General features: G+C 72.6%; 50 protein-coding genes and 2 pseudogenes (2 of these 52 running past the window's edge). 24 read left to right on the forward strand and 28 right to left on the reverse strand.

All coding sequences use genetic code 11. The features are described 5' to 3' along the window. Together ACIO9K_RS12990 and ACIO9K_RS12995 are read left to right on the forward strand one after the other, a co-directional pair. Positions 1-18: the 3' end of an RBBP9/YdeN family alpha/beta hydrolase gene (locus ACIO9K_RS12990; protein WP_400329263.1), read on the forward strand. It extends 531 nt beyond the left edge of the window; the window shows 18 of its 549 coding nt (coding positions 532-549); the start codon falls outside the window, past its left edge; the stop codon is at positions 16-18. A gap of 31 nt (positions 19-49) precedes the next feature. After that, complete coding sequence (locus ACIO9K_RS12995) at positions 50-634, forward strand: hypothetical protein (RefSeq protein ID WP_350886005.1); 585 nt, start codon at positions 50-52, stop codon at positions 632-634. Between the two features lie 8 nt (positions 635-642). Here the strand turns inward: ACIO9K_RS12995 and ACIO9K_RS13000 are convergent, their stop codons facing one another. From ACIO9K_RS13000 to map, 5 genes and pseudogenes are all read right to left on the reverse strand, one after another. Continuing rightward, positions 643-939, reverse strand: coding sequence for a hypothetical protein (locus ACIO9K_RS13000; RefSeq protein WP_400329266.1), 297 nt, complete (start codon positions 937-939; stop codon positions 643-645). A 68-nt stretch (positions 940-1,007) separates the two neighbouring features. Continuing rightward, entirely contained in the window at positions 1,008-3,407 is a 2,400-nt protein-coding gene (locus ACIO9K_RS13005; RefSeq protein ID WP_400329269.1) for a transglycosylase domain-containing protein, read from the reverse strand. A gap of 180 nt (positions 3,408-3,587) precedes the next feature. Continuing rightward, positions 3,588-5,069, reverse strand: a complete 1,482-nt coding sequence (locus tag ACIO9K_RS13010) for an alpha/beta hydrolase (protein ID WP_363621913.1) — start codon at positions 5,067-5,069, stop codon at positions 3,588-3,590. 181 nt (positions 5,070-5,250) lie between these two features. Further along, a pseudogene (locus ACIO9K_RS13015) lies at positions 5,251-5,382 on the reverse strand (hydrolase); the annotation flags it as partial. Between the two features lie 15 nt (positions 5,383-5,397). Next, positions 5,398-6,165, reverse strand: coding sequence for a type I methionyl aminopeptidase (gene map, locus ACIO9K_RS13020; protein ID WP_400329273.1), 768 nt, complete (start codon positions 6,163-6,165; stop codon positions 5,398-5,400). A gap of 160 nt (positions 6,166-6,325) precedes the next feature. Between map and ACIO9K_RS13025 the strand changes: the two genes are divergently transcribed. From ACIO9K_RS13025 to ACIO9K_RS13035, 3 genes are all read left to right on the forward strand, one after another. Further along, positions 6,326-6,595, forward strand: a complete 270-nt coding sequence (locus ACIO9K_RS13025) for a helix-turn-helix domain-containing protein (RefSeq protein WP_063346085.1) — start codon at positions 6,326-6,328, stop codon at positions 6,593-6,595. Positions 6,596-6,956: 361 nt separating this feature from the next. Further along, on the forward strand, positions 6,957-7,994 hold the full coding sequence (locus tag ACIO9K_RS13030) for a lysine-2,3-aminomutase-like protein (RefSeq protein ID WP_400329276.1): 1,038 nt from the start codon (positions 6,957-6,959) through the stop codon (positions 7,992-7,994). Between the two features lie 29 nt (positions 7,995-8,023). Beyond that, positions 8,024-9,001, forward strand: coding sequence for a DMT family transporter (locus ACIO9K_RS13035; protein ID WP_363621920.1), 978 nt, complete (start codon positions 8,024-8,026; stop codon positions 8,999-9,001). Between the two features lie 133 nt (positions 9,002-9,134). On the opposite strand, the gene ACIO9K_RS13040 is transcribed toward ACIO9K_RS13035, so the two are convergent. The 3 genes from ACIO9K_RS13040 to ACIO9K_RS13050 form a co-directional block, all read right to left on the reverse strand. Beyond that, a complete protein-coding gene (locus tag ACIO9K_RS13040; protein ID WP_400329279.1) occupies positions 9,135-10,526 on the reverse strand; it encodes an ABC transporter substrate-binding protein in 1,392 nt (463 codons plus the stop codon). A gap of 64 nt (positions 10,527-10,590) precedes the next feature. After that, positions 10,591-11,499, reverse strand: a complete 909-nt coding sequence (locus ACIO9K_RS13045) for a carbohydrate ABC transporter permease (RefSeq protein ID WP_400329282.1) — start codon at positions 11,497-11,499, stop codon at positions 10,591-10,593. Then, positions 11,496-12,416, reverse strand: coding sequence for a sugar ABC transporter permease (locus ACIO9K_RS13050; protein ID WP_363621926.1), 921 nt, complete (start codon positions 12,414-12,416; stop codon positions 11,496-11,498). Before ACIO9K_RS13050 ends, ACIO9K_RS13045 begins: the two co-directional genes overlap by 4 nt. Before the next feature lie 293 nt (positions 12,417-12,709). Here ACIO9K_RS13050 and ACIO9K_RS13055 point away from each other — a divergent pair, with 293 nt between their 5' ends. Beyond that, positions 12,710-13,372 carry an SMI1/KNR4 family protein gene (locus tag ACIO9K_RS13055; RefSeq protein ID WP_400329285.1) on the forward strand — a complete coding sequence of 221 codons (663 nt, stop codon included), beginning with the start codon at positions 12,710-12,712 and terminating at the stop codon, positions 13,370-13,372. Between the two features lie 103 nt (positions 13,373-13,475). On the opposite strand, the gene ACIO9K_RS13060 is transcribed toward ACIO9K_RS13055, so the two are convergent. From ACIO9K_RS13060 to ACIO9K_RS13070, 3 genes and pseudogenes are all read right to left on the reverse strand, one after another. Next, a complete protein-coding gene (locus ACIO9K_RS13060) occupies positions 13,476-14,237 on the reverse strand; it encodes an SDR family NAD(P)-dependent oxidoreductase (RefSeq protein WP_400329288.1) in 762 nt (253 codons plus the stop codon). Then, a pseudogene (locus ACIO9K_RS13065) lies at positions 14,234-15,666 on the reverse strand (MFS transporter). Before ACIO9K_RS13065 ends, ACIO9K_RS13060 begins: the two are co-directional and overlap by 4 nt. 117 nt (positions 15,667-15,783) lie before the next feature. After that, entirely contained in the window at positions 15,784-16,365 is a 582-nt protein-coding gene (locus ACIO9K_RS13070) for a TetR family transcriptional regulator (RefSeq protein ID WP_363621931.1), read from the reverse strand. 152 nt (positions 16,366-16,517) lie between these two features. Between ACIO9K_RS13070 and ACIO9K_RS13075 the strand changes: the two genes are divergently transcribed. Beyond that, complete coding sequence (locus ACIO9K_RS13075; RefSeq protein WP_363587298.1) at positions 16,518-17,003, forward strand: DoxX family protein; 486 nt, start codon at positions 16,518-16,520, stop codon at positions 17,001-17,003. A 55-nt stretch (positions 17,004-17,058) separates the two neighbouring features. Here ACIO9K_RS13075 and ACIO9K_RS13080 read toward each other — a convergent pair whose 3' ends face one another. Both ACIO9K_RS13080 and ACIO9K_RS13085 read right to left on the reverse strand, forming a co-directional pair. Next, on the reverse strand, positions 17,059-17,355 hold the full coding sequence (locus ACIO9K_RS13080) for an MTH1187 family thiamine-binding protein (protein ID WP_400329292.1): 297 nt from the start codon (positions 17,353-17,355) through the stop codon (positions 17,059-17,061). Between the two features lie 104 nt (positions 17,356-17,459). After that, positions 17,460-18,944, reverse strand: coding sequence for a SulP family inorganic anion transporter (locus tag ACIO9K_RS13085; protein ID WP_363621965.1), 1,485 nt, complete (start codon positions 18,942-18,944; stop codon positions 17,460-17,462). A gap of 787 nt (positions 18,945-19,731) precedes the next feature. Between ACIO9K_RS13085 and gcl the strand changes: the two genes are divergently transcribed. The 3 genes from gcl (at position 19,732) to ACIO9K_RS13100 (ending at position 22,724) form a co-directional block, all read left to right on the forward strand. After that, positions 19,732-21,513, forward strand: coding sequence for a glyoxylate carboligase (gene gcl / locus ACIO9K_RS13090; RefSeq protein WP_400329295.1), 1,782 nt, complete (start codon positions 19,732-19,734; stop codon positions 21,511-21,513). 174 nt (positions 21,514-21,687) lie between these two features. Further along, positions 21,688-22,152 (forward strand): pyridoxamine 5'-phosphate oxidase family protein, encoded by a 465-nt coding sequence (locus tag ACIO9K_RS13095; RefSeq protein WP_400329298.1) that lies wholly within the window; start codon positions 21,688-21,690, stop codon positions 22,150-22,152. Between the two features lie 83 nt (positions 22,153-22,235). Continuing rightward, on the forward strand, positions 22,236-22,724 hold the full coding sequence (locus ACIO9K_RS13100; RefSeq protein WP_400329301.1) for a glutathione peroxidase: 489 nt from the start codon (positions 22,236-22,238) through the stop codon (positions 22,722-22,724). Positions 22,725-22,995: 271 nt separating this feature from the next. Here the strand turns inward: ACIO9K_RS13100 and ACIO9K_RS13105 are convergent, their stop codons facing one another. The 6 genes from ACIO9K_RS13105 to ACIO9K_RS13130 all read right to left on the reverse strand — a co-directional run bounded on the left by ACIO9K_RS13105 (position 22,996) and on the right by ACIO9K_RS13130 (position 27,104). Then, positions 22,996-23,127, reverse strand: coding sequence for a hypothetical protein (locus tag ACIO9K_RS13105; protein WP_363587293.1), 132 nt, complete (start codon positions 23,125-23,127; stop codon positions 22,996-22,998). 249 nt (positions 23,128-23,376) lie between these two features. Beyond that, entirely contained in the window at positions 23,377-24,165 is a 789-nt protein-coding gene (locus ACIO9K_RS13110) for a hypothetical protein (protein WP_363587292.1), read from the reverse strand. Between the two features lie 28 nt (positions 24,166-24,193). Further along, complete coding sequence (locus ACIO9K_RS13115) at positions 24,194-25,090, reverse strand: aldo/keto reductase (protein ID WP_363621941.1); 897 nt, start codon at positions 25,088-25,090, stop codon at positions 24,194-24,196. Further along, the gene (locus ACIO9K_RS13120; RefSeq protein ID WP_363587290.1) at positions 25,087-26,274 is read right to left on the reverse strand and encodes a JmjC domain-containing protein; all 1,188 of its coding nucleotides are present in this window, start codon (positions 26,272-26,274) and stop codon (positions 25,087-25,089) included. The genes ACIO9K_RS13115 and ACIO9K_RS13120 overlap by 4 nt, the downstream gene beginning before the upstream one ends. Before the next feature lie 13 nt (positions 26,275-26,287). Next, the gene (locus tag ACIO9K_RS13125) at positions 26,288-26,428 is read right to left on the reverse strand and encodes a hypothetical protein (protein WP_363587289.1); all 141 of its coding nucleotides are present in this window, start codon (positions 26,426-26,428) and stop codon (positions 26,288-26,290) included. A gap of 181 nt (positions 26,429-26,609) precedes the next feature. Then, positions 26,610-27,104: an ATP-binding protein gene (locus ACIO9K_RS13130; protein ID WP_363587288.1), complete on the reverse strand. Its 495-nt coding sequence runs from the start codon at positions 27,102-27,104 to the stop codon at positions 26,610-26,612. A 203-nt stretch (positions 27,105-27,307) separates the two neighbouring features. Here ACIO9K_RS13130 and ACIO9K_RS13135 point away from each other — a divergent pair, with 203 nt between their 5' ends. Both ACIO9K_RS13135 and ACIO9K_RS13140 read left to right on the forward strand, forming a co-directional pair. Next, positions 27,308-28,621, forward strand: a complete 1,314-nt coding sequence (locus tag ACIO9K_RS13135; protein WP_363621943.1) for a helix-turn-helix transcriptional regulator — start codon at positions 27,308-27,310, stop codon at positions 28,619-28,621. Next, on the forward strand, positions 28,618-29,436 hold the full coding sequence (locus tag ACIO9K_RS13140; protein WP_363621945.1) for a class I SAM-dependent methyltransferase: 819 nt from the start codon (positions 28,618-28,620) through the stop codon (positions 29,434-29,436). The genes ACIO9K_RS13135 and ACIO9K_RS13140 overlap by 4 nt, the downstream gene beginning before the upstream one ends. A gap of 176 nt (positions 29,437-29,612) precedes the next feature. Here the strand turns inward: ACIO9K_RS13140 and ACIO9K_RS13145 are convergent, their stop codons facing one another. Further along, positions 29,613-30,533, reverse strand: a complete 921-nt coding sequence (locus tag ACIO9K_RS13145) for a LysR substrate-binding domain-containing protein (protein WP_363621946.1) — start codon at positions 30,531-30,533, stop codon at positions 29,613-29,615. 96 nt (positions 30,534-30,629) lie between these two features. Here ACIO9K_RS13145 and ACIO9K_RS13150 point away from each other — a divergent pair, with 96 nt between their 5' ends. The 4 genes from ACIO9K_RS13150 to ACIO9K_RS13165 all read left to right on the forward strand — a co-directional run bounded on the left by ACIO9K_RS13150 (position 30,630) and on the right by ACIO9K_RS13165 (position 34,636). Then, on the forward strand, positions 30,630-31,334 hold the full coding sequence (locus ACIO9K_RS13150) for a succinate dehydrogenase cytochrome b subunit (protein ID WP_400329309.1): 705 nt from the start codon (positions 30,630-30,632) through the stop codon (positions 31,332-31,334). Then, a complete protein-coding gene (locus ACIO9K_RS13155) occupies positions 31,331-33,274 on the forward strand; it encodes a fumarate reductase/succinate dehydrogenase flavoprotein subunit (protein ID WP_400329312.1) in 1,944 nt (647 codons plus the stop codon). Before ACIO9K_RS13150 ends, ACIO9K_RS13155 begins: the two co-directional genes overlap by 4 nt. Next, positions 33,271-34,008, forward strand: a complete 738-nt coding sequence (locus tag ACIO9K_RS13160) for a succinate dehydrogenase/fumarate reductase iron-sulfur subunit (RefSeq protein ID WP_363587282.1) — start codon at positions 33,271-33,273, stop codon at positions 34,006-34,008. Before ACIO9K_RS13155 ends, ACIO9K_RS13160 begins: the two co-directional genes overlap by 4 nt. Positions 34,009-34,390: 382 nt before the next feature. After that, positions 34,391-34,636 carry a hypothetical protein gene (locus tag ACIO9K_RS13165; RefSeq protein WP_363621952.1) on the forward strand — a complete coding sequence of 82 codons (246 nt, stop codon included), beginning with the start codon at positions 34,391-34,393 and terminating at the stop codon, positions 34,634-34,636. A gap of 65 nt (positions 34,637-34,701) precedes the next feature. Here ACIO9K_RS13165 and ACIO9K_RS13170 read toward each other — a convergent pair whose 3' ends face one another. Further along, positions 34,702-35,637 carry a DUF2797 domain-containing protein gene (locus ACIO9K_RS13170; RefSeq protein ID WP_363621954.1) on the reverse strand — a complete coding sequence of 312 codons (936 nt, stop codon included), beginning with the start codon at positions 35,635-35,637 and terminating at the stop codon, positions 34,702-34,704. A 104-nt stretch (positions 35,638-35,741) separates the two neighbouring features. On the opposite strand from ACIO9K_RS13170, the gene ACIO9K_RS13175 reads away from it, so the two are divergent. The 5 genes from ACIO9K_RS13175 (at position 35,742) to ACIO9K_RS13195 (ending at position 42,700) form a co-directional block, all read left to right on the forward strand. Continuing rightward, positions 35,742-36,413 (forward strand): hypothetical protein, encoded by a 672-nt coding sequence (locus tag ACIO9K_RS13175; RefSeq protein WP_400329317.1) that lies wholly within the window; start codon positions 35,742-35,744, stop codon positions 36,411-36,413. A gap of 136 nt (positions 36,414-36,549) precedes the next feature. After that, complete coding sequence (locus tag ACIO9K_RS13180; RefSeq protein WP_400329320.1) at positions 36,550-38,694, forward strand: restriction endonuclease; 2,145 nt, start codon at positions 36,550-36,552, stop codon at positions 38,692-38,694. A gap of 164 nt (positions 38,695-38,858) precedes the next feature. Beyond that, positions 38,859-39,659, forward strand: coding sequence for an ABC transporter ATP-binding protein (locus ACIO9K_RS13185; RefSeq protein ID WP_400329323.1), 801 nt, complete (start codon positions 38,859-38,861; stop codon positions 39,657-39,659). A gap of 59 nt (positions 39,660-39,718) precedes the next feature. Continuing rightward, positions 39,719-42,283, forward strand: a complete 2,565-nt coding sequence (locus ACIO9K_RS13190) for an ABC transporter permease (protein WP_400329328.1) — start codon at positions 39,719-39,721, stop codon at positions 42,281-42,283. 144 nt (positions 42,284-42,427) lie between these two features. Then, positions 42,428-42,700 (forward strand): hypothetical protein, encoded by a 273-nt coding sequence (locus ACIO9K_RS13195; RefSeq protein WP_363589522.1) that lies wholly within the window; start codon positions 42,428-42,430, stop codon positions 42,698-42,700. Positions 42,701-42,794: 94 nt separating this feature from the next. On the opposite strand, the gene efeU is transcribed toward ACIO9K_RS13195, so the two are convergent. The 4 genes from efeU to ACIO9K_RS13215 form a co-directional block, all read right to left on the reverse strand. Further along, a complete protein-coding gene (gene efeU / locus ACIO9K_RS13200) occupies positions 42,795-43,628 on the reverse strand; it encodes an iron uptake transporter permease EfeU (RefSeq protein WP_400329340.1) in 834 nt (277 codons plus the stop codon). A 35-nt stretch (positions 43,629-43,663) separates the two neighbouring features. Beyond that, a complete protein-coding gene (gene efeB / locus ACIO9K_RS13205; RefSeq protein ID WP_363626174.1) occupies positions 43,664-44,992 on the reverse strand; it encodes an iron uptake transporter deferrochelatase/peroxidase subunit in 1,329 nt (442 codons plus the stop codon). A gap of 107 nt (positions 44,993-45,099) precedes the next feature. Next, on the reverse strand, positions 45,100-46,248 hold the full coding sequence (gene efeO / locus ACIO9K_RS13210; RefSeq protein ID WP_363626173.1) for an iron uptake system protein EfeO: 1,149 nt from the start codon (positions 46,246-46,248) through the stop codon (positions 45,100-45,102). Between the two features lie 199 nt (positions 46,249-46,447). After that, positions 46,448-47,272: an ATP-binding cassette domain-containing protein gene (locus ACIO9K_RS13215; RefSeq protein ID WP_363589514.1), complete on the reverse strand. Its 825-nt coding sequence runs from the start codon at positions 47,270-47,272 to the stop codon at positions 46,448-46,450. 206 nt (positions 47,273-47,478) lie between these two features. Here ACIO9K_RS13215 and ACIO9K_RS13220 point away from each other — a divergent pair, with 206 nt between their 5' ends. Beyond that, positions 47,479-48,195, forward strand: a complete 717-nt coding sequence (locus tag ACIO9K_RS13220) for an AMP-binding protein (protein ID WP_400329345.1) — start codon at positions 47,479-47,481, stop codon at positions 48,193-48,195. Positions 48,196-48,271: 76 nt separating this feature from the next. Here the strand turns inward: ACIO9K_RS13220 and ACIO9K_RS13225 are convergent, their stop codons facing one another. After that, positions 48,272-49,600 carry a hypothetical protein gene (locus ACIO9K_RS13225; RefSeq protein ID WP_400329348.1) on the reverse strand — a complete coding sequence of 443 codons (1,329 nt, stop codon included), beginning with the start codon at positions 49,598-49,600 and terminating at the stop codon, positions 48,272-48,274. Positions 49,601-49,809: 209 nt separating this feature from the next. Between ACIO9K_RS13225 and ACIO9K_RS13230 the strand changes: the two genes are divergently transcribed. Then, the gene (locus tag ACIO9K_RS13230; protein ID WP_363589508.1) at positions 49,810-51,405 is read left to right on the forward strand and encodes a M4 family metallopeptidase; all 1,596 of its coding nucleotides are present in this window, start codon (positions 49,810-49,812) and stop codon (positions 51,403-51,405) included. Between the two features lie 74 nt (positions 51,406-51,479). On the opposite strand, the gene ACIO9K_RS13235 is transcribed toward ACIO9K_RS13230, so the two are convergent. Further along, positions 51,480-54,512 carry an FAD-binding and (Fe-S)-binding domain-containing protein gene (locus ACIO9K_RS13235; RefSeq protein WP_400329351.1) on the reverse strand — a complete coding sequence of 1,011 codons (3,033 nt, stop codon included), beginning with the start codon at positions 54,510-54,512 and terminating at the stop codon, positions 51,480-51,482. A 37-nt stretch (positions 54,513-54,549) separates the two neighbouring features. Further along, complete coding sequence (locus ACIO9K_RS13240) at positions 54,550-55,716, reverse strand: pyridoxal-phosphate-dependent aminotransferase family protein (RefSeq protein WP_400329354.1); 1,167 nt, start codon at positions 55,714-55,716, stop codon at positions 54,550-54,552. Between the two features lie 98 nt (positions 55,717-55,814). Here ACIO9K_RS13240 and ACIO9K_RS13245 point away from each other — a divergent pair, with 98 nt between their 5' ends. Continuing rightward, positions 55,815-56,075, forward strand: partial view of an IclR family transcriptional regulator gene (locus ACIO9K_RS13245; RefSeq protein ID WP_400329357.1) — the 5' end (the start) only. It continues 486 nt past the right edge of the window; only the first 261 of its 747 coding nucleotides appear in the window; the start codon lies at positions 55,815-55,817; its stop codon lies beyond the right edge, outside the window.

The raw sequence follows: 56,075 nt of genomic DNA on the forward strand, positions 1-56,075 counted from the left end.
CTGCTCGCGGAGCTGTGACGCATCGGACGGGGGGACGATGAGGAACCGGATGCCGAAGGCCAGGCGCGTCCTGGTCCGGCTGCTGCTGGCGGGCGGGGCGGCCGCCGTGCTGCTCTACACCGAGGGGCAGTGGGAGAGCCGCTCGGGCGGGCTGATGCTGGTCGCCGACCTGCTCAACCGGCCCGAGTTGCTGCTCGGCGCGGCGCTGGCCGCGCTGATCGCCGCCGCCTGGCTGGGCGACCGGCGCACCGCCGTACGGACGGCCACCCGGGCGGTCACGGTGACGGCCGGGGTGGTGTTCCTGCTCGGCGTGCTGGCCGCGCACAAGGTCTCGGCGGCCGAGACGCGCAGCCGGGAGACCGCCCCGGCCCGCCCGGAGCTGGCCCTGGTCGTGGTGCACCGTTCGTACGCCACCGCGCCGAAGGACAACGACGACTGGCAGGTGCTGCTGGAGGTCGGCGCGGGCTGGTCCGGGCGGCGCTGGTCACTGGCCCAGATCGGCCGGGCACCGGACGACGCCCGGCTGGTGGAGGCGAGTTGGACCGGCCGGGACCAGATCACCGTGGTCACCGACTCCTACCGGCGGGTCTTCAACCTGGACCAGGACACCGGCGAGCCGGTCGAGGCACGGTAGCGTCCGCGCTACGGCAGCCCCACCGCGTGGGCGAGCAGGGCGAGCAGCGCCGCGTTGCCCGCCGCGCCCACGGCGGTGGCCGACAGGAAGCGGGCCGCACTGCCGTCCGGGAACGGGTTGACGACCATCGCCGGCAGGAAGCCGGGCAACGTCCAGACGGCGGCGGTCCACTGCCGGACCGCGTTGGCCACGCCGGTGCCCGCGCGCAGTTCGCGGGCGGCGGCGAGCCCGATCACCAGGTACCCGGCCAGGTAGCCGATCGAGGGCCAGAACACGGCGGGGACACCGAGGATGCTGTGCGGCATGGCACCCATCGTCCGCCGCCGGTCCGCGGCCCCGCCTGAGTACGGGTACCCAGGCGGGACCGGGCGGCTCACTGGTCCTGGTTGTCGCCGGGGTCGGCCGGCACGGAGGGGGCCAACGGGGTGGACTGCCCGGACGGCGCGGACGGCGCGGACGGCGCGGAGCGGCCGACCGGACTGTTCGGGTTGAGCGGACCGTTCGTGCCGCCCGGATTGCCCGGGGTGCTCGGGTTGCCGGGGCTGCTCGGGGTGCCGGGGCTGCTCGGGCGCTGCTTGCCCGAGCCGCTCCCGCAGGTGCCGGTCGGCGAGCCGCTGGGGGTGGCGCAGTTCGGGTCGCGCTTGGGCGGGTCCGGGATGTAGACCGTCGGGAAGTCCTTCTCCGGCATGTTCCGGACGGCGTCGCTCATCGCCTGCTCCCAGATCGGGCCCGGGCCGGTCGCGCCGAAGACCTCCTGCTGGTAGTGGCCGCCGATCCGGATGTTCTTCATCGGCACCTTGGTGCCCGGGCTGCCCAGCCAGACCGAGCCGGCCAGGTTGCCGGTGTAGCCGGTGAACCAGGCCGACTTCTTCTCGTCCGTCGTCCCGGTCTTGGCCGCGATCTGCCGGCGGTCGTCCAGCCTGAGCTCCTTGGCGGTGCCCTTCTCCGTCACCCCGAGCAGCACGCTGTTGATCACGTCGGCGGTGTCCGTGGACATCGCCTCGGTGCACTTGGCCGGGCTCACCGGGACGTCCTTGCCGTCCACCGTGGAGATCTTGTTGATCGCCAGCGGCGCGCAGTAGGTGCCGCGGGCGGCGAAGCTCGCGTACACGTTCGCCATCGTCAACGGGCTCACCTCCTGGGTGCCGAGGCCGAGGGCGGGGACCTCTTCCAGCGGCTTGCCGTCGGCCTTGCCGGTGACGCCCAGCTTGTCGGCCATCTGCTTGACCGCACAGAGGCCGATCTCCTGCTCCATCTGCACGAAGTAGGTGTTCACCGAGAGGGCCATCGCCTCCTTGAGCTCGTACGGGCCGACCTCGCGCGGGCTCTCGTTCGGGATGCTGCCCTCCTTCTTCCCCTTGTTCGGGTTCTTCCAGGTGCCGTCGCAGGTCCTCGTCGTCGGCCAGTCCATCCGGTTGGGCGAGTCGTACCGCTGGGTGGGCGGCAGGCCGGCCTCCAGGGCGGCGGCGGCCACGATCGGCTTGAAGTTGGAGCCGGGCTGGAAGCCGATGCCGCCGCCCATCGCCGCGTCCACGTTGTAGTTGACGACGGTCTGGTTCTTCTCCTTCGCCAGACCGTAGGGGCGGGTCTGCGCCATCGCCAGGATCTTGCCGGTGCCGGGCTCGACCATCGTCATCGCCGCCGAGACCGGGTCGGTGACGTACACCTGCTCGGAGACGGCGTTCTGGGCGGCGGCCTGCTTCTCCGGGTCCAGCGTGGTGTAGATGTTGAGGCCGCCGGTGTCCCACAGCTTCTTGCGCTCGGCGGCGCTCTTGCCGAACACCGGGTCCTGCTTGACCACGTGGCGCACGTAGTCGCAGAAGAAGCCCATGCCGGCCTGGGCGGTGATGCAGCCGTTCTGCGGGTCCTGGTACTTCAGGCCCAGCGGTGCGGCCTTGGCCTCCTTGGCCTGGTCCGCGGTGATGTGCTTGTTCTCGACCATCTTGTCGATGACGGTGTCCCGGCGCTTCTGCGCGGCCACCGGGTGCAGCTTCGGGTCGTACTGGGACGGGTTCTGCACCAGCCCGGCCAGCATGGCCGCCTCGGGGAGGGCGAGGTCCTTCGCGTCCTTGCTGAAGTAGCGCTGGGCGGCCGCCTGTATGCCGTACGCCTGATGGCCGTAGAAGGTGATGTTCAGGTAGTTGGTGAGGATCTGATCCTTCGTCAGATCCTCCTCCAGCTTGATGGCGTACCGGAGTTCCTGGATCTTGCGGCCGAGCGTCTTGCGCTGCGCCTCCAGGACGGCCACCGGGTCGTCGCCGGCCTTCTCCACGTTGACGTTCTTCACGTACTGCTGGGTGAGCGTCGACGCGCCCTGGACGGCGGCGCCGCTCTCCGCGTTCTTGGTGATCGCCCGCAGGATGCCCTTGAGGTCGACGGCGCCGTGCTCGTAGAAGCGGGCGTCCTCGATGTCGACCTGCGCCTGGCGCACCAGCGGTGACATCTGCTCGGCGGGTATCACCGTGCGGTCCCGCTCGTAGACCTTGGCGATCAGGCCGCCCTTGGCGTCGAAGACCTGGGTGGCCTGCGTCAGCGCCGGCGCCTTGAAGTCGTCGGGGATGCTCTCGAAGCCCTCGGCGCTGCTCTTGGCCCCGAGCCCGACGGCGCCCGCCGCGGGAAGGATGAGGCCGGCCAGCAGTACACCGCCGAGAGTGCAGCAGCCGAGGAACGTGACCGTGTGACCCAGGAATCCGATCGGGGTCTCACGGCGCCGCGGGCGCGGCACCCAGGTGTCGCCCGCGTCCGGGGCAGGTATGCGGCTCTTCGGTGACATAACTGGAACACTACGGCCGCGAATACCGTGCCAGGGCAGGGTGCTGGCGAAGCTTTGTCACAAATCCGCCACAGATTCGGCTCATTCCAGCCGGTCGGACGGGCGCCCGGGTTCGGACAAGGACCGTTCGCCTACGGCCTGTTGATCCCGCCGTCCGCCGGTCGGCCGGCCCGCCCCTGCTCAGCCTGCCGGGCAGGACACGTCCCCGGCCGGGCGACGACCGGTGACCAGGAAGTCCGTCACCGCCGCGTCGCCGCAGGCGTTCCCGTTGGCCCGGTAGACGTCGTGGCCGCCGGAGTCCACCGTCACCATCCGGGCCCGATCACCCAGCGCCGCACGGAGCTTGAGCGCACCCGCGTACGGGGTGGCCGGATCCCGCAGGTTCTGCGCCAGCAGGATGTTCGCCGGGCCCCGGCCGGTCACCCGCACCGGCGGCTCGCCCGGCGCGAACGGCCCGAAGGCGCACGGCATCACGTTCACCGGCATGCCCGCGGTGAGCGGACGGGCGGCGCGCTCGGCGGCCACGTCCCGGACGTAGCCGGCCGGATCGGCGGGCCAGCCGACGTCGTTGCAGAGGGTGCCGACCGACACCGCGATGGTGTTCTGCACCGCCTCGTCCGGCGGCAGCACCGGGGCGGGCAGCGGCCGACGGCCGAGGCCGGCCAACATCAGCCGGGCCAGGTCGGGGAACTTGGCGTCCGCGTACAGGCTCTCCAGCATCGTCTCGCGCAGCACGTTGCCGCTCAGCTCCGCAGGGTTGGCGCCGGGCCAGGGCAGTGGCGCGGCGTCCAGGCGGGCGGCGAGGTCCAGGAACAGCGGGCGGACCTCGTCCGGGGTGTCCGCGACCCGGTCCGGGTTGCCCGGCGCCGAAGCCCACGCGGCGAAGTCCGGGAAGCGGTCCTCGGCGCCCCGGCCGAAGGCGGCGAGCCAGCCGCGCCCCACCCGCGACGGGTCCGGGTCGTCGTTGCTGTCCAGCACGATCCGGTCGGTGCGCCCGGGGAACATGGTGGCGTACACCGCCCCCGCGTACGTGCCGTACGAGGTGCCCCAGGCGGAGAGCCGGCGCTCGCCGAGGGCCTCCCGGATCCGGTCGACGTCCCGGGCCTCGTTCCGGGTGGAGATGCTGCGCAGCACCGGGCCGCCGTTGCGGGCACAGGCCTCGGCGACCCGGCGGGCGGTGGCCAGGTTGTCGTCGATCGAGCCGTCCGCGGCCGGCCACGGGCGCAGCTTCACCATCGCGAGATCGGCGTGCTCCAGACCGCAGCTGACCGGGGTGGAGCGGCCCACGCCGCGCGGATCGAAGCCGACCAGGTCGTAGCGGTCGAGGACGGACTGCGGCAGGCGCTTCACCGCGCCGCTCGGGACGTCCACACCGGAGCCGCCCGGCCCGCCCGGGACGGTCAGCAGCACACCACGGCGCAGACCGGGCTTGGCGGCCGCGATCCGGGAGACGGCGATGGTGATCCGCTCGCCGTCCGGGTCCGCGTAGTCGAGCGGCACGGTGACGGTGGCGCACTGCTGGCGGGGATCGGCCTGGCCCGGGCAGGCCGTCCAGGTGAGGCGGTCCGAGCCGGCCGCGGCGGCGGGGTGGGCGGCGAGGGCGGTGACGGAGAGCGCGGCGGCCGCGGTGACCACGGCGAGGGTGTGGTTGAGGTTCGGCATGCCCGGAAGTCTTCCGGGCACGGGGGCTTGGGCCCATCCGGGCAGCGGGCCGACCGGGGGTGGGGTAAACCCCCGCAATCCCGACCGTACTTGACGGTGCGTCAAATCTCCCGGCGGATCCGGCTCGGAGGCCGGCGCACACGGCGGCTCACGCGGCCGGGAGCGAGGCCGCCGGCGGCGGTCAGGGCGGCAGGTCGAGCAGCGGCGTCAGGGCGGCCGGGCGCTGCTCGACCGGCAGATGGTCCACCGGGTGGAAGGCGCAGCCGAGGGCGGCCGCCCCGCCGTCACAGGTCCGGTCGTCGCCGACCATCAGCCCACCGCGCTCCGGCTACCGGAGGGTCAGGACGCGCGGGCCGTCCTCGGTGATGGCGACGGTGTGCTCGATGTGCGCGGCACGGCTGCCGTCCGCGGTGCGCAGCGTCCAGCCGTCCGGATCGGTGTGGTAGTCGCCCCGGCCGCCCGCCGTCAGCATCGGCTCCAGCGCCAGCACCAGGCCGGGGCGCAGCGGGTAACCCCGGCCCGGGCGGCCCTCGTTGGGCACATGCGGGTCCTCGTGCATGCTCCGCCCGATGCCGTGCCCGCCGAAGCCTTCGAGCAGGCCGTAGCGTCCGGCGCGGGCGACCTTGCCGATGGCGTGCGCGATGTCGCCGATCCGGTTGCCGACCACGGCGGCGGCGATCCCGGCTTCCAGGGCGCGCCGGGTGGTGTCGATCAGTGCCGCGTCCTCGGGCCGGGCGGCGCCGACGGTGAAGCTGACGGCGGAGTCCCCGGCCCAGCCGTCCAGGAGGGCGCCGCAGTCGATGCTCACCAGGTCGCCGTCGCGCAGCCGGTAGCCGCCCGGGATGCCGTGCACGACGGCGTCGTTCACCGAGGCGCAGATGACGGCCGGGAACGGCACGGGCGCGAAGGACGGCCGGTAGCCGAGGAACGGCGAGGTGGCCCCGGCCGCCCGCAGCACGCCGCGCGCCACCTCGTCCAACTCCAGCAGGCTGACGCCCACGGCCGCCGCGCCCTGCACGGCGGCCAGCGCGTCCGCCACCACCCGCCCGGCTTCGCGCATCGCGTCCAGGGCGGTGTCCGACTTGATTTCGACCATGGTGGGTCGTCTCCCCTCAATCCAATTCTTATACCGGTATTTGTATCACGGTCGAAGGCGGAGCGGCCGCGCGGCAGGACGGGAGCACCGGGGCGGGGCGCACGGCGCGACCTCGCGGGAGCACGACGCGACCCCGGAGGGAGGGCCTAGTATCGACGGCATGGTGAGGACTCCACTGACCCCGTGGGAGCGCGAGCGCGGGGAGCGCTTCGGGGCACTGCTGCGCGAGGCGCGCGGCGCGCGCAGCATGGTCGAGGTGGCGGCGGTGGCCGGCGTCTCGGCGGAGACGTTGCGCAAGATCGAGACCGGACGGGCACCGACGCCGTCGTTCTTCACCATCGCCGCGCTGGCGTTCGCGCTGGATCTGTCGCTGGACGAGCTGGCGGCCGTGTGCGCGCTCCCGGAGGACGGCGAAGCCCTCTCGGCGTGACGCCTTAACGCTTTAACGCCTTACCGACTTAACGGCTTAACGGCCTTTTGCCGGGGCCGGAATCGATCATCACCATTCGATGACCCGAGGCCCCGGACACCGCCACAGACGATCCTTGACGCGTTCAGACCACCGAGGGTAGCGTCCTTGATTGTCGGCCTTCAGTCGAGGGACAAACGGACCTGTCCCGACTGGGTTTCGCCGCCGGATCGCCCTCCGGATCCGCACCCTCGCAGCCTCGCGGCGCTATCGCCCCCGGAATTCCACTGTCCGCCGACGTGCGTTCCCGGATTCTCCCCGGGCACCTCCGTGCCCGGTCGCTGAACGATCCCCATTCGGTTTCTCTCCAGGAGTTGAACCCATGGCTGGTTCGCGCCCGATCCGCACTCCCAAGGAACTGCTCGCACAGCACCTGATCCAGGAGGATCAGGTCGCGGCGATCACCGATGTCGCCAAACGGTACGCATTGAGCATCACACCGGCGATGCGCAGCCGCATCGTCGAGCTGGACGACCCGGTCGCCCGCCAGTTCGTGCCCACCGAAGACGAGTTGACCTCCCTGCCGGAGGAGCGGGAGGACCCCATCGGCGACGATCCCTTCACCCCGGTGAAGGGCGTCACCCACCGCTACCCGGACCGCGTGCTGCTCAAGCCCGTCCTGGTGTGCCCGGTGTACTGCCGGTTCTGCTTCCGCCGGGAGGTGGTCGGCCCCGGCGACTCGATGCTGAAGGAGTCCCAACTCGCCGCCGCGCTGGACTACATCCGCTCCCACCCGGAGATCTGGGAGGTGATCTTCACCGGTGGCGACCCGTTCATCATGTCGCCCGACCGCCTGCGGCCGATCCTCAGGGCGCTCGACGGGATCGAACACGTCAAGGTGATCCGCTTCCACACCCGCGTGCCCGTGGTGGACCCGGACCGGGTGACCGAGGACCTGGTCGAAGCCCTCACCATGGACACTCCGGTCTGGGTCGTCGTGCACACCAACCACAGCCAGGAGATCGGCGACGGCGCGCGGCGCGCGCTGCGGCTGCTGGCCGGCTCCGGGATCCCGCTGGTCAGCCAGACGGTGCTGCTCAAGGGGGTCAACGACAACCCCGAGGCGCTGGAGGACCTGTTCCGCACCCTGATCGTCAACCGGGTCAAGCCCTACTACCTCCACCACGGCGACCTCGCCGTGGGCACCAGCCACTTCCGCACCACCATCAAGGAGGGGCAGGCGCTCGCCCGCAGCCTGCGCGGCCGCGTCTCGGGCCTGTGCCAGCCCACCTACGTGCTCGACATCCCCGGCGGCCACGGCAAGGTGCCCATCGGCCCGACCTACCTGAACGGGAACGGGACCGTGACCGACCCGTGGGGCATCACGCACACCTACCCGCCCAAGAGCACCGAGGACTGACCACCCCCGCCGAAGGGAACCACCGGCCCATGGTCTCCGAACCCACCCCTCGCCGGCCGAACCCCACCCTGCCGCCCCCGCCCCGGGGCTCCGGCACCGGCGTGCTCGGCAACGCCGTCCGCCACCCGGGAGGGACGCTGACGCTGATCGGGGCCTCGGCGATCTGGGGCCTGTGGACCACCGCGGAGAAGTACTCCATCCGGGGACTTCCCGTCATGACGGTGCTCGCCGTCTCCCTGTTCACCGCCGCCGCCCTGCCGTGGGCCGTCCTCCTGTACCGGGGCGGCCACCGGCGCCCGTCGCGCGACCAGTTGAAGCGCCTCGCCCTCCTCGGGCTGTTCGAGCCGATGGTGGGGTACGGGGCCATCGGACTGGGGATGGCGCGGATCGACGCCACCCAGGCGTCGATCCTCCGCGGCTCCGAGGCGTGCTTCGTCGTCGCGCTGGCCGCGGTGATCAGCCGCCGGGCACCCACGCCGCGCGGTGTCGGCGGCGTCGTGCTGGGTGCGGTCGGCGTCGCCGCGCTGGGCGGGAGCCACGCCCTGCTGGGGCTCGGCGTGGGGGATCTCCTGGTGCTGGCCGGGACGTTCGCCGCCGCGGCGGCCACCATCATCACCGGACGCGTCGTCAGGGAGACCGATCCGCTGGTCACCACGGCCTACCAGTTCGGCTTCGGCCTGCTGTTCTCCCTGCCGCTGTTCGTGGGCCAGTGGGTCATCAGTGGCAGCCTGGTCACCGGCGGCGCCCGCCCGCTGCACTGGATCGTCGCGGCCGGCGTCTGCGGCGGCGGGCTGGCCGGCGCGTTCCTGATGTACAACTACGCCGTGACGCGGACCCCGGTCACCACGGCGGGCGTCCTGCTCAACATCATCCCGGTGTTCGGACTCGCCTTCGCCGTGGCGCTCCTGGGCGAGCGCATCGACGTCTGGCAGTACGTGGGGGCCGCGCTCATCCTGGCCGGGATCTTCCTCTTCTCGGAGATCCCCGGGGCGGACGCCGACGGCTGAGCCCCGACCGGCCGTCCCCGACGATGGTCCCGAACGGCGGCGGCCCGCCGGGCGCGTGCTGCGCCGGGCGGGCCGTCGTGGGGGCGGGCCGGTGGCCGTGAGTCGGGCCGGTGACCGTGGGGCAGGGAGGTGGTCAGCTCACGGAGCTGTTGTAGCTGTCGATGGCGGGCTGGAGCTCCTTGGCCGCGTCGGCCAGGGCCTGCTGGGCGGTCTTGGAGCCGGCGATGGTCTGCTCGATGGCCGTCTCGACGCCCTTGCGGGCCTGCGGCATCACGCCGAGCAGGCAGCCGGCGGTGGCCGGGGAGGGCTTGGTGGCCTTGAGCTGCTCGATGGCCGTCTGGAACTGCGGGTACTTGGCCACCCACTCCTTGTCCTTGGGGTCGTCCAGGGACTTGCGGTTGACCGGGAAGTAGCCGGTGCCGGTGTGCCAGGCGGCCTGCTGCTCGGGGGCGGTGACGAACTTCTCGAACTCCCAGGCGGCGCGCTTCTCGGCGTCGGAGTGGCCGGGGCCGCTGATCCACAGCGAGGCGCCGCCGATGACCGGGCCGCCCTGGTCGGCGGCGGCGACCTTGGGGAAGGCCGCGGTGCCGACGGCGAACTTGGCGGCCTCGGTGTAGCCGCGCAGCACGCCGGTGGACTCCAGGTGCATGGCGACGGTGCCGGCCTTGAACGCGGCCTGGGCGTCGTCGGTGTTGCGGCCGGTGTTGGCCGCGTAGCCGCCCTTGACGAGGTCGGCCCACCACTGGACGATCTGCGCGCCCTGGGCGGAGTCGAAGACGGCCTTGCCGGCCTTGTTGGTGCGGCCGTTGTCCTGGTCGCAGTACATGGTGCCGGACTCGGCGAGCAGCTGCTCGACGAACCAGCCGTAGATGGCCGCGCCGAAGCCGTAGCGGACGGTCTTGCCGTCGGCGTCCTTCTTGGTCAGCTTCTTCGCCAGCTCGCCGAGTTCGGCGAGGTCCTTGGGCGGCTGGGCCGGGTCGAGACCGGCCTCCTTGAAGGCGTCGGCGTTGAGGTAGAGCAGCGGCATGGAGGAGTTGAACGGCATCGAGACGAGCTTGCCGCCGACGGAGTAGTAGTTGCGGATGTTCGGGTCGAGGTCGTCGAGGGCGAAGCCGTCCTTGTCGGCGAAGGCCTGGGCCGGGACGGTCTGCTTGGAGTCGATCATGAACCGGGTGCCGATGTCGTAGACCTGAACCAGAGCGGGGGTGCCCTTCTGCTGCACCGCGGCCTTGTACTTGGCGACCAGGTCGTCGTACTTGCCCTGGAACTGCGCCTTGACCTCGATCTTGCCCTGGTGGGCGGCGTTGAACTGGCTGACCAGCCCGGTGAGGACCTCGGCGTTCTTCCCCGTCATCGAGTGCCAGAACTCGACGCCGGTGACGCCCGAGGCCTGGTCGAGCGCCTGGGCACCGGGGGCGGCGTCGGAGGAGCCGCCGGAGCCGGAGGTGGAGTCGCCGGAGCTACAGGCGGTCAGGGACAGGCCGGCCACCAGCAGGGCCGCGAGCGCGCGGGCACTCTTCTTCACGGGAGGGTTCTCTCTCTGTCGGGAGGGACGTGCTCGAAGGAGCGGGAGGAAGCGGCGGAGCGGGTCAGCGGACGGCGCCCGCGGTGAGACCGCGGACGATGAAGCGCTGGCCGAAGACCACCAGGGCGAGCGTGGGCAGCAGGGAGAGCACGACGCCGGCCAGGATCAGGCCCGGATCGGACATCTCGGAGTCGCGCAGCGAGGTGAGGCCGATCTGCAGGGTCTGCATGTTCGCCGTGCGGGTGATGATGAGCGGCCAGAAGTACTGGTTCCAGGCGGACAGGAAGACGTAGATCGACAGCGCCGCCAGGGCCGGCTTGTTGAGCGGGACGACGATCCGCCACAGGAACCGCCAGTGGCCCGCGCCGTCGATCCGCGCGGCGTCGCGCAGTTCGCCGGGCAGCTGCCGGAAGGCCTGCCGCAGCATGAAGGTGCCGAAGCCGGAGGCGAGGAAGGGCAGCACCAGGCCGAAGTAGGTGTTCCCGAGCCCCCAGCCGGACAGCGTCAGGTAGTTGGGGATGATGATGGCCTCCCACGGGACCATCAGCGTCGCCAGGAACACCCCGAACACCACGGCCCGCGCCTTGAGCGGCAGGAACACGAAGGCGTACGCGGCGAGGACCGAGGTGAACAGCTGGGCGAGCGTGATGACGGTCGCCACGATCGCCGAGTTGGCGTACTGCCTCGCCAGCGGGACGGTGTCGACGGCGCCGGCGAAGTTCCGCCCGGTGACCGAGTGGGGCACCAGCGCCGGCGGGTAGGAGGAGAGTTCGGACGGGCTCATGAAGGCGCCGGCGATCGCGTAGTACACCGGGAAGGCCACGGTGACGACGGCGACGGCGAGCAGCAGGTAGACGGCGGCGCGGCCGAGCAGGTCGCGCGGCGAGCGGCCGGCCAGCACGCGGGGGCGCGGGCGCGGCGCGGCGGCCCCGTCCTGGGCCCCGGGCCCGGCCTCGGTGGCGGTCACGGTCATGCGTAGTGCACCTTCCGCTCCAGGACGCCGAACTGGACGGCCGTGCAGGCGAGGACGACCACGAGCAGCACCACGGCCTGGGCACTCGCGGTGCCGAAGTCGCTGGAGCCGTAGGCGAAGGCCTTCTCGTAGACGGAGTAGACGAGGGTCCGGGTGGCGCCGTCGGGGCCGCCCTTGGTGAGGATGTGGATCTGGCCGAAACTCTGCAGCGAGTGGACGGTGGAGACCACGGTCAGGAAGAACAGGTTCGGGCCGAGCATCGGCACGGTGATCGAACGGGCCAGCCGCAGCCCCGAGGCGCCGTCGATCCGCGCGGCCTCCAGGACCTCGCCGGGGATCGAGCCGATGCCGGCGGACAGCACCAGCACGTTGTAGCCGAGGCTCATCCACACCGTGGTGACGGCCACCGAGACCAGCGCGTACCGGGAGTCGGTCAGCCAGCCGATCGGGCCCAGCCCGACGTGCGAGAGCAGGCCGTTGAGCACCCCGCTGGCGGGGTTGAAGAACACCGCGAAGACCACGGACGCGCTGGCCACCGAGAAGGCGAAGGGCAGCGCGAACGCGGAGCGCAGCAGCCGTACGCCCCGGATCCGGTTCTCCAGGAGCAGCACCAGCACCAGCGCGCCCAGCACGCCGGGCACCACGGTGAGCAGCGTGAACAGGGCGGTGGTGACGAGCGTGCGCCGGAAGTCCGCCGAGGTCAGCAGCTCGGTGTAGTGCTTCAGCCCGACGTAGCGCGAGGGCGCGCCGAACAGGTCGTTGGCGTGTCCGCTCAGGTAGATGGTCCGTCCCAGCGGGTAGCCGATGAAGAGGACGAAGACCACCAGGGACGGCAGCAGGAAGGCCCAGGCGAGGCCGTGCTCACCCCAGCGGCTTCGGCGGCCCGGGTGGGGCTTGGTGTGCGGTGCGGTCGGCATGGGTTTGCGCGTCCCGCCTTTCGTTGCGTCGGTTCCGGCCGAAACCGTGTCCTGCCCACACGACGGGTCGGAAACCCCACGGTGAGCAACGGGTGTCGGCGGGATTACGCGTTCGCGTCAGATTCGGCCGGTCGTGGGCGGACGGGCGTTGGGGCGCGTCCCCGGCCGGTCGTAGGCGGGCGGGATGTGCGGCGCGCCCCCGCCCGTTCCGGTACGCCCTCCGGTGGCACCGGACTGTCGGTGGGGCGTCGTACGGTTCCCGGCCTGTCGGTGGGGCGTCGTACGGTTCCCGGATGGACGACACCGAATTCGACATCCGGGCCGCGATGGCCGAATCCCTGCGGGGCCGCGCGGGCACCCGGGCGCTGGTCGAGGGCTTCGCCGCCTACTGGGGCGAGCCGCTGCGGCCCGACGACGGCTTCACGGACGCCGAACTCGACGCCGCCGAAGGGCGTCTGGGCCTGCGGCTGCCGGCCGCACTGCGCGAGGCGTACCGGCTGTTCGGCCGCCGGGAGGACCTCACCGGCAACCACAACCGGCTGCTGTCGCCGGAGGAACTGTTCGTCCTGGACGGCGCCCTGGTGTACCAGGAGGAGAACCAGGCGTGCGCGCACTGGGGCGTCCTGCTGGCCGACCTCGACCAGGACGATCCGCCGACGGTGGGCCGGCTCGACCTCGCGGACAAGTCGGAAGAGCGCTGGGAGCCCTGGGAGGAGCGCTTCTCGACGGCCGCGACGGCGATGGTGATGGTGGAGAAGCTGTTGCAGGACGACGAGTTGAGCGTGTTCGCCGAGTCCGGAGTGGAGGTGCCGGAGGGGCTGACGGAGCTGCCCCGGCTCGGCCGTGGCTGCCGCTGGTTCACCGGGCCGGACGTGCTGGTCGTCGAGCTCGACGAGGACCTCGTGGTGGCCCGGGCCCGGACCGAGGAGGCCCGGGACGCACTGGCCGAGCAGTGACCTGATGGCCCAACGACGGTGCGCCGACAGGTCGTTGGGTCATGGGTGGATCAGGCGGTGGCCCAACGACGGCGCTCCGCACGGCCGTTGGGCCACGGGTGGATCAGGCGGTGGCGCCGCCGTCCAGGACCAGGTCGGCGCCGACGGTGAATCCCGCCTCGGACGAGGCCAGGTACAGCACCGCGGCGGCGACCTCCTCGACCGCACCCGCCCGGCCGACGGGGACGCTGTCCTTCATCCGCGCGGCCTTGTCGTCGGCGTTCTCGCCGGGCCGGGTGGACATGCTGGTGTCCACCGGGCCGGGGCTCACCATGGTGATCCGGACGCCGTCCGCGATGTGGTCGAGGGCGGCGCTGCGGGTCAGCGCGGTGACGGCGGCCTTGCTGGCGGCGTAGGCGCCGAGGCCGGGCACACGCATGTGGACGCCGAGGTTGGAGGAGATGTTGACGATCGCGCCGCCGCCGTGGGCCCGCATGTGGCCGATCTGGTGCTTCATGGCGAGCCAGGTGCCGGTCAGGTTGACCGCGAACACCCGGTGCCACTCGTCCTCGTCGATGTCGGCGACCGGGCCGACGGCGCCGAACACCCCGGCGTTGTTGACGGCGACGTCCAGGCCGCCGAGGAGTTCGACGGTCTCCCGGACCAGCCGGGCGGCGTCCTGACCGTCCGCCACGTCGCCGGTCAGCGCGACGGCCTTGCCGCCCGCCTGCTCGATCAGCTCGACCGTCTCGGCGAGCGGGCCCGCGCTGCGGCCCGCGACCGCGACCCGGGCGCCCTCCCGGGCGAAGGCGAGCGCCACGGCCCGTCCGATACCGCTGCCGCCGCCGGTGACCAGGACGGACTTGCCGATGAAACGCGTGGTCATGAGAGGTGCTCCTTGATCTGGATGGTGCGTTCTGGTGCGGTGTCGGTCTCTGTGGTGGCCTCGGGAGTCGCCCGCGCCGGCAGGGCGACGGCGAGGGCGGTCAGCGCCAGGGCGGCGCCCGCCGCCGCGAAGGCCGTGGCGTAGCCGCCGACCACGCTCGGGCGGGTGGCGGCGAGCGCCATCAGGGCGGCCACCCCGGCGGTGGGGCCGAGTTCCATCGCGGTGTTGAGCACGCCCGCGGCGAGGCCGGTCCGTTCGGGCGGCACGCCCGCGGTGGCGAGCACGGCCGCGCCGGCGAAGGCGGTAGCGGCCCCGGCGGGCAGCAGGAGCAGCCCGGGCAGCAGCCCGGTGGCGTAGTCGCTGGCGGGCGCGAGGCCCGCCAGCAGGCCGAGCCCGGCCGCCGCGAGGGCGAGCCCTCCGGCGGTGACCGCGACGGCGCCGTAGCGGGCCGTCAGCGGCCCGGCCAGGCGACCGGCCGTCAGCAGTGCCGCCGCGTACGGCAGGAAGGCGGCGGAGGTGGCCAGCACGCCCCAGCCGCGGACCTGTTGGAGGTAGAGCGCGAGCAGCAGGAAGGTCAGCGCGGTGCCGGCGGCGGTCGCCATGACGGCGGCGAGGGCGGTGGCCCGGCGGCGGTCGGCGAGGAAGCCGGGCGGCAGCAGCGGGTCGGCGGTGCGCCGTTCGACGGCGGCGAAGGCGCACAGCAGGGCGAGCCCGGCGGCCAGCGGCAGCAGCGTCCCGGGGCTTCGCCAGCCGTGGCCGGTGGACGCCACCAGCCCGTAACTGGCCGCGCAGACACCGGCGGCGGCCAGGGCGGCGCCGGGCAGGTCCAGCCCCGGCCGGCCGACGGCCGACGGTCGGCCGGCGGGTTCGGCGGGCGGCAGCGAGCCGGAGCGGACCAGGCCGACGAGGGCGACCAGGACGGGCACCGCGAACAGCCAGCGCCAGGAGACCCAGGCGGCGACGGCGCCGGAGAGCAGGTTGCCCGCCGTGGCGCCGAGCACCGAGAGGCCGCCCCAGGCGGCCATCGCCCGCCGGTATTCGGCGGGTCCGGGCCGCAGCACCCGGACCACGGCGACCGCCGCCGGGCTGCCAGGGCCGCGCCGACGCCCTGGGCGAAGCGGCTCGCCAGCAGGACGGGGTAGCCGGGCGCGAGGGCGCAGGCGATCGAGGCGGTGCCGAGCAGGGCCAGGCCCACCCGCAGCAGCCGGCGGCCGCCGTGGCGGTCGGTCAGCCGCCCGCCGAGGAGCAGCAGGGCGCTGAAGGAGAGTCCGTAGGCGGCGCTCAGCAGCAGCACACCGGACGGGCCGAGCCCGAACTCCCGGGCCACCAGGGGCAGTGGCACGGACAGGATCATGATCGTGAAGATCAGCGTGGCCTGCACGCCGCCGAGCAGGGCGAAACCGGGCCGGTCGGCCGTGGCGACACTCATGGAAACCCCCCCTCTCCATAATGACCGTTCGGTCCAGTATTGGGATAGCAAGAGGCGGCCTCCACCGTCGCCCCGCCGTCGCCCCACGATCCGTCAGTCGACTCGCCAGTCGACTCGTCAGTCGAGCAGCACCAGCGCCTGCTCGACGGCGTCCCGCACCCGGGACGCGCCGTCGGCGGTCCGGCCCAGCACCCGCACGCCCTGCAACAGCACCAGCAGCATCCGGGCCAGCGCCCTCGGGTCCCGCCCGGCGGGCAGTTCGCCCTGCGCCTCGGCCCGGACCAGGGCGGCGGTCAGCACCGTCTCCAGGTGGCCGAGCCCGGCCTCCACCCGGCGGGCCGCCGAGGGGTCGCGCGCGGCGAGCTCGACGGCGGTGTTGGTGATGAAGCACCCGCGCTTCAGCCCGTCCTCGGCGGACTCCGCCGCGAACCGGCGGACCAGCGCGCGGACGGCCGGCAGCACCGGGCCGGGCTGGGAGAGCTCGGCCAGGAGCACCGGGTCGGCCTGCTCGCCGTACCGCTCCAGCGCCCGCAGGAACAGTTCGTGCTTGCTGCCGAAGGTGGCGTAGATGCTCGCCCGGGCGATCCCGAGCTCCTCGACCAGGTCGGCCATCGAGGTGGCCTCGTAACCGCGCCGCCAGAACAGCTCAAGGGCGGACTGGAGCACGGCGTCCGGGTCGAATTCCTTCGTTCGCGCCATGGATGAACGCTAACCCTTTCCAGAACGTTCGGTCAAGATCCTCCCCGAAGGTCGCACACGTGGGATCTGACGGAGCATTGCCAAGTGGACTAGACCAAGGCTACCCTTACCGCCCCGTACCTCCTCCTCCCCCCCACAGGAGGCGTTTCCCCATGCCCGCGAACCTTCCCACCTCTCCCCAGCAGGCGGCCGAGGCCGCCCGTCCGCTCGTCCTGACGGCCTTCCGGGTCGTCGTCGGGCTGCTCTTCGCCTGCCACGGCGCCGCCTCGCTCTTCGGCGTCCTCGGTGGCACCAAGGGCGGCGGCACCGTCCCGCTCGGCCAGTGGCCCGGCTGGTGGGCCGCGCTGATCCAACTGGTCGGCGGCGCCCTGGTGCTGCTCGGCGTCGGCACCCGGACCGCCGCCCTGCTCTGCTCCGGCTCGATGGCGTACGCCTACTTCACCGTTCACCAGGAGCACTCCCTGCTGCCGCTGCAGAACGGTGGCGAACCCTCCGTCATGTTCTGCTGGGCCTTCCTCGCCATCGCGGTGCTCGGCTCCGGCCCCTACGCCCTGGACCGGCTGCTGGCCCGGCGCACCACGGCCGAGCCGGCCGCCCAGCCCGCCCCGGCCGGGGCACACCAGGGCCAGACCGGCTGAGCACCCGACCCGGCCCAGGGCCCGACGGGCGGCTCGACGGACTGACTGTGCGGGGTCAGTCCTCGGCCAAGTGCCGTTCCACCGAGGCGACCTTGGCGGTGAGCCCGTCGGTGACCCCGGCCCGGTCGTCGATCTTGATGACCGTGCTCACCCGGCCGCTGTAGGCCTTCACCGCCTCGATCGCCGCCCGGATCACCGGCATCACCTCGTCCCACTCCCCCTCGATGCTGGTGAACATCGCGTCGGTCCGGTTGGGCAGTCCGCTCACCCGGACCACCCGGACGGCTGCTGCCACCGCCTCTCCCACGTCCTCGCCGATCCCCAGCGGGGTCACCGAAAAGGCTGCGATCACGGCTCTGCGCTCCTTCCGCCGACGGCACTCACCGGCGGCACCGGTCGTGGCCGGGACCAGGTTCCGGTCCGGGCCGCGACCAGGCTAACCGGCCTTGCCGGCGCTCACACCACGGTCGGCAGCGGCGGTTCGACCGCGAGCGGAGCAGTGGCGCGGGCCCGGTGCTGGGCGGCCCACGCGGTGAGGGCCACCGTGCAGGCGTGGTCCAGGTGGCGCAGCCCGGACCAGTCGAGTTCCACCGGCCGGTCGGCCGGCAGCCGTTCCAGGGCGTCCAGCAGCCGGGGCAGCCGCAGGAAGGTCGCGTTGCCGGTGAGCCGGACGCGCTGCAGGGCCTCGCCGGACGGCAGGACCAGTTCCTCCAGGCCGATCTGGAGGTGCGAGGTCTGCCAGGCGGACTTGGCCACGGCCAGGCCGATGCCGATCAGCACCCCCTCGAACAGGTCGGTGGCGATGATGGCGCTCGCGGTCACCGCGAGCACCAGCGCCTCGCCCCGGTGGCCGCGGCAGAGTGCGGCGATCCGCCGCAGCGGGACGAGCTTGGCGCCGGCGTGGACCAGGACGGCGGCCAGCGCGGTGAGCGGGACGAGCCCGAGCACGCCGGGCAGCAGCGCGGTGAACAGCAGCAGCCAGAGCCCGTGCAGGGTGCGCGAGGCCTTGGTCCGCGCCCCCGCCTGGACGTTGGCCGCGCTGCGGACGATCACCGCGGTCATCGGAAGGGCGCCGAGCAGCCCGCAGACGGTGTTGCCGATGCCCTGGGAGGTCAGCTCGCGGTCGTAGTCGGTACGCCGGCCGTGGTGCATCCGGTCGACGGCGGCGGCGCTGAACAGCGTCTCGGCGGAGGCGATCAGGGTGAAGGCGACGACCGTGCCGAGGCCGGCGGTGCCCGCCACCGCGCCGAGCGCGGCACGGTCGGGCAGGTGGACGACGTCGAGCAGGCCGGACACCCGGACCCTCGCCACCGGCAGGTCGGCGGCGGCCGTGACGGCGGCGGCCAGCCCGACCGCGGCCAACGGCGCGGGGACGCCGCGGGCGACGCGCCCGGGCAGGTACTTCCAGCCGACCAGCACGAGCAGGGTCGCCAGGCCCAGGGCGATCGCGCTCGGGTCGGCCACGCCGGTGACCGCGTCCGCCAGCAGGTCGGGCAGTCCGGCGATCTTCTCCGGCCCGGTGGCCGGGGCGCGGCGGTCGGCGAGCGCGTACAGCTGGCCGAACAGCAGGGTCAGTCCGATGCCGGCCAGCATGCCGTGCACCACCGAGGCGGACATCGCCCGGAACCAGCGGCCGAGCCGGAGCGCTCCCATCGCGATCTGGAGCAGCCCGGTGCCGAGGACGAGCAGGCCGAGGGCGGTGACGCCGAAGCGCTGGACGGCGTCGTAGACCAGGACGGTCAGCCCGGCGGCCGGACCGCTGACCTGGAGGCTGCTGCCGGGCAGGAGGCCGACGACCAGGCCGCCGACGATGCCGGTGACCAGACCCAGTTCGGCGGGGACGCCGGAGGCGACCGCCACCCCGACGCACAGCGGCAGGGCGACCAGGAACACCACCAGCGAGGCGGGCAGGTCGTAGCGCCAGGGGACGGCGCGCAGCACGGCGAGCGGGGGCCGGCGGCGGCCCGGCGGGGCGGCCTTGCCGGGGTGGCCCGGCGGGGCCTTGCGGCGGCGGGGCGTTCGGCTCACCCGGTCACCACCGGGGGGCGGGCAGGGAGACAGCGCATGGCGGCGTTCCTTTCGCGCGCCCGCCGCTGCGGGCACGCCGTCACAGGGGGGTGAGGAGGTCGCAGGGGGGTGAGGAGAGGGAAGGGAGGTGAACCGCGCGGAGGGGCGACAGCGGTACGGCCGCGGGTCCGGGCGGACCGGACGGCGGCGGCGGGTGTCGGGTCGGTGCGGCCAGGGGGTGCGTCCCTCGCTCGGGTGCGGCGGACCGGGCACGCTGGTCCTGGACGGGACCGGCCGCCGGAGCTCCCCCGCTCCCGGACCGTCCCGAATCCCCCTGCCACGGCCTCAGTTGGACATCACGGGCCCGGCGTGCCACCGACGGTACCCAGGGGTGCGGGGTGGGCCGACCTCGGGCACCGTCCCTTCACCCGCACTGCACACCGGCCGCGCTTTCCGGCGCGGAACGACCGGCTCCCCGGGCACACCAGCGCGATCGGCGCCCACCTGTACGAACCCGGCCCCGCCTCCCCGCCCCTCGGACGCCTGCGGCGACCTGCGGTTTCACCCCCGGGGCCGGCTTCCACATTCTGTTGGACCTCCCCTTGACGCCCCGCCGAGGCCAGCCGTACCGTATTTCCACATACAGAAACCGCTCTTCCGTATGGTGGAATTCTGGAGATGAGCCCTCCGACCCACTGCGGGCCGACGCAGGAGATACCCGATGCCTCGTATGACAGCCGCCCGCGCGGCCGTGGAGATCCTCAAGCTCGAAGGCGTTGAGGTCGCGTTCGGCGTGCCGGGCGCGGCCATCAACCCGTTCTACGCCGCACTCAAGGCCTCCGGCGGGATCAGGCACACGCTGGCCCGGCACGTCGAGGGCGCCTCCCACATGGCCGAGGGCTACACCCGCGCCAAGGCCGGCAACATCGGCGTCTGCGTCGGCACCTCGGGCCCGGCCGGCACCGACATGATCACCGGCCTGTACTCGGCGATCGCCGACTCCGTCCCGATCCTGTGCATCACCGGCCAGGCCCCCGTCGCCCGCCTGCACAAGGAGGACTTCCAGGCCGTCGACATCGCCTCGATCGCCAAGCCCGTCACCAAGGCCGCCACCACCGTGCTGGAGGCCGCACAGGTCCCCGGCGTGTTCCAGCAGGCCTTCCACCTGATGCGCTCCGGCCGTCCGGGCCCGGTCCTGATCGACCTGCCGATCGACGTCCAGCTGACCGAGATCGACTTCGACCCCGAGGCCTACCAGCCGCTCCCCGTCTACAAGCCCGCCGCCAACCGGATCCAGATCGAGAAGGCGCTCGCACTGCTCCAGGCGTCCGAGCGCCCGCTGATCGTCGCCGGCGGCGGCGTCATCAACGCCGACGCCGCCGAACTGCTGCGGGAGTTCGCCGAGCTGACCGGCGTCCCGGTGGTCCCGACCCTGATGGGCTGGGGCATCGTCCCCGACGACCACGAGCTGAACGCCGGCATGGTCGGCCTCCAGACCTCGCACCGCTACGGGAACGAGAACTTCCTCGCCTCCGACTTCGTCCTGGGCATCGGCAACCGCTGGGCCAACCGCCACACCGGCGGCCTGGACGTCTACACCGCGGGCCGCACGTTCGTCCACGTCGACGTCGAGCCCACCCAGATCGGCAGGATCTTCGCCCCCGACCTCGGCATCGCCTCCGACGCCAAGGCCGCGCTGGAGCTCTTCCTCCAGGTCGCCCAGGAGCTCAAGGCCGCCGGGCGGCTCAAGGACCGCGGCGAGTGGGCCGCCGCCACCCAGGACCGCAAGGCCCGGCTCCAGCGCCGCACCCACTTCGACGACGTGCCGCTCAAGCCGCAGCGCGTCTACGAGGAGATGAACAAGGCGTTCGGCCCGGACACCCGCTACGTCACCACCATCGGCCTCTCCCAGATCGCCGGCGCGCAGTTGCTGCACGTCTACCGGCCGCGGCACTGGATCAACTGCGGCCAGGCCGGCCCGCTCGGCTGGACCATCCCGGCCGCGCTCGGCGTCGCCACCGCCGACCCCGAGGGCCAGGTCGTCGCGCTCTCCGGCGACTACGACTTCCAGTTCATGGTCGAGGAGCTGGCCGTCGGCGCCCAGCACCGCATCCCGTACGTCCACGTGCTGGTGAACAACGCGTACCTGGGCCTGATCCGCCAGGCGCAGCGCAACTTCGACATCGACTTCCAGGTCAAGCTGGAGTTCGAGAACATCAACGCGCCGGAGCTGGGCGTCTACGGCGTGGACCACGTCAAGGTCGCCGAGGGCCTGGGCTGCAAGGCGATCCGGGTCACCGAGCCCGAGGGCCTGCTGCCGGCCTTCGAGGAGGCCAAGAAGCTGGCCGCCGAGTTCCGCGTCCCGGTCGTCGTCGAGGCGATCCTGGAGCGGGTCACCAACATCTCGATGGCCGCCGCCGACATCGACAAGGTCAACGAGTGGGAGGAGATCGCCACCCTCCCCGAGCACGCGCCGACCGCCGTCAAGCCGCTCGCGCCCTGATCCCGCAGCGGGCCGCTCGGGGCGGGATCCCGCAGCGGGCCGCTCGGGGCGGGATCCGGCGCGGATCCACCACTGCGCCCCGCCCCGAGTGGCCCGGACACGCACCGGGTACAAACCGGAAGACGCCCGCGCCCGACCTCCGTGCGCGGGCCCGGAGCCCCTGGAGCGCACACCATGCCCTTCAGCATGAGCAAGGCCGAGCGCGAGCGGTTCCTCGCCGCACCGCACGTCGGCATCCTGGCCGTCGACTCCGGCGCCGGAGCGGACCGGGGCCCGCTGGCCGTACCGGTCTGGTACACCTACGTCCCCGGCGGCCTGCTCACCGTCGTCACCGGCCGCGACTCCGTCAAGGCCCGGCGGATCCGCGCCGCCGGGCGGTTCACCCTCTGCGCCCAGCGCGAGCAGGGCCCGGCCGCGTACGTGAGCGTCGAGGGCCCCGTGGTGGCGATCGAGGACCGGCTCGACCACGACGAGTGGGCCGCCCTCGCGAACCGCTACCTGTCACCCGAGGCCGCGCGCGACTACCTGGCCTCCGCCCGGGAACAGTTGGCCGCCGACATCACCTTCCGGATGCGGCCCGAGCGCTGGTCGAGCGCCGACTTCTCCTCCTTCGGGGCCGACCTGTCACAAGACCGGTAGGTCGGGCTCGGTCCAGGTGGTCGCGGCCACTACGGTGGCCAGGCGACCACCTGTTCCGCACTCCTTTCGAAAGGACCACCACCGTGAGCCTGTACGACATCCCGCTGCGCACCCTCACCGGCGAGCCCACCTCGCTGGCCGACTACAAGGGCAAGGCGCTGCTGATCGTCAACGTCGCCTCCAAGTGCGGCCTGACCCCGCAGTACACCGGCCTGGAGAACCTCCAGCAGCGGTACGCCGCACGCGGGTTCACCGTGCTGGGCTTCCCCTGCAACCAGTTCGCCGGGCAGGAGCCGGGCAGCGCCGAGGAGATCCAGACCTTCTGCTCCACCACCTACGGCGTCACCTTCCCGCTGTTCGAGAAGATCGACGTCAACGGCGACGACCGGCACCCGCTGTACCGGCAGCTGACCCAGGTCGCCGACGCCGAGGGCGAGACCGGGGACGTCAGCTGGAACTTCGAGAAGTTCCTGATCTCCCCCGACGGCACCGTGGCCGCCCGCCTGCGGCCGCGGGTCGAGCCGGAGTCGGCCGAGCTGATCGCGGCGATCGAGGCCGTCCTCCCGGCCTGATCCCCACCCACCCGCCGACGGACCGGCCCCGGGCACCCGCCCCGGGCCGGTCCGTCGTTCCCCCGGGCCGTCGAGCAGCCCCTCTCGATTGCCGAGTCGGCCTCGACTGAACTGAGCCAGTAGAACTGCGCACTACCCATGTCCGTTCGTCTGGGGGTTCGTCGAGCGGACCGTGGAGAAGACCGAGCTGCTGATGCCGGTGCGGCAGCAGCCACTTCGCAGGCTCGGCCGCCCAGCGCCCGTGCCTCACCAACTCGCGCTGCTCCCACCCTCAGACTGGACGGCGCTGCGGATCCCAGCCGTCGATCGGTGTCCACTCGTGCTCCAGGATCGAGTAGGTGATCGAGTCGCGCCAGGCGCCGTGGACGAAGACGTGATCACGGATCCGCCCGTCCTCGGTCATCCCGGCACGGAGAAGTGTTCGCGCGGATGCTTCGTTGAGCGGAGAGCGGGCGGCCCAGATGCGGTGCAGGCCGAGGACGTCGAAGCCGAGCGCGCACAGCAGGTGTGACCGAACTGATGCCGCAGGCGGAGCAAGTCGTGGGGGAAGTCATCCTTACCCCGGTCCTCGCCCCATGGGGCGATCACATTGGCGCGTTGGATATCCCAAGGGCTACCCAACGCGCCGCCCCGGCCGAGGGTCGGTGGCCAGTCATCTGGTGATCGCGGAGAGCCGCCTTCGCAGGGGCTCCTCCAGGTCGAGGTTGTCGCCTCGAGTAGTGGTCTGCAGCAGTTCAGTGATGACGACAAGCTCGGCGAACTGCCCGGCTGGCGTGCCGAGGATATGGGCGAGTCGGTGACGGACCTGGGCGGCGGTGTCCGGCACGAGGAGGCTGTACGAGTGCAACACTGCCGCGTCGTACCCGGCAGGCGCGACGCCCCAGCCTTCCCAGTCGAGGACCGTCAGGGTTGGGCCCGTGAGGTTGGCCCAGTGCAGGTCACCGTGGGCCGTCGTCCAGGCAGACACCCTGGTGTCCATCGGGATGCCCAGGTACTGGGGCATGGCGCGGTCCAGGTACTCCTGCCGGACCGCGACCCGGTCGCTGGGAACGGCGGCGATGGCGTCGAGGGCGGTGCCGAGTTCGTCCCACCAGGCGCCGTCCAGATCAGGAGCTTTCCGGAGGATCGGCTCGTGAGTGGTGATGGTGGAGGCGATGACCTTCTCGTACAGCTCCGCCAGATAGCCGTGCTCGCCCTCGGTCCAGGTACGTCGCTCCCGCAGGCGCGGCCTGGGTACCGCAGGAGGCATGAGCTGTTCTGCCTCCTGCGGTCCCTCCCAGAGCTTTCCGCCGGCCTTGTCGGACGGGGCGGACACCAGTCGGAGCCAGCCCTCGCCGGACGCCGTGGCGACCGGGCGGCTCAGGGTACGTCCGCGCCAGCCCCACGCTTCGCGCGAGCCGATCGGCGTGGCCTTGAGCGCGGTTGCTGCCGTGGCGTGCATCCCACGCATCCGCCTGGCGGTGCCCGGCTCAGGTTCCGAGTACATCAACAACCCTTCGGAGTACGTCCGGAGACAACGGCGGTCGGCCGACGGTTTCGGCGGCCTGCATCCAGTGTTCCGGGTTCCCCGTCGACAGGAGCACGCGTCTCACCCCTGGGGCTGAAGCCACGACGGCAAGGGCGGTCTCGGCAGAGGTCATACCGGGATTGATCAGCTTGGTCAGTTCCGGGGTCACCACGCCGGGGACCTCACCTCCGTGGAGCGGGGCGGAGGCGAACACCTCCAGTCCCGCATCCAGGGCATCGGCCAACGGGCCGTGTCCGTCGAGAGCCTGGGCGATGGGCGCGAGGTGGACGAGGGAGACCGGGAGCTGGACGGCCCACAGGTGATGATTCGGCCCGCCGGCCCTGGTCGCGAGTTCGATCAGCGTGGGTACATCGAAGAGGCCACTGCTGAAGCCGCGCCAGGTCGCCACTCCATAGGCGCTGATGGTCTGTTGGCTACACGCCTCCTCCAGAGCCAGGAAGGCGTTGTAGAGCCGACCGGTGATCTCGCCGTCCGGGCAGACATGCTCGGGGTTGTGGACGAACACCAGGTCGGGTACCCGGCTGAGCATGAGCTTGGAACGCGCGAGCTGCCAGGCGATGTAGTCCGGGGTGAGGCAGTGCCCGCGCTCGGCGTCCGCCGTGGACAGGGCACCGGCTCGTACCCCGATGTGCCTGGTGCCGGCCGGGACGAAGCCCACCTTCGTGGAGACGCACAGATCCGGGTAGGCAGCCAGAGCCACTGCGAGCGACGCCTCCGCCCGACCGCCTGCGTAGTTGGGCGCCGTGTCCACCCAGTCGGCACCTCGGGAGGCGGCCATCAACGCCGCCTCGGCCACATCGAGGCAACGGTAGGTGCCGAGGCCCAGCCGGGCGGTCATCGAAGGCCTCCGATCGCGGCGGCCTGGCCGTCGACCAGCTCCGTCACGACACCGGCCGCCTGTCCGAGAGCGACGCCCGCGGCCTGCGCGAGATCGGCCAGCCGGTGAGGTTCCCCATCGGCGAGGAGCGCGAGCATCGGCTCGGCCTTGGCGGCGAACGTCCACTCCTCGCCGCCGGCGGTCAGCCGGACGGTGCCGTCGGGCAGGGCAGTGAGAACGGGCCGCGTGGTGACCAGGCGTACCTGCAGGTCGGCATCCGGTGGGGCCGCCGTGATGTGGGGCAGCGACGGCGTGAGCCGGGCTCGCTCGGTGGCGTCGCGAGCGGAGGAGAAGCGGGCGATCAGGTCGTCGCTCTCCAGCTCGGTCGCGAGGAGCTTGCCGATCGCGTCGAGGAAGGCACGCTGCTCCTCTGCGGCCCCGAAGCGCGGGATGTCCGCCCGGACGGTCTCGTGGGCACGCAACATCTCCGACAGCCAGGTGATCAAGTCGGCACCCGTCGTGCTCTGCAGCCCGCACGTGACGTGCAGCGAGTGCCGGCCCTCGGAGGCGGCGACGGCGTGCCACCAGCCCCGAGGCAGATAGAGCACATCGCCGGCGGTGAGAACCAGATCGGCGACGGGCTCTTCGGGCGGCTGCTCGGGCGTCTCGACGTCGCGGTGCATCGGCACCGTACGGGTGGGACCGTAGATGCGCCAGCGCTTCGCGCCGTCGAGCTGGACGACGACCACGTCGTGATCATCCCAGTGGACGCCGAAGCCCTCGGTGCCGGTCCAGGAGGCATACAGGTTGACCTGCAGGCCGGTCCGCAGCCAGCGCTCCAGCTGGCCAGCCAAAGCACCGATACCGAGGTGGAGCTCGTCAACGGCGTCCAGGACCAGCGTGGCACCCTCGGCGAGACGCTTGTGCAACTCGGAGGGCTGGAGCTGGTGCCAGACGGTGTTCCGCCGGGTGGTGATCGGTCGGGAGTACGTGTGCGCGGGCACCTGCTCCCCGTTGGCGGCGAGGCGGAAGCGAGGGGGTTCGAACCGATGCTGGGCCAGGATGGCGTTGAGATCATCCCAGCTCATGAGTCCGGTGAGTGACGCGGCTTCACCGCGTGCGACCTTGAAGCTGCGGCCGAGCGTCTGGGCGAGGAAGTCATCCCCGCCCAGACGCTCAACCACCGAGAAGTACTCGGCGGTCATCGTGATGCAGCCGTCAGTCGTTGGTGTCGGTTCGACCGGTGGAGCCGCCGTCCGATGGCTGCTCGCCACGCGAGCGGGCCGCGGCGACCTTCGCACGGGCGACCAGCAGGCCGTCGTCCTCCGTCTCGGTGCTGGTCGTCAGGTTCTCGGGCATGAAGCACTCCTTCGGGATCATGGGGCGGGCGGCTGCCCAGCCCCGTCGTTGGTGCAGCGATGGATCCGTTGCCAGGACAAAGCCGCTGGCAAGGAACCTCAGGTGCTTGTGCCGCGCGGCTGTTGACCAGCGCGGCCACCTGCATCCCCCCAAGCCCGCGTCGGGGCGGGAGGAAGTCGTGTCAGGCACTGGTCGGGACGACGTCCCGTGCCTTCGGGGCCAGGGCCCTCACCAGCTCGGTGAGTCGCTCGTCGCCCGAGACTGCGGCGGTGGTGCCGACCTCGAACCAGATCCGCTTGCCAGCGGGGTCCGGCTCGGCGCCCCAGTTCGTCGCGAGCGCTGCCACCAGGAACAGTCCTCGCCCGCCGGTGGCGTCGAGATCGACCCCGCCAGCGACCGGCAGTTCGTGGCCGACGTCCGTCACCTCGACGCGCAGCCGTTCACCGTTCCAGGACACGCACACGACGCACGGGGCGTCCGTGTGGCACACGGCGTTGGTGATCAGCTCGCTGGACAGCAACTCGACATCGCGGAGCGCGTCCTCCGCCAGCGGCAAGCCCCAACCGCGCACGGCCCGTATCACCCGCCGCCGGGCGTCCGGCACGGCCTCGGCACTGGGCAGCACGCGAAAGCCGAACGGGGCGGGGGCAGTGGCCTGGCGGGTGGTGACGGACATGAGCGCGGACCTTTCACCGGGACGAGGTCGGCAGCGGGCCGATTCGCGCCGGGATTCACCCGGCAGGTATCTACAGAACCGCCTCCAACGCCGGTGAACCAGAGCAGAATTGAAGCGGCAATGAGGCATCCGTGCTGCAAACCCGGGCATGACCTGGCCTGTTATGGCTACAGACGAACTGACGTACCTCTGGAGGACGCGGGATGGCATCCAGGAGGTCCCGGCTGATCCAGCGCAGGGAGGCGGTCGGCCACACCCAGGAATCTCTGGCTGAGGCCCTCGACGTGGACCGTACGACTGTGGGCCGGTGGGAGAGCGGTAGGGGTACCCCGCAGCCCTGGATGCGGCCGAAACTCGCCCGTGCCCTGGGACTCTCGGCTGACCAGTTGGCCGCCCTGCTGGCAGTACCCCCCGTAGCCGTCGAAGCAGCGCCACAGTCCAGCAGCGTCGGCGATGCGTCGCCTCCTGTGCATGCCCGGCGCACGGACCACGACAACGATCTCGTAGTGGCCGTGGCAGCCGACTCGGCAGAGTCCGCGCTGTTCCTCCGTTTCGCGAGCGCGTCCAACGTGGACGACACTCTGCTCGAACAGATCGACGCGGACATTGCGAGGCTGGCAGGGGACTACGTGAGCAAGCCGGTGTCCGAGCTCTTCCATGACATCGGAACCCTCCGGCGAGGAGTGTTCGACTTACTTCGAGGCCGTCAACGCCCCTACCAGACAGGCCATCTCTACCTGCAGGCCGGACGCCTCTGCGGCCTGGCCACCCACATCGCCCTCGACCTCGGCCAGTACACAGCTGCGGCTACGCATTCGCGAACCGCCTGGCGTTGCGCGGAGTCAGCCGGCCACAACGGTCTCCGGGCCTGGATCCGATCCATCCAGTCCCTGATCGCCTACTGGCAGCAGGACCACCGCCAGGCCGCCAAACTAGCCAGAGCCGGGCTGCCGTATGCGGACAGCGGGACGATCGCAGCCCGCCTGCTCAGCCTTGAAGCACGGGCCACCGCCGCGCTCGGCGACAGCGCGAGCGCGCTACTGGCAGTGGAAGCGGCCGCGGCGGCGCGGAGCGCCGTAGCCGGAGTGGATCTTCCCGGCGTATTCACGTTTCCCGAGGCCAAGCAGTGGACCTACGCCGGCACCGCCCTCCTCGCCCTGGGCAGCCAGGTTCACGTGAACCGTGCCATCGAGGCGTCCTCCAGGGCCATTGCCCTGTACGAGTCCGCACCGCGGCAGGAACAGTCCTCCGGTGACCTGTTGGCGGCCCGCCTCGACCTCGCCAACGCCCACCTCGCCCACGGCGACCTCGACGGCGTGCAGGAGAAGCTCTCGGTGGTGCTGGACGCCGCACCGGACCGGCGAACAGCGAGCATCTCTGCCCGACTTCGAGCCCTGAGCACCCGTCTCGCCGAGCCCGCCTACGCAGGCTCCCCGATCGTCCTGAGTCTCCGCGAGAATGTCAGAGAAGCCTGCTCTCGACCCGCACTCACGAATCCTCCGGAGCTGCCCCAGTGACGAGCAACACCGCACAGCAGGACGCCGCTATCGCCGACAAGGCGATCCTCGCGAACAGCGCCTACGCCGACGGACGCCACCTGGCCGCCCGCCAGTCCATCTACCGGTGGCAGCAGCCGCGGTACGACCTGCCCGGGATCGTCCTCGAAGAGCTGGCCGGCACAAGCGGGATCGTCCTGGACGCCGGGTGCGGCAACGGCAAGTTCGTCAGCCGCCTGCACAAGGATCGCCCGGACCTTCAGGTCGTCGGGATGGACATTTCGGCGGGCATCCTCGCCGACGTCGAGAAGCCGGTCCTGGTAGCCGACGCCCAGGCCCTGCCCTTCGCCGACGACAGCGCCGACGCCGTGTTGGCCCTGCACATGCTGTACCACGTCAGCGATATCGAGGCCACGATCGAGGAACTGGCCCGCGTCCTCCGGCCTGGCGGTGTGCTCATCGCCTCGACCAACAGCACCATCGATAAAAAGGAGTTGGACCGGCTCTGGGCCCGGGCCGCAGGCGACATCCTCGGGATTCCCGAGGGGCCGGCGCGGGTTTCCCTCAGCTCCCGCTTCTCCCTGGAAAAGGCCCCCGGCTACCTCGGAACAGCGTTCAAGGACATCCGGGTGCGGGAACTGCCCGGCGCCATCGAGATCACCGATCCTGCGCCGATCGTTTCCCACCTCGCCTCCTACGAAGCGTGGGCTGACCAATGCGGCGTCCCTTTCCGCGAGACGGTCAGTCGGGCGGCAGAGATCGCTGCCGCCGCCATCAAGACAGAAGGCTCATTCAAGATCACGTGCCTCGGTGGCATTCTGACTTGTAGGCGGTAAGGCGGCCGAGCGACGTGGTCACTGCCTAAAACGACAAGGTGGTTTCCTCGCGTCATCATGGCTGCTCTGGTCCATCTGGACTCCTCCAGGGCGAAAAGAGCAGTCGTTCATATGCCGTCCGGTCGGCCTGATCCCCACCCGCCGACGGGGAGGGCCGCAGGTGGCGACCCTCCCCGTCACAGCAACAGGCGGGTCCCCGGTGGGAGTTCACCGGATTCGGCGGCGTGGTGCAGATGCGCCAGCAGGGTCGTACGCAGGGCCCCTGCGGCGCGGGTGAGCGGCACTTCGTGGCCGTGGGCGACGGCGATGGTGCGGCCCAGGCCCGGCCCGGCGAAGGGGATGACCGCGAGGCCCGAGCGGGCCGCGACCATCCCGGGGACGACCGCAGGCCCGAGTCCGGCCCGGACGAAGCCGAGGACCGCGTCCATCTCGCCGCCCTCCACCGCGAACTCCGGCTCGAAGCCGGCCGCCCGGCAGGCTGCCAACGCCGCCTCCCGGACGTCGTAGCCCTCCCGGAACATCACCAGCGGGCGCCCCTTGAGCTCCGCCACCCGGACCTTGCGCCGGGTCCGTCGCTCGGCGGAGACCAGCACCAGTTCCTCGTGCAGCAGCTCGGTGACGGCCAGCGCCGGTGCGGCCTCCCCGCTCGGCGGGGTGATGATCAGCGCGAGGTCCAGCTCCCCCGCCGCCAGCCAGCGCACCAGATCGCGCGAGCCGCCCTCCCGGACCACCAGCGCCACCCCCGGGTAGCGGTCCCGGAACAGCCGCAGCACGTCCGGCACCAGGCTGGTGCACAGGCTCGGCGGCGCGCCCAGCCGCACCCGGCCGCGGCGCAGCTGGACCGTCTCCTGGACGGCCAGCCGGGCGCTCTCGGTGTCCGCGAGGATGCGCCGGGCCAGCGGCAGCAGTGCCTCCCCCGCATCGGTCAGGGCGATGTTGCCCCGGGTGCGGTGGAACAGCTCGGCGCCCAACTCCCGTTCCAGTGAACGGATCTGCTGGGAGAGCGAGGGCTGGGCGACGTGTGCCGCCTCGGCGGCCCGGGTGAAGTGGCGGGTCTCGGCGACGGCCAGGAAGTAGCGGAGTTGCTGGAGCTGCACCCGGCCAGGATAGGCCGCATTGATAGGCCAGGGCTATTGTCACGAGCCGTAGCATGTCTTGGACGCACCCTGGCGTTCGTCCCTACCGTTGCAGCCATGACAACCGCGACTCGGACGGCCCGGCATCCGTCCACCCTGGCGACGCTCTGGCGGTCGACCGTCGGCAAGAAGGCGGTCATGGCCGTCACCGGACTGGCCATGCTGCTCTACCTGGTCGCGCACATGCTGGGCAACCTCAAGGTGTTCGCCGGCCCGGACGACATCAACGGCTACGCGGCCTGGCTGCGCACCATCGGCCAGCCGTTCCTGGGCCACGAGTGGTTCCTGTGGATCGCCCGCTTCGGCCTGCTCGCCGCCGTCCTGCTGCACGGCGTGTCCGCCTACCAGCTCAGCCGCCGCGACCTCGCCGCCCGGCCGAGCAAGTACGTCCACAAGCGCCGCCGGGCGAGCTACGCGACCCGGACCATGCGCTGGGGCGGGGTGATCCTGGCGCTGTTCATCGTCTGGCACATCCTCGACCTGACCACGCTGACCGTGAACCCCGCCGCCGAACACGGCCGCCCGTACCAGAACATCGTGGCCTCCTTCGGCCAGTGGTACAGCTGCGTGATCTACATCGTCGCGATGCTCGCCGTCGGCCTGCACATCCGGCACGGCTTCTGGAGCGCCGCGCAGACCCTCGGTGCCAACAACGCCCGCCGGGACCGGGCGCTCAAGCTGACCGCCAACGGCCTGGCGCTCGTGCTGACCGCCGGCTTCCTGTCCGTCCCCGTGGCCGTGATGTTCGGAGTCGTCAAATGAGCTACCTGGACTACACCGTCGGCGAGCCCGTCGCCGACACCAAGGCCCCCGCCGGGCCGATCGAACAGCGCTGGGACCAGCGGCGGTTCGAGGCCAAGCTGGTCAACCCGGCCAACCGGCGCAAGCACACCGTGATCGTGGTCGGCACCGGCCTGGCCGGCGGCGCGGCCGGCGCCACCCTGGCCGAACAGGGCTACCACGTCGTCCAGTTCTGCTTCCAGGACTCCCCGAGGCGCGCTCACTCGATCGCCGCCCAGGGCGGCATCAACGCGGCCAAGAACTACCGCAACGACGGCGACTCGATCCGCCGGCTGTTCTACGACACCGTCAAGGGCGGCGACTTCCGCGCCCGCGAGTCCAACGTGCACCGGCTCGCCCAGGTGTCGGTCGAGATCATCGACCAGTGCGTCGCCCAGGGCGTCCCGTTCGCCCGCGAGTACGGCGGCCTGCTGGACACCCGCTCCTTCGGCGGCGTGCAGGTCTCCCGCACCTTCTACGCGCGCGGCCAGACCGGCCAGCAGCTGCTGCTCGGCGCCTACCAGGCGCTGTCCCGGCAGATCGCCGCCGGGAACGTGGAGATCCACCCGCGCACCGAGATGCTCGACCTGCTGGTCGTCGACGGCCGGGCGCGCGGCATCGTCGCCCGCGACCTGGTCACCGGCGCGATCAGCACCCACACCGCCGACGCCGTGGTCCTCGCCAGCGGCGGCTACGGCAACGTCTTCTACCTCTCCACCAACGCCAAGAACTCCAACGCCACCGCGATCTGGCGGGCCCACCGGCGCGGCGCCCACTTCGCCAACCCGTGCTTCACCCAGATCCACCCCACCTGCATCCCGCGCTCCGGCGACCACCAGTCCAAGCTCACCCTGATGAGCGAGTCGCTGCGCAACGACGGCCGGATCTGGGTGCCCAGGGCCCAGGGCGACACCCGGCCGCCGGCCGAGATCCCCGAGGACGAGCGGGACTACTACCTGGAGCGGATCTACCCGGCCTTCGGCAACCTGGTGCCGCGCGACATCGCCTCCCGGGCCGCCAAGAACGTCTGCGACGAGGGCCGCGGCGTCGGCCCCGGCGGGCAGGGCGTCTACCTGGACTTCGCCGACGCCATCCGCCGGCTGGGCCGGGACGCCGTCGCCGCCAAGTACGGCAACCTGTTCGACATGTACGAGCGGATCACCGCGGAGGACCCGTACCGGGTCCCGATGCGGATCTACCCCGCGATCCACTACACGATGGGCGGACTCTGGGTCGACTACGACCTGCAGACCACCGTCCCCGGCCTGTTCGCCGTCGGGGAGGCCAACTTCTCCGACCACGGCGCCAACCGGCTCGGCGCCAGCGCGCTCATGCAGGGCCTCGCCGACGGCTATTTCGTCCTGCCGCCCACCCTGAACGACTACCTGGCCCGCAACCCGCTGCCCGCCGTCCTCGCCGACCACCCGGCGGTCACCGAGGCCGAGGCCGAGGTCGAGGACCGGCTGAACCTCATCCTCGCGGTGGACGGCGACCGCACCCCCGACTCCTTCCACCGCGAACTCGGCGAACTCCTCTGGGACGAGTGCGGGATGGCCCGCGACGAGGCCGGACTGCGTCGGGCCCTGGCGCGGATCCCGCAGCTGCGCGAGGAGTTCTGGCGCCGGATCAAGGTGCCCGGCACCGGGCAGGAGCTCAACCAGTCGCTGGAGAAGGCCAACCGGCTCGTCGACTACTTCGAGCTCGCCGAACTCATGTGCCTGGACGCCCTGCACCGCGCCGAGTCGTGCGGCGGCCACTTCCGCACCGAGAGCCAGACGCCCGACGGCGAGGCCGCCCGGCGCGACGAGGAGTACGGCTACGCCGCCGCCTGGGAGTTCACCGGCACCGGGACCGCCCCCGTCCTCCACCGCGAGGCCCTCGACTTCGCGTACGTCCACCCCACCCAGCGGAGCTACGCATGAACCTCACCCTGCGCATCTGGCGCCAGCCGGGCCCGGACGCCCCCGGGTCGATGACGACCTACCAGGTCGGCGGCATCAGCCCCGACATGTCCTTCCTGGAGATGCTCGACAGCCTGAACGAGGAGCTGATCACCAGCGGGGACCAGCCCGTGGCCTTCGACCACGACTGCCGCGAGGGCATCTGCGGCGCCTGCGGCATGGTCATCAACGGCCAGGCCCACGGCCCCGAGCGGACCACCACCTGCCAGCTGCACATGCGGCACTTCCGGGACGGCGACACCATCGACGTCGAGCCGTGGCGGGCGGCGGCCTTCCCGGTGGTCAAGGACCTGGTGGTGGACCGCTCCGCCTTCGACCGGATCATCGGCTCCGGCGGCTACATCTCCGCCCCCACCGGCAGCGCCCCCGACGCGCACGCCACGCCCGTCCCCAAGGAGGCCGCCGACACCGCCTTCGAACACGCCGAGTGCATCGGCTGCGGCGCCTGCGTGGCGGCCTGCCCGAACGGCTCGGCGATGCTGTTCACCTCCGCCAAGGTGGTCCACCTCAACGTGCTCCCCCAGGGCGCGCCGGAGCGCGCCTCCCGGGTGCGGAACATGGTCACGGCGATGGACGCCGAGGGCTTCGGCGGCTGCACCAACACCGGCGAGTGCGCCACCGCCTGCCCCAAGGGCATCCCGCTGCCCAGCATCGCCGCGATGAACCGCGAATTCCTGCGGGCCGCGCGCGGTTGACGGGCCACGCCGTCGGCCCCGTGCCCCCGGGCGCGGGGCCGACGGCGTGCAGCGGGGCGTACGGGGCATTCGCACGCTCCCCCGAGGGGTGGTGGATCGTCAGGTCCCGCGCCCGTAGCCGGGAATTCGCGCTACCGTGGTGCTCCGCTACGGAAGGACGGCATATGCCCGAGGTTCAGTCCTGTTCCGGTTGCGGCGGGTCCGGGGGGACCCAGAAGACCGAAGCCACGGTCGAACGGGACGAGGAAGGGAGCATGGTGCCGAGGATCCACACCTTCTGGTCGCCCTGCGGTCGGTGCCACGGATCCGGGACGGTGATCGCCGGATGAGGCTGGTCTTCGAGTGTGTCGAGTGCGGCGCACACTACCTTCCGCCCGAGAGCATGGCGTACCCGGACGGGCCCGCCTCCCCGATCTGGTGCTCGCGCTGCCAGGCGGCCAAACGGTCCGCCGGCGTCCGGGAGGACCCGCTGCTCACCCGCGTGGCCCTGGCCGCCGCCCGGGCCGCACTCGCCCGGCACACCGCCGAGGGCGAGCCCGTCGCGCGCGCCGACGTCCGCCCGTCCCGGCCGCCGCTGTCCCGCCGGGCCCACTCCGGCCCGGGCGGGGTGCGCAGCAAGCTGAGCTGAGCCCCCAGCCCCCGCGCTCGCGCTCGCGAGGAACCGTCCCAGCCCGGCGGCGTCCCTGGCCCGCTCTAGAAGAGCGCCTCCTGGGTGTCCGGCTCCGGCGGGCGGACCCGCTCCTCCAGGGCCACCCCGGACGTCGGACGGCCGGAGACGGGCGCGAGCGTCCAGCCGGTGAGCAGCCGGGTGTCCAGCAGCAGCGGCCCCGAGCCGTCGGCCTGGTCCAGGAACAGGTGGCGGCCCACCGGCGGCCGCAGGGTGCCCGCGATCACCGCCCCGTCGGCCAGGCCGCCGACCTGCCGGTACGCCTCCGGGGCGCCGTCGGACAGCCCGAACCGCGCCACGTGGTCGACCACCGGGCGCTCGGCGAGCAGTTCCAGCGCGTGGCCGGCCAGCAGGCGGTGCGCCTGCGCCCGGGCCTCGGTCAGCACGGCCCGGCGGTACGGCTCGTCGCCGTGCGCCCACCAGTGCTCGGTCTTCAGCCTGGCCTTGAACCGCTCGCGCGCCAACCCGGAGGCGGCGACGGTGAGTTCGGCGCGCCGGATGGCCGGCAGCCCGCCCCGGGCGGTGAACGCGTAGGCCAGTGCGCCCTGTTCGAGCAGTCGGCTGTCGCCGCGCTGCTCGGCGGTCAGCCCGACCTTCAGCAGGCCGTCGCCGAACCAGGCGAGGTAGAGCAGGTACGTCCGGCCGTCGTCGAGGATCTGGTCCCGGGCGAGGGCCAGGCCACGGTCGACGCTCTGGCAGGCCGGGCACTGCACTGCGGCGCCGTCCGACGCGATCACCGCGTGGTGCGGGCACGGGGTGCGCTCCGCCGCCCCGGCCAGCCAGGCGCCGGTGCAGCGGCGCGGCCCGCCCAGCAGCCAGCCGACCTCCGCGCCGGGCGTGACGGCCCGCTCGTGCGCCTGGCCTGCGCGCACGGCGCCGAGCAGGGCGCGGCCCTCGTGCCAGCTCAGCCCGGTGGAGACCCAGCCGGCGGGCCGGTCCGGGTGCTGCGGTGCGATCGTCACGGGCATCCCTCCCTCTCGAACCAGTGCAGAGTACCCGCCACCCCTGACAGTGCTCCCCCTGACAGTGCTCCCCGTGACAGTGCCCCCTGCTAGCCTCCGCGATCATGACGCCCGACACCGCCGCCCAGTCCCCCGTCACCGCCGACGACCTCGCGCTCGTCCTCCGGCTCGCCGCCACCACCCTGCGCGCGGCACCCGCGGACGCCGACTGGTCCCAGCCCGCCGGAACGGTCACCTGGGACTGCTGGACCACCGTCGAGCACCTCGCCGACGACCTGCTCGCCTACGCCGCCCAGCTCGGCCCGGCCGCCCCGCCGCGCGAGCGGTACGTCCCCTTCGCCACCGAGCGCCGCTTCCCCGGCGGGCCGAACAACTTCGTCCGCGCCGACCGCGCGAGCGGGCCCGACGGGCTGATCGAGGTGCTGGAGGCGAGCGGCGGGCTGATGGTCGCGATCGCCCGCGCCGCCACGCCCGAGGTCCGCGCCTACCACCCGTGGGGTGTCGCCGACCCGGCCGGGTTCGTCGCGATGAGCCTGGTCGAGACGCTGGTGCACCTGCACGACGTGGCCCAGGGCCTCGGCCTGCCCTGGGATCCCCCGGCCGACCTCTGCCGCCGCGTCCTCGCCCGCCTCTTCCCCGACGTCCCCGTCACCTCCGCCGACGCCCCCTGGCCGACCCTCCTGTGGGCCACCGGCCGCACCCCGCTGCCCGGCCGGCCGCTGCGCACCGACTGGCGCTGGCACGCCCGGCCCGAGGACGCCCCCCAGGTGCACTGACCGGTGCAGTGCAGCCGCGCTGCTCCCGGGGCTTGGCCCGGTGGGGTGTTCACGTTCTATTGTTGCGGGCGCGGTTGGCGGCGCGGCCGGGAGGCGGGCGGCGCGACCGGTCCGGCGTGCAATGGAGGGGTGGACGGTGGCGGGGCGGCGGAACGACGGAGTGCTGGCGATCTGGGCGGAGGCGCAGCGGCAGCAGCAGCGCCGGGAGGAGGCCCGCTGGCGTGCCGAGGCGGCGCAGCAGCGCCGGCTGGAGCGCGAGCAGCGGGATGAGCAGCGGGCGACGGCCCGCAACGAGCGGGAGGCGCAGCGGGCGTACCAGCAGTCCCGGGAGGCGGAGGCGGCCCGACTGACGGCCGAACTGGACGCCCGGGTCGAGGAGTTGCGCGGGCTGCTGGCCGCCGGGCTGGCGGCGCCGGCGTTCGGCCCGCAGGCACTGCTGGCCCCGCGCCCGGTGCCGCCGTTCGACCCGGGCCCGCTGGGTCGGCCGGTGGAGCTGCCCGATCAGGGCGGCCCGAAGTACCACGTGCCGCCGCCGGACCAGGTGCAGGCGCGCAATCCGGGGGTGCGGCGGCAGTACGAGCAGTACCTGGCGCAGGCCCGGGCCCGGTTCGAGCAGGACTGGTACGCCGCCCAGGCGCAGGAGGCCGACCGGCAGCGCCGGCTGGCCGTGTACCACCAGGAGTACCTGGCCTGGGCGGCGCAGTTCCGCCGCCAGGACGAGGACCGCGCCGCCCGTACCGAGGAGTTGCTGCGGCGGCTGCGCGCGGGCGAGCCGGAGGCGGTGCAGGAGTACTTCACCGCCGGCCTGTACGCCTCGGCGGCCTGGCCGGAGGGCTTCCCGCACCGGCTGGTGGCGGCCTGGGAGGCGTCGACCCGGCAGCTGGTGGTGAACTGGGAGCTGCCCGGCCCGGACGTGGTGCCGGCCGCCGGCCGGGTGCGGTACGTGAAGACGGACGACCGCGAGGCGGAGGTGGCCCGCCCGGCGACGGAGCGCAAGGCGCTGTACCGGGAGGTGCTGGCGCAGTCGGCGCTGCGGCTGGCGGCGGAGCTGTTCCGGGCGGACCGGGACGGGATGCTGGACTCGGTGGTGCTGAACGGCTTCGTCCTGGGCATCGACCCGGCGACCGGCCGGGAGGCGGAGCGCTTCCTGTCCACCCTGACCGCCTCCCGGGCCGAGTTCGCCGGGCTGGCGCTGGACCGGGTGGCGCCGGTGGACTGCTTCCAGGGCCTGGGCGGCAAGCTGTCGGCGCGCCCGGAGCGGCTGGACGAGGTGCGGCCGGACCGGCTGCCGGAGACGGTCGGCGGGAGCCTGGCCGGGCACGGCGGCGACGGCGACCCGGACCTGTTCGAGATGGACCCGATCGAGTTCGAGGACCTGATCGCCGAGCTGTTCCGGCTGCGCGGCTTCCGGGTGATGACCACGGCCCGCAGCGGCGACGTCGGGGTGGACGTGGTCGCCGAGGACCTGGACCCGGTGACCGGCGGCAAGATCGTGATCCAGGCCAAGCGCTACCGCAAGACGGTGCCCCCGACGGCCGTGCGCGACCTGGAGTCGACCGTCCGGCACCACGGGGCGAACAAGGGCATCCTGGTGACCACCGCCGGCTTCGGCCGCGGCTCGTACAGCTACATCGAGGGGAAGCCGCTGACGCTGGTCAGCGGGCCGGAACTGGTGGAGCTGCTGGCCGAGCAGGGGCTGCGGGGGCGGCTCGGCGGCGGCTCCGCGGAACAGGAGAAGCCCGCGCCGGCGGCCGCGCCGACGGATCGTCACAGCAGCCTGACGGTCAGCTGGCAGAGCCGGACGGCCGGCGGCGACGCGGTGGAGCTGGACGTCACCGCGTTCCTGTGCGCCGCCGGGCGGGTGCTGAGCGACGAGCACTTCGTGTTCTTCAACAACCCGCAGGACCCGGACGGCGCCGTGCGGCTGCACCCCACCCACTCGGTGCCGGGCGAGCCGGCCCGGGCGGTCCGGCTGACCCTGGACCTGGAGCGGCTGGCGGCCACGGTGGACGAGGTGGTGGTCGCCGTCTCCACCGAGGAGGAGGAGCCGCGGGCCCTGCCGCTCGGCTACGTGCACGGTGTCGCCCTGGCGGCGACGTACGGTCCGGGCGCGGCCGGTCCGGTGGAGTGGGCGGCCGGCACCGGCGGCGTGCCGGACAGCGCGATGCTCATGGGTTCGTTCCAGCGTGCGGGCGACGGTTGGCAGTTCAGCCCGTCGGGCCGCGCGGTGACGAACGGTCTGCTCGGGCTGGCGGGCGCGTTCGGCGTCGCGGTGGAGTAGCACGGGACCATCGTCCGCAGCACGGGGACCATGGTCCTCAGGGGTCGGTGTCATACCTGAGGAGGAGAAGACCCCCGCCGAGCCGCCGAGACGGCGGGGGTCGCCCCTCCTCGGGACATACGCATCGCGCTCGAACGGATTGGGAGGATGGAACGGAACCCCGAATGTCCGTTCCCGCCCTCAGGAGCACCCCCGTGACGACCCCCGCAACCGCCGTCCGTACCGGCCTGGCGGCCGCCCGCGCCACCGGCCTCAACAAGGTCTACGGGGACGGGGAGACCCGCGTCGTGGCCCTCGACAACGTCAGCGTCGACTTCCCGCAGGGCCAGTTCACCGCCATCATGGGCCCCTCCGGCTCCGGCAAGTCCACCCTCATGCACTGCATGGCCGGCCTCGACACCATCAGCTCCGGCTCCACCACCATCGGCGACACCGAACTCGTCGGCCTCAAGGACAAGCAGCTCACCCAGATCCGCCGCGACCACATCGGCTTCATCTTCCAGGCCTTCAACCTGCTCCCCACCCTCACCGCCCTGGAGAACATCACCCTCCCGATGGACATCGCCGGCCGCAAGGTCGACAAGGCCTGGCTCGACCGCGTCGTCGACACCGTCGGCCTCTCCGGCCGCCTCAGCCACCGCCCCTCCCAGCTCTCCGGCGGCCAGCAGCAACGCGTCGCCTGCGCCCGCGCCCTCGCCGGCAAGCCCGACATCATCTTCGCCGACGAACCCACCGGAAACCTCGACTCCCGCTCCGGCGCCGAGATCCTCTCCTTCCTGCGCAACTCCGTCCGCGAACTCGGCCAGACCGTCGTCATGGTCACCCACGACCCCGTCGCCGCCTCCTACGCCGACCGCGTCGTCTTCCTCGCCGACGGCCGCATCGTCGACGAACTCCACCACCCCACCGCCGACACCGTCCTGGACCGCATGCGCCGCTTCGACGCCAAGGGCCGCACCAGCTAGAGCGTCCCGCTGGCCCCGGCGCCCCCGACCTTCGAGAACCCCAGGACTGACACCCCCTCATGTACCGCACCGCTTTGCGCAACGTGCTGGCCCACAAGGGCCGACTGCTCATGACGATGCTCGCCGTGCTGCTCGGCACCGCCTTCGTCTCCGGCGCGCTCGTCTTCACCGACACCCTCGGCAACGCGCTCAGGACCCAGAGCTCCAAGAGCTACACCGACATCGCCGTCACGGTCAGCGACCGCGACGCCGTCGGCCGGGGCTACGACCACACCGGCCGGACCTCCTCCGGCGCGGCCCTCACCGAGGACACCCGCAAGGCGGTCGCGGCGCTGCCCGGCGCCGCCGAGGCGCGCGGCGTGGTCAGCGGCTTCGCCGGCATCGCCGACAAGAAGGGCGCGCTGATCGGCGACGGCTTCTCCACCACCGGCACCAACTACGTGCCGGGCGCCGACGGCACCGACCCGCGCTACCCGCTGGTCGACGGGCGCGGCCCGCGCACCTCGGGTGAGATCGCGCTGGACGCCAAGACCGCCGAGAAGGGCGGCTACAAGGTCGGCGACACCGTCCGGGTGGCCGTCAACGGCCCGGTGATGGAGCTCAAGCTCACCGGCACCCTGCACACCAACGACCCGCGCGTGCTGGCCGGCGGCTCGCTCGCCGCCTTCGACACCGCCACCGCCCAGCAGCTCTACCTCAACCCGGGCCGCTTCGCCGAGCTCGACGTCAAGGGCAAGCCGGGCGCGGACGACACCGCGCTCCTCGCCGCCGTCAAGCAGGCCGTCCCGCAGGACGACTCGATCGAGGCCAAGACCGGACGCGCGCTCGCCGAAGAGCAGGACCGGATGATCGCCCAGGGCACCAGGGTCCTGAGCACCTTCCTGATGGGCTTCGCGGCCATCGCGCTGTTCGTCGGGATCTTCATCATCGCCAACACCTTCACCATGCTGGTCGCCCAGCGCACCAAGGAACTCGCGCTGCTGCGCGCCGTCGGTGCCAGCCGCAAGCAGATCACCCGCTCGGTGCTGGTCGAGGCGCTGCTCGTCGGCCTGACCGCCTCGGTGGCCGGTCTGCTCGCCGGCGTCGGCATCGCCGCCGGGCTCCAGGCGCTGCTGAACGGCCCGGTGGACGCCAACCTCCCGGACGGCCCGCTGGTGGTCAGCCCCTCCACGGTGATCGCCTCGATCGGCGTCGGTGTCCTGGTGACCGTGCTGGCGGCCTGGCTGCCCGCCCGCCGGGCCTCCCGGATCGCGCCGGTGGCCGCGATGAGCTCGGTCGAACAGCCGGCCACCCAGAAGAGCCTGCGGATCCGCAACACGATCGGCCTGCTGTTCACGCTGGCCGGTGCGGGCGCCCTGGCCGCCGGTGCGGGCGGCAAGGAGGTCAAGCTGGTCGGCCTCGGCGCAGGCGTCCTGCTGATCGGCGTGTTCGTGCTGACCCCGCTGCTGGCCCGGCCGCTGATCGCGCTGTTCGCCCCGCTGCTGCGCAGGCTCTACGGCACGCCGGGCAAGCTGGCCCAGGAGAACGCGATCCGCAACCCGCGCCGGACGGCGGCCACCGCCTCGGCGCTGACCATCGGCGTCACCCTGATCACCGCGCTGACCGTGGTCGGCGCCTCGGTGAACAAGGCCGTCGACGCGGCGACCGCGAACGACCTCAAGGCCGACTTCACGGTCGCCATGCAGAACGGCTCGATGCTCTCCCCCGACGTCGCCGGCCAGATCGCCAAGGCACCCGGCGTCAGCGCGATGAGCGTGACGCGCAGCGTCCCGGTGGAGACCGGCCGGGGAGAGTCCGACCGCGAGTGGCTGACGGCCGTCGACGCCGCGACCATCGACCAGCTGGCCACCATCAAGGTCAAGGACGGTTCGGCGGACGCCCTCAAGCAGGGCCGGCTGATGGTCAGTTCGGGCACCGCCGAGCGCAACGGCTACAAGGTCGGCGACGCCGTCGCGGTCACCTACCCGGACAAGACCAAGGGCTCGCTCACCGTCGGCGCCGTGCTGGAGGCCAACACCGCACTGGCCGGCATCGTCGCTCCGGACAACGTGGTGGGCCCGCACGCGCTGCCCGGCACCGGCCCGGACAAGGTCCTGGTGAAGGGCGTCCACGGCGCGGACGAGAAGCTGAAGCAGGCGCTGCGCGACGCGACCGGCGGCAACCCGCTGATCGCGGTCAAGGGCGAGAAGGACATCAAGGCGGAGAGCCGCAAGCTGGTCACCGACATGCTGAACATGATGTACGGGCTGCTCGGGATGTCCGTGGTGATCGCGGTGCTCGGCGTGGTCAACACCATGGCGATGTCGGTGTTCGAGCGGCGCCGGGAGATCGGCATGCTGCGGGCGATCGGCCTGGACCGGATCGGCATCCGCCGGATGGTCCGGCTGGAGTCGCTGCTGATCGCGCTGTTCGGCGGCGCGGTCGGGATCGGGCTCGGGATCCTGGTGGCCTGGGCGGGCAACCGCACGATGGCGGACTCGTTCAAGAACATGACCACCGTGGTGCCGCCGCTGCAGATCGTCGGCTTCCTGGTCGCGGCTGCGGTGATCGGCCTGCTGGCCGCCCTCTGGCCGGCCCACCGGGCCGCCCGGATGGACATCCTGGGCGCGATCAAGAGCGAGTAGACGCCCCCCGCAAGCGCGCCGGAGCCCCGGACGGTCGAGGACCGTCCGGGGCTCCGGCGTATCCCGGTCCCACCGGGGTACGGCTGTCGGTGGTGCGTGCAAGGATGCTCGCGCGCACAGGGGCGAGGCGAAGGGGGCCAAGGCATGGAGACCAGCCGGTTCACGGGCGAGGACCCGCACGGGCACCAGCACGCGGTGAAGGTCGTCTCGGGGCGGAACAACACCCGGCGCGTGGTCTGCGAGAGCTGCGGCTACCGCAGGTCGGCGACGTTCGGCGCGCAGGCGAAGGCCTCCCAGCACCTGTCGCAGACGCACGACGCCGGGTACGTCCGACAGGAGTTCGCGCCGGGCCCGTGGATCGCCGCGGCCGTCGGGCTGGTCGCCTTCATCGTCTTCCTCTGCGTGTACGGGATATAGCCCCGCGTGCCCGTACGGGACGTAGCGCCGCACACGACACCGCCCCGCCCGGCGGGGTGCCGGACGGGGCGGGGCGGTTCGCCGAACGGAGGGGTCAGGCGGCCGACTTGGCGGCGACGGGCTTCGCCTTGCCGCCGAACAGGCCGAAGAACACGGCGAGGGTCGGCACCAGGTAGAGCAGCCAGACCACGAGCTGCAGCACGGTCGGGTCCGGCTGGAAGTTGAACACGCCCTTGAGCAGGGTGCCGTACCAGCTGTCCTTGGGAATGGTGCTGCTGATGTCGAAGGCCACGCTGTGCAGGCCCGGCAGCCAGCCGGCCTCCTGGAGGTCGTGCACGCCGTAGGCGAGCACGCCGGCCGCGACGACCACCAGCATCGCGCCGGTCCAGGTGAAGAACTTGGCCAGGTTGATCTTCAGCGCGCCGCGGTAGAACAGCCAGCCGAGCACCACCGAGGTGAGCAGGCCGAGGGCGGCGCCGATCAGCGGGTTGTAGCCGTCGTTGGTGGCCTGCACCGCCGACCAGATGAACAGCGCGGTCTCCAGGCCCTCGCGGCCGACCGCCAGGAAGCAGGTGACCACCAGGGCCGTGGTGCCCATGGCGATGGCCGCGTCCAGCTTGCCGTGCAGTTCGGTCTTCAGGTGCCGGGCGGTGCGGCGCATCCAGAACACCATCCAGGTGACCAGCCCGACCGAGATGATCGACAGCGAGCCGCCCAGCGCCTCCTGGGCCTCGAAGGTGAGCTGCGAGGAGCCGAACTGCAGCACGGCGCCGAAGGCCATGCTGAGCACCACGGCGGATGCGACGCCGATCCACACCGGCGGCAGCTTGTCCCTGCGGCCGGTCTTGACCAGGTAGGCGATCAGGATGCAGACGACCAGGCTGGCTTCGAGGCCTTCGCGCAGGCCGATCAGGTAGTTGCCGAACACGGCACTCTCCTCGGGGGGTTGAACGGGGCGGGGGATCAGCCGAAGAGCGCTTGGCCCCACCACTCCCCGGGCTTGCGGACGCCCGCCGGGCAGGCGAAGTGGGCGGAACCGACGTGCTGGATGTACTCGTTGAGCTTGTCGCCGGCCGCGAGCCGCTGCTGGAGCGGCACGAAGGCCTTGCGGGTGTCGCGCTGGTAGGCGAGGAAGAACAGGCCGGCGTCCAGGCGGCCGAGGCCGTCGGTGCCGTCGGTGAAGGAGAAGCCGCGGCGCAGGATCATCAGGCCGTTGTTGGCGTCCGGGTGGGCCAGGGCGACGTGCGAGCCGGCGGGCATCGCCTTGAGGTCCGGCGCGTCGTGCTCCTTGGCCTTGCCGTAGGGGGCGCCCTCGCCCTTGGTGCGGCCGAAGGTGTCCTCCTGGTCCTTGAGCGAGGCGCGGTCCCAGGTCTCGATGTGCATCCGGATCCGCCGGGCGACCAGGTAGGAGCCGCCGGTCATCCACTCGGGGCCGTCGCCGGGGGCGGCCCAGACGTGCTCGGCCAGCCCGGCGCCGTCGGTGCCCGCGATGTTGTGGGTGCCGTCCTTGAAGCCGAGCAGGTTGCGCGGGGTCTGGGCGTCCGGGGTGGTGGAGGAGGTCTTGCCGAAGCCGAGCTGGGACCAGCGGATGTTCACGGTGCCCATGCCGATCCGGGCCAGGTTGCGGATCGCGTGCACGGCGACCTGCGGGTCGTCGGCGCAGGCCTGGACGCAGAGGTCGCCGCCGCTGCGCAGCGGGTCGAGCTTGTCGCCCTTGAAGTTCGGCAGGTCGATCAGGGCCTCGGGGCGCTTGGCGCGGAGGCCGAAGCGGTCGACGCCGTCCTGGTCGAACAGGGTGGGGCCGAAGCCGATGGTGAGGGTGAGCCGGGAGGCGGGCAGGCCGAGGGCCTCGCCGGTGTCGTCCGGCGGCGCCTCGGGCAGGCCGTCGGCGGCGCCGGTGCCGACCTCGCGGCCGCCGGTCATCGCGGCGGCGGCCTTGGTCCACTCCTTGAGCATCTTGACCAGCGACTCGCGGGTCGCCTTCTCGGAGACGTCGAAGGCGGCGAAGTGCAGGCGGTCCTGGACCGGGGTGGCGATGCCGGACTGGTTCTCGCCGTAGAAGGGCACCTCGGCGCCGGTCTGGGCGGCCGCCGCCGGGGCGGGGTCGTCCTGCCGGGTGGCGGCGGCGACCGAGCCGACGGCGGCGGCGCCGAGCGCGACGCCCGCGCCGGCCCAGCCGATCACGGCCCGTCGGCTGACGGCGCCACCGGCGGCGGCCGGGGCGTTCGCGGTGCCCTCGGGGTCCGCGGGGTTCTCGGTGCCCTTGGCGTTCTCGGCGTTCTCGGCGTCCATCGGCGGGCGGATCCTTCTCTGTGCTGACTCGCCGATGCCGTGGCGGCCGCTTCGGGCCGCCACGGCGTCGGTGGGGTGGGGACGGTGCTCGGGTGGGACCGCGGTCGTTACTTGACGACCACGGCGGCGGCCAGCTTCGACAGCGGCTCGCCCAGCGAGTTGACCGCGTCGGAGAAGGTCTTGCGCTCGGCCTCGGTGACCTTGTCGTAGGAGGTGAAGGTGCCGTCGGCCTGCTTGTACTTGGCGAGCAGGGCCTGGATCGCGGTGAACTCGGAGTCCAGGGTCTTGGCCAGCTCCGGGTCCTTCTCGGCGGCGACCGGCTTCAGCAGCTCGTAGGCCTTCTGCGCGCCCTCGACGTTGGCCTGGAAGTCGGCCAGGTCGGTGTGGCTGTAGCGGTCCTCCTCGCCGGTGATCTTGTTGGTGGCGACCTCGTCCAGCAGCTCCTTGGCGCCGTTGGCCATGCTGGTCGCGGTGATCTCGGCCTCGGGGATCTTCTTCTGCCAGTCCTTGAGGTCGTTGACCAGCTGGTCGGCGAGCTTCTTCTCGTCGTCGCCGATCTTGGCGTCGGCCCAGAGCGACTTCTCCAGCTTGTGCCAGCCGGTCCACTCCTGGCCGGCCTCCAGCTTGTCCTCGCGGGTGTCGGTCTTGGGGTCGACGTCGCCGAAGCTCTCGGCGACCGGCTCGGTGCGCTCCCAGCCGGTGCGCGACGGCGCGTACAGCGACTTGGCCTTCTCCACGTCGCCGGCCTTGATCGCGGCGGCGAAGGCCTCGACGGCCGGGATGGTGGCGTCGGCCTGCTGCTGGGCGTACGTGCGGTACGCGTCGACGGCGGCGGTCAGGCGCGGGTCGGCGGCGGCGGCACTGGCGCCCTCGCCGGTCACGGTGATCTTCTGGCGGATGCCGTCGCCGACCATGCCGGGCTTGCAGGCGATCTCGTAGGAGCCGGCCTTGATCTCGGCGTTGATGGTGGCCTTGGTGCCGGGGCCGATGTTCTCGCGCTCGGTGACGATCTTGTCGCCGGCGCCGTAGACGTAGACCTCGGTGGTCTTGGCGCCCTTGTTGCTGATGTCCAGGACGACGTGGCCGGCCGGGAAGCTGGTCTTGGAGACCTCGCAGGCGGTGTCGGTCGCGTTGATCTTGACCGCGTCCGCGCCGCCCGCCTTGTCGTCCTTCTTCGCCGCACAGCCCGCCAGGGTGGCGGTCGCCACGGCGAGGGTGAGCAGCGCGGCTGCGGTGGAACGGCGACGGGCGGACATGCGGGCTCCAACGGAAAAGGGCATGGGTGTGCCAGGGCGGGGCAGGGCTGAGCACCGGTGGGGGCGTCGAACCAGCGACAACCCCGCCTTAGCTAAGGCATACCTTACGTAAAAACTTTTTTACGTCCATACCCGCCCCCGTCGGAAGCGGGCCGACCGCCCAGCCCGCCCCGCCTGCCCACGCCCCGACCGGGACCCGTCAGCGCCCCGGCGTACGCCGCGCGGCCGCCCGGGCCGTCCATCGGCCCTCGTGCCGGCTGATCCGGATCGGGTGGCCGAAGGTCACGCTGATCAGCTCGGTGGTCATCACCTCGTCCACCGGCCCGGCCGCCACGCACTCCCCGTCCCGCAGCAGCAGGGCGTGGGTGGTGCTCTCCGGCAGTTCCTCCAGGTGGTGGGTGACCAGCACACTGGCCAGCTCCGGGTGCTGGTGGCGCAGCAGGTCCAGACTGTCCAGCAGCAGCTCGCGGGCGGTCAGGTCCAGCCCGGTGGCGGGCTCGTCGAGCAGCAGCAGGCGGGGGCTCGGCATCAGCGCGCGGGCGATCAGGGCCCGGCCGCGCTCGCCCTGGGACAGGGTGGTCCACGCCGACTCGGCGATCGCGCCCATGCCGAGCGTCTCGATCAGCTGCTCGGCCCGCTCCAGCACCTCGGGGCCGGGCTTGCGGTGCAACTCCGGCTCGATGGTGTTGGTGTGCCCGGTGAGCACCACCTCGCGCACGCTCAGCGGCGAGCGCAGCGGGTGCCGGGGGTTGACGTGCCCGAGGTGGGCGCGCAGCTCGCGGATGTCCACCCGGCCGAGCCGGCGGCCGAGCACGTCCACCTCGCCCCGGGTGGGGTGGGAGACCGCGCCGAGCAGGGCGAGCAGGGTCGACTTCCCGGCGCCGTTGGGGCCGAGCAGCGCCCAGTGCTCGCCCGGCTCGATGGCGAGGGTGATCCCGCGCAGCAGGTGGCGGCCGTCGCGTACGACGTCCACGTCCTGGGTGCGCAGCAGCGGGCCGTCGAAGGACGGGACGGACGAGCTCATGGGGGCGGACCTCCGAGGTGCGGCGCCGGGCAGGGCGCGGGCGAGGCGCCGTACCGGACGGGCCGGCGCCGACCGTCTGCGTGCAGAGTACAACCGTCGCCGCGCGCGGGTCCGGGCCGTCCGAGGAGTGGACGCTCCAGAACCCCGTCGCCCTGCGGGAGTTGGGAGGATGATCTGGGCATTCGGAGGGGACGAGGGGAGCGCCGATGCCGACCGACGGGGGAACGACCGAGGACCGGGCGGCCGACACGCTGCACGGGCTGGTCGAACTGCGGGCCGGGCAGGCACCGCAGGCGGTGGCCGTCAGCTGCGTCGATGCCGAGCTGACGTACGGGGAACTGGACGCGCGGGCCGACGCCCTGGCCCGCCACCTGGCGGCGCGCGGCCTGGCCCCCGGCGGTCGGGCGGCGGTGGCCCTGGGCCGCGGCACGCAGGTGTACGTCGCGCTGCTCGCGGTGCTGAAGGCGGGCGCCGCGTACGTGCCGCTGGAGCCGAGCGCGCCGGACGCGCTGCTGCGGCACGTCCTGACCGACGCCGCCCCGGACCTGGTGGTGACCGAGGAGAGCCACCGGGTGCGGCTCGCCGACGCGGGCCCGGCGCGGATCGTCCGCCTGGACACGGCCGACCTCACCGAAGAGCCGTCCGACCCGCCGGGGTCGCCCACCGGCCCGACGGACCTCGCCTGCGTCCTCTACACCTCGGGCTCCACCGGCCTGCCCACCGGGGCCCTGGTCGAGCACCGCAACCTGCTGTCCACGTACCGGGGTTGGCACGAGGTGTACGGGCTGTCCCCGGCGGACCGGATCCTGCAGACGTCGAGCCTGGAGTTCGACGTCTTCACCGCCGACTGGGTCCGCGCGCTGGGCTCCGGCGCCACCCTGGTGGTCGCCCCGCGCAACCTCACCCTGGACCGCCGGCGGTGACGGCCGCTCGGCGGTGACGGCCTGCGCTGACGGCCTGCGCTGACGACTTGCACTGACGACCTGCGCTGACGGCCGGTCAGCGCAGCGCCTCGAACATCCCGGCCAGCCCGTGGTGCGCGGCCGTGAGCAGCGCCTGCGCGGCGTCCAGCGCCTCGGTGCCCGGCCCGGCGAGAGCGAGGCCGACGGCGGGCTCCGGGTCGTGGCCCGCCGTCGGGATCAGCGGCAGGAGGGTGACGTCGAGCCGGGCGCAGCGCGGCCGCAGCCGGTCGAGGTGGTCGTGCAGCGCGCCCGGGGCGAGCCGGGCGCCGAGCGGCATCGCGTCCAGGGTGCGGACGAGGTGGCCCGGGCCCCGCACCTGGTCGAGGCGGGCCCGCAGCATGAAGGCCACGGCCGGGCCGGTGAGCCGCAGGTTGATCTCGGTGGGGGCGAGCCGGCGCCGCCGGTCGGTGACGAAGTCCACGTCGTACCAGCCTCGGTAGCCCTCGGCGGCCAGCCGCTCCCCCACCGCGAGGGCGAACCGGCGGGCCGTCGCGGCGGCGCCCCGGGGCACCGCGTCGGGGCCGACGGTGACGCCCTGGTAGCGGGTGCCGGCGACGTGCATGTCGCCGGCGCCCACCGGGTGCACGGCTCCGTCGGGGCCGACCAGCGCGTCGTAGGTGAGGTCGCGCAGCCGGGCGGCCGGGCCCGGGTCGACGTGCTCCTCCAGCAGCAGGCCGCCCTGGGCGGGCAGGAGTTCGGAGCGGACCAGGCGCCGCAGCAGGGCCCGGCCGCCGCCGGCGGCGAACAGGTCGGCCGGCTCCACCACGACGGTGCCGTAGCCGCCGACGCCGTGCGGGCTCTTCAGCACGGTGGTCAGCCCCCGGGCGGCGCGGGCGGTCAGCCGGCGGGCCGCCCGGCCCCGGCCGCCCGGGCGTTCCTGCCGGGGGACGACGACGCCCGGGTGGTCGGGGGCGAGTTCGACGAACAGGTCGTGGGCCGCCGCCTTGGACTCGTAGCGGTGCACCGCGGCCAGTTCGGGGCCCTCGCCCTGGGCGGCGGTGCGGCCCCAGGTGACCACCGGCCGGCCGAGGGCGGCGATCCGCGCGGCCAGGGCCGGCCGTTCGGCGAGCGCCCGGGCGACCGTCCGCTCGGGCGCGACGCCGCCGCGCACCTCGACCGGGCCCCACTCCAGCTCCCGGGCCAGCCAGTCGATCCACTCCGGGCCGACCTCGGCGGGCAGCACCAGCAGTGCCGGTTCGGGGCTGTAGCAGGTGGCCAGGCAGGCGTAGTGGTGTGCCTGCCGCAGCCGTCGGGCGCGCTGGGCGGCGTCCATGCCCGAGGCGAAGAGCTGCTCGCTGAAGTCCGCGACGTTGCCCACGTGGACAGCCGCCCGGCCGCCGGTCCAGGCCCCCACCCATCCGTCCATGGGGGCGAGCCTAGGGCCTCGTCAGGTCATGCGTCATGCGTCGGAACGCGATCGGCCTTATGCGGCACGGGTGTTGATTTCTGCTCACTTTTGATTTGAACAGGACACAACTTGGCAAAGATATGACCATTCCTCTAGCTCTACCTGACTGATCGCCGTCAATGTCGGTCGCAGCTCTTTTCCCTGCAGCTACCCCGACTGGAGTCCGAGTGAGCCCCACCTCCTCCTCCCGCCGCCCCCTCGCGGCCGGAGCCATCGCGGTCGTCGCCGCCCTCGTCGCCGTCGCCGTCCCCACCGGCACGGCCTCCGCCGCCCCCGGCATGCGCGAGGCCGCGATATCCCAGGCCCGCGCCAACGTCACCCACAACGCGGGGGTGTTCGGCTTCGGCGCCGGCCAGGACCTCGTGGTCAAGGACGTCGTCCTCGACGCCGACGGCACCCAGCACGTCCGCTTCGACCGCACCTACCAGGGCCTGCCGGTGGTCGGCGGTGACCTGGTCGTCCACCAGGACGCCCGCGGCCGGCTCAAGGACTCCTCCCGCGCGGCCGCCCACGACGCCGCCGTCGGATCCACCGTCCCGAAGGTGCCCGCGCAGGCCGGCGCCTCCGCCGCGCTCACGGCCGCCCCCGGCGTCCAGGACGCCACCAGCACGCCCGAACTGGTCGTCTGGGCCGCCGACGGCACGCCCCGGCTCGCCTGGCGCACCACCGTCGAGGGCACCGGCGAGCACGGCCAGCCGGCCGGCAAGGTGGTCGTCACCGACGCCACCACCGGCGAGCAGATCGAGACCTACGACGCCGAGCACCAGGCCTCCGGCACCGGCCACTCCGAGTACACCGGCGACATCACGATCGACACCACCGCCCAGAGCGGCGGCGGCTACACCCTCAAGGACTCGGTCCGCGGCCACGTCACCAAGGACGCCAACAACGTCGCGGCGAGCGCGCTCAAGGCCGGCTCCGGCACCGCGTTCACCAGCACCACCAACGTCTGGGGCGACGGGAAGAAGTTCTCCACCGACCGCTCCACCGCCGCCGTCGACGCCCACGCCAACACCGCCTGGACGTACGACTACTACAAGAACACCTTCGGCCGGAACGGCATCAAGAACGACGGCAAGGGCGCCACCGTCTTCGTCCACGTCGGTACCAACTGGGACAACGCCCAGTGGTCCGACAGCTGCTTCTGCATGATGACCGGCGACGGCGACGGCAGCACCGACCCCGAGCAGGTCGACCTCGACACCATGGGCCACGAGATGACCCACGGCGTCACCAGCGCCACCGCCAACCTGCGCTACAGCGGCGAGTCCGGCGGCCTCAACGAGTCCACCAGCGACATCTTCGGCACCATGGTGGAGTGGTACGCCAACAACAAGGTGGACACCCCCGACTACCTGTTCAGCGACCAGTCCACCCCGCCGTGGCTGCGCCGCTTCGACAAGCCCTCGCTCGACGGCCGGTCGGCGGACTGCTGGAGCAGCTCGGTCGGCAAGCTCGACGTGCACAACTCCTCGGGCGTCGGCAACCACTGGTTCTACCTGGCCAGCGAGGGCAGCGGCAGCAAGACCATCAACGGCTACACCTACAACAGCCCCACCTGCAACAACTCCACGGTGGCCGGCATCGGCAACCAGAAGGTCGCCAAGATCTGGTACCGCGCGCTGACCGTCTACATGACCTCCACCACCACCTACAAGGGCGCCCGCACCGCCTCCCTGAGCGCGGCCAAGGACCTGTACGGCCTCAACAGCACCGAGTACAAGGCCGTCGCGGCGGCCTGGAGCGGCGTCAACGTCAACTGACGCGCACGGTCCGGCGCGGCGGCCCAGACGACCTGGACCGCCGCGCCCCCGGACCCCGCGCCCCCGGACCCCGCTCAGCCGGACGGGGCGGGGGCGGTGCCGGTCAGCAGGGCCTCGCGGACGAGTTGGACGGGGTGCCAGGCGTGGCGCTCCGTCCCGTGGAAGATCTGCTGGCGGCAGGACGCGCCGGTGGCGACGATCACGGTGTCCTCGGGTTCGGCGTTGACGGCGGGGAAGAGCCGGTCGTTCCCCACCGTCATGGACACCTCGTAGTGCTCGCTCTCGAAACCGAAGGAGCCCGCCATCCCGCAGCAGCCGGCGTCCAGTTCGACCACCTCGACGCCGGGGATCCGGTTCAGCAGGGCGATGGTGGCGGCCGTACCGACCTCGGCCTTCTGGTGGCAGTGGCCGTGGTAGAGCAGCCGGCGACCGGCCGGCCAGGCCTCGGGGCTCAGGCGGAGGCGTCCGGCGTCGATCGCCTCGGTGAGCAGTTCCTCCACCTGCCGGACCCGGCCCGCGAGATCCTTGACCACCGGGTCGTCCGGGTGCAGGGCCAGGTGTTCGTCCCGCAGCGTCATCAGGCAGGACGGCTCGCAGCCGGTGACCGGTGAGTCCGGGGCCGCCGTGGCGGCGATGGTCCGGGCGAAGTCGGCCGACTGCCGCTTGGCATCGTCCAGCAGTCCCTTGGACAGGCTCGCGCGACCGCAGCAGCCCTGCGCCGCCAGCCGGACCCGCCAGCCGGCCAGTTCCAGCAGTTCGACGGCGGCGCGGCCGATGGCCGGCTCGGTGTAGGTGGTGAAGGAGTCGGCCAGGAAGGTCACCTCACCGAGGGGGGCCGTCGGGGCCGCGCCCTCGTGCTGCCGGAACCACCGCAGCAGGTTGTCCCGCGCGAAGGCCGGCAGCGGCCTGGCAGCGGTGATCCCCAACCTCCGTTCCAGCAGTCGGCGGACGAGCCGGCTGCGCCCCGGGAGGTTGGAGAGCGGCGCGGTGGCCGAGCCGAGCCGGTTGAGCAGGCGGATGGCGCCGAACACCCGGGATCTGAGCGGCACCCCGTGCAGGTCGTGGTGGTGGGAGAGAGTCTCGGCCTTGAGCGTGGCCATGTCGACGCCGAGCGGGCACTCGCTCTTGCACGCCTTGCACATCAGGCAGAGGTCGAGGATCCCGTGCAGGCGCTCGTCTCCCAGCGCCTGCCGGGGGTCCGGCTCGGAGAGCGCCTTCACCAGGGCGTTGGCGCGGCCGCGGGTGGAGTGCTCCTCCTCCCGGGTGGCCATGTAGGAGGGGCACATCGTGCCGGTGGCGCTCTTGCGGCACAGCCCGATGTTCATGCACCGGTCGGCCGCCCCGCGCATGCCGCCGAGGACCTCGAAGGCGAGCCGGGTGCGCAGTTCGGGCGCGGGCGGCAGGGCACGGTCCCGCAGGTGGTCCGTCATGGCGGGGGCGTCGACGATCTTGCCGGGATTGAAGAGGTTCCGGGGGTCGAAGAGCCGCTTCGTACCGCGCATCGCCTCGTAGAGGTCCCGCCCGAAGAGCAGCGGATTGAACTCGCTGCGGGCCAGGCCGTCGCCGTGCTCGCTGGAGTTGACGCCGCCGTACTCGGTGACCAGGTCCCGGATCTCCTCCGCGACCGCCCGCATGGTCGTCACCTGGGCGGGATCGGTCAGGTCCACGAAGGGGCGGATGTGCAGGCAGCCGACCGAGCAGTGCCCGTAGAAGCCGGCCGCCAGGCCGTGCCGGTCCAGCACCTCCTGGAAGCGGCGGGTGTAGTCGGCGAGGTGGACCGGGTCGACGGCGGTGTCCTCGACGAAGGCGAGCGGGCGGCGGGTGCCCTCGCCGGCGGCCATCAGCAGGCCCAGGCCGGCCGAGCGGACCTTGAGCAGGGCCTCCTGCTGCTTCGCGGTCACCGCGTGCAGGGTGTGGTAGCCGTGGCCGTGCCGGGCCCACCGGGCGGTGAGCCGCTGGAGCCGGCCGCGCAGTTCGCCCTCGTCGTCCCCGCTGAAGCTGACGAACAGCAGCGCCCCGGGATCGCCCGCCAGGATGCCGCCGAGCGGGGCGTACTCGATCTTCCGCCGGGAGAGTTCGAGGATCGTCCGGTCCATCAGCTCCACCGCGGCGGGTTCGCAGGCGAGGGCGTCCGCGGTCGCGTCGACGGCCCCGGCGACGGAGGTGAAGTGGCCGACGGCGATGACCGTGTGCGCGGGCCTGGGCACCAGGTCGACCAGGGCCCTGGTGGCGATGACGAGGGTGCCCTCCGAGCCGACGACGAACTTCGCGAGGTCGAAGGGGGCGTCCACCGCGCCCACCGCGCCCTCCGCGCCCTCGGCGCCCTCGCGGACGAGCCGTTCCAGGCGGTACCCGCCGGAGCGGCGCCAGAACTCCGGTGTTCCCTCGGCGATGGCCCGGGCGTTGGCCCGGACGATCCGCGGGAGTTCGCGGTAGACGGCGCCTTCGAGGGTCGGCAGGACGGCCCGGCGGCGGTGCTCCGCCGCGTCGACCGGGGCGAGGTGGGCCCGACTGGCGTCGGAGAGCACGACGTCGAGCTCCCGGACGTGGTCGATGGTCATCCCGTGGCGCAGCGACCCGCTGCCGCCCGAGTTGTTGCCGATCATGCCACCGATGGTGGCCCGGTTGGCGGTGGAGGTGTCGGGGCCGAACACCAGGCCCGACGGCGCCGCCGCGCGGTTCAGTTGGGCCTGGACGACGCCGGGTTCCACCAGGGCGGTGCGGGCCTCGGGGTCCAGTTCCACGATGCGGTTCAGGTGGCGGGACAGGTCCAGGACCAGCCCGGGCCCCACGGTCTGCCCCGCCAGGCTGGTGCCCGCGCCGCGCGGCACCAGCGGTACGCCGTGTTCGGCCGCCGCGGCGACCGCGGCCTGGACGTCGTCGGCGTGCCGGGGCAGGACCACGCCGACCGGGGTGATCGCGTACATGCTCGCGTCCCGGGAGTACAGGTGCCGGGTGTAGTCGTCGAAGCGGACCTCGCCGTCGAGGTCGCGGCGGAGCCGGTGCTCCAGCGCGCGGGTGTCGCCGTGGCGGGTGCCGCTCTCGGGTCGGGCGGCGCGCTCGGGGCCGCGGCCGGCCGTCGAGGCGTCGGAACTGCTCGCTGTCATGTCCGGTTGACTCCTGTGTCTGGGGGTGCCGGGGCGTTCACGGGCGGCGGAGCACGTCGAGCGCCGCACCGAGGCCGGCCGGGTCGATCGGCACCCCGGCGAGTTCCAGGCCCAGCTGCACCCCGGCGAGGGTGCCGACGAGGGTCAGGTCGTTGAGGTGGCCGAGGTGGCCGATCCGGAAGACCCGGCCGGCGAGCCTGCCCAGACCGGCGCCGAGCGACATGTCGAAGCGCTCCAGGACGAGTTCGCGGAACCGGTCGGCGTCGTGGCCCTCGGGCAGCAGGACCGCGGTGAGCGAGCCGGAGTACTCGCGTTCGTCCGCGCACAGGACCTCCAGGCCCCAGCCGTGGACGGCGGCCCGGGTGGCGGCGGCGTGCCGGGCGTGCCGGGCGTGGACGTTGTCGTGGCCCTCGGCGTCGAGGATCCGCAGGGCCTCGTCCAGGCCGTAGAGCAGGTTGATGGCGGGGGTGTAGGGGAAGGTGCCGCTCCGGTTCGCCTCGATGACCGGCGCCCAGCTCCAGAACGACTTGGGCAGCCCTGCGGTGCGCGAGGCGACCAGCGCCTTGCGGCTGACCGCGTTGAACCCCAGCCCGGGCGGCAGCATCAGGCCCTTCTGCGAGCCGGACACCGTGACGTCGACGCCCCACTCGTCGTGGCGGTAGTCGAGGCAGCCGAGCGAGGACACCGCGTCGACCAGCAGCAGCGCCGGGTGGCCCGCCTCGTCCAGGGCCCGGCGCAGTTCCGCGATCCGGCTGGTCACGCCGGTGGAGGTCTCGTTGTGGACGACGCACACCGCCTTGATCGTCCGGTCTGCGTCCTCGGCGAGTCGCTGCGCGAGCACCTCGGGATCGGCACCGTGGCGCCAGTCCCCGGGGACCAGGTCCACCTGGAGGCCGAGGGCCTGGGCCATCTCCCGCCAGAGCGCGGCGAACTGTCCGGTCTCGAAGCAGAGCACCCGGTCGCCGGGGCTGAGGGTGTTGACCAGGGCGGCCTCCCAGGCGCCGGTCCCCGAGGCGGGGTAGATCACGACCGGGCCCGAGGTGCCGAACACCGGCCCGATCGACTTGAGCAGACGCAGCGTCAGTGCCGCGAACTCGGGCCCCCGGTGGTCGGTCGTGGGCGCCGCGATCGCCCGCAGCACGGCGTCGGGGACGTTGGTGGGGCCCGGGATCTGGAGGAAGTGGCGGCCGGTACGGAAGGACATACGCGTCGAACCCCCTTAAGGGTTGTGCCGTCTGACGGCACGTCGTATCGTGGAGCGGCATAGTGGAGCGTAGGCGCCACCTTCGAAGGGGGTCAAGGATGCAGAACGTGCTCAACGCGCTGCGGGTACTGGAGGAGGTCGCCGCGCGCCAGCCGATCGGCGTCGCGGAGCTGGCGCGGGCCATGGACCTACCGAAGAGCTCCGTGCAGCGGGCGCTGCTCACCCTGCACACGGCGGGGTGGCTGCGCCAGGCCGGCGGGGCACCCACCCGGTGGCTGGTCACCGCCAAGGCGCTGCAGGTCGGCCGGCAGGCCACCGGCGAACTGGGCCTGCGCGACGCCGCCGTGCCGGTGATGGAG

This window comes from Kitasatospora sp. NPDC087271 (assembly GCF_044744605.1).
Taxonomy (GTDB): Bacteria; Actinomycetota; Actinomycetes; order Streptomycetales; family Streptomycetaceae; genus Kitasatospora.

Coding starts and splice junctions, on each gene's coding strand:
- ACIO9K_RS13220 (WP_400329345.1), top strand. CDS start 47,479: ATGCCGACCGACGGGGGAACGACCGAGGACCGGGCGGCCGACACGCTG.
- ACIO9K_RS13055 (WP_400329285.1), top strand. CDS start 12,710: ATGGACGACACCGAATTCGACATCCGGGCCGCGATGGCCGAATCCCTG.
- ACIO9K_RS13155 (WP_400329312.1), top strand. CDS start 31,331: ATGAGCTACCTGGACTACACCGTCGGCGAGCCCGTCGCCGACACCAAG.
- ACIO9K_RS13120 (WP_363587290.1), bottom strand. CDS start 26,274: ATGACCGCCGAGTACTTCTCGGTGGTTGAGCGTCTGGGCGGGGATGAC.
- ACIO9K_RS13025 (WP_063346085.1), top strand. CDS start 6,326: ATGGTGAGGACTCCACTGACCCCGTGGGAGCGCGAGCGCGGGGAGCGC.
- ACIO9K_RS13050 (WP_363621926.1), bottom strand. CDS start 12,416: ATGCCGACCGCACCGCACACCAAGCCCCACCCGGGCCGCCGAAGCCGC.
- ACIO9K_RS13115 (WP_363621941.1), bottom strand. CDS start 25,090: ATGACCGCCCGGCTGGGCCTCGGCACCTACCGTTGCCTCGATGTGGCC.
- ACIO9K_RS13135 (WP_363621943.1), top strand. CDS start 27,308: ATGGCATCCAGGAGGTCCCGGCTGATCCAGCGCAGGGAGGCGGTCGGC.
- gcl (WP_400329295.1), top strand. CDS start 19,732: ATGCCTCGTATGACAGCCGCCCGCGCGGCCGTGGAGATCCTCAAGCTC.
- ACIO9K_RS13225 (WP_400329348.1), bottom strand. CDS start 49,600: ATGGACGGATGGGTGGGGGCCTGGACCGGCGGCCGGGCGGCTGTCCAC.
- ACIO9K_RS13030 (WP_400329276.1), top strand. CDS start 6,957: ATGGCTGGTTCGCGCCCGATCCGCACTCCCAAGGAACTGCTCGCACAG.
- efeB (WP_363626174.1), bottom strand. CDS start 44,992: ATGGACGCCGAGAACGCCGAGAACGCCAAGGGCACCGAGAACCCCGCG.
- ACIO9K_RS12995 (WP_350886005.1), top strand. CDS start 50: ATGCCGAAGGCCAGGCGCGTCCTGGTCCGGCTGCTGCTGGCGGGCGGG.
- ACIO9K_RS13240 (WP_400329354.1), bottom strand. CDS start 55,716: ATGTCCTTCCGTACCGGCCGCCACTTCCTCCAGATCCCGGGCCCCACC.
- ACIO9K_RS13150 (WP_400329309.1), top strand. CDS start 30,630: ATGACAACCGCGACTCGGACGGCCCGGCATCCGTCCACCCTGGCGACG.
- ACIO9K_RS13190 (WP_400329328.1), top strand. CDS start 39,719: ATGTACCGCACCGCTTTGCGCAACGTGCTGGCCCACAAGGGCCGACTG.
- ACIO9K_RS13215 (WP_363589514.1), bottom strand. CDS start 47,272: ATGAGCTCGTCCGTCCCGTCCTTCGACGGCCCGCTGCTGCGCACCCAG.
- ACIO9K_RS13130 (WP_363587288.1), bottom strand. CDS start 27,104: ATGTCCGTCACCACCCGCCAGGCCACTGCCCCCGCCCCGTTCGGCTTT.
- ACIO9K_RS13175 (WP_400329317.1), top strand. CDS start 35,742: ATGACGCCCGACACCGCCGCCCAGTCCCCCGTCACCGCCGACGACCTC.
- ACIO9K_RS13060 (WP_400329288.1), bottom strand. CDS start 14,237: ATGACCACGCGTTTCATCGGCAAGTCCGTCCTGGTCACCGGCGGCGGC.
- ACIO9K_RS13185 (WP_400329323.1), top strand. CDS start 38,859: ATGTCCGTTCCCGCCCTCAGGAGCACCCCCGTGACGACCCCCGCAACC.
- ACIO9K_RS13235 (WP_400329351.1), bottom strand. CDS start 54,512: ATGACAGCGAGCAGTTCCGACGCCTCGACGGCCGGCCGCGGCCCCGAG.
- ACIO9K_RS13095 (WP_400329298.1), top strand. CDS start 21,688: ATGCCCTTCAGCATGAGCAAGGCCGAGCGCGAGCGGTTCCTCGCCGCA.
- ACIO9K_RS13035 (WP_363621920.1), top strand. CDS start 8,024: ATGGTCTCCGAACCCACCCCTCGCCGGCCGAACCCCACCCTGCCGCCC.
- ACIO9K_RS13075 (WP_363587298.1), top strand. CDS start 16,518: ATGCCCGCGAACCTTCCCACCTCTCCCCAGCAGGCGGCCGAGGCCGCC.
- ACIO9K_RS13160 (WP_363587282.1), top strand. CDS start 33,271: ATGAACCTCACCCTGCGCATCTGGCGCCAGCCGGGCCCGGACGCCCCC.
- ACIO9K_RS13105 (WP_363587293.1), bottom strand. CDS start 23,127: ATGACCGAGGACGGGCGGATCCGTGATCACGTCTTCGTCCACGGCGCC.
- ACIO9K_RS13110 (WP_363587292.1), bottom strand. CDS start 24,165: ATGCACGCCACGGCAGCAACCGCGCTCAAGGCCACGCCGATCGGCTCG.
- ACIO9K_RS13165 (WP_363621952.1), top strand. CDS start 34,391: ATGGCGTACCCGGACGGGCCCGCCTCCCCGATCTGGTGCTCGCGCTGC.
- ACIO9K_RS13005 (WP_400329269.1), bottom strand. CDS start 3,407: ATGTCACCGAAGAGCCGCATACCTGCCCCGGACGCGGGCGACACCTGG.
- ACIO9K_RS13125 (WP_363587289.1), bottom strand. CDS start 26,428: ATGCCCGAGAACCTGACGACCAGCACCGAGACGGAGGACGACGGCCTG.
- ACIO9K_RS13000 (WP_400329266.1), bottom strand. CDS start 939: ATGCCGCACAGCATCCTCGGTGTCCCCGCCGTGTTCTGGCCCTCGATC.
- ACIO9K_RS13010 (WP_363621913.1), bottom strand. CDS start 5,069: ATGCCGAACCTCAACCACACCCTCGCCGTGGTCACCGCGGCCGCCGCG.
- map (WP_400329273.1), bottom strand. CDS start 6,165: ATGGTCGAAATCAAGTCGGACACCGCCCTGGACGCGATGCGCGAAGCC.
- ACIO9K_RS13045 (WP_400329282.1), bottom strand. CDS start 11,499: ATGACCGTGACCGCCACCGAGGCCGGGCCCGGGGCCCAGGACGGGGCC.
- ACIO9K_RS13070 (WP_363621931.1), bottom strand. CDS start 16,365: ATGGCGCGAACGAAGGAATTCGACCCGGACGCCGTGCTCCAGTCCGCC.
- efeO (WP_363626173.1), bottom strand. CDS start 46,248: ATGTCCGCCCGTCGCCGTTCCACCGCAGCCGCGCTGCTCACCCTCGCC.
- ACIO9K_RS13195 (WP_363589522.1), top strand. CDS start 42,428: ATGGAGACCAGCCGGTTCACGGGCGAGGACCCGCACGGGCACCAGCAC.